General features: G+C 44.5%; 57 protein-coding genes (1 of these 57 running past the window's edge). 32 read left to right on the forward strand and 25 right to left on the reverse strand.

What is annotated here, in order from left to right:
- Positions 1-73: 73 nt before the first annotated feature.
- Positions 74-739 carry a sugar transferase gene (locus DW205_RS00005; RefSeq protein ID WP_005867954.1) on the forward strand — a complete coding sequence of 222 codons (666 nt, stop codon included), beginning with the start codon at positions 74-76 and terminating at the stop codon, positions 737-739.
- Positions 740-741: 2 nt separating this feature from the next.
- On the opposite strand, the gene DW205_RS00010 is transcribed toward DW205_RS00005, so the two are convergent.
- The 3 genes from DW205_RS00010 to DW205_RS00020 all read right to left on the reverse strand — a co-directional run bounded on the left by DW205_RS00010 (position 742) and on the right by DW205_RS00020 (position 2094).
- On the reverse strand, positions 742-1188 hold the full coding sequence (locus DW205_RS00010) for an N-acetylmuramoyl-L-alanine amidase (protein ID WP_008778242.1): 447 nt from the start codon (positions 1186-1188) through the stop codon (positions 742-744).
- A 33-nt stretch (positions 1189-1221) separates the two neighbouring features.
- Entirely contained in the window at positions 1222-1317 is a 96-nt protein-coding gene (locus DW205_RS22070) for a smalltalk protein (protein ID WP_005855736.1), read from the reverse strand.
- A gap of 279 nt (positions 1318-1596) precedes the next feature.
- Positions 1597-2094, reverse strand: coding sequence for an HU family DNA-binding protein (locus DW205_RS00020; RefSeq protein WP_005855743.1), 498 nt, complete (start codon positions 2092-2094; stop codon positions 1597-1599).
- Positions 2095-2323: 229 nt separating this feature from the next.
- Between DW205_RS00020 and DW205_RS00025 the strand changes: the two genes are divergently transcribed.
- Positions 2324-2563 (forward strand): DUF4248 domain-containing protein, encoded by a 240-nt coding sequence (locus tag DW205_RS00025; protein ID WP_005855745.1) that lies wholly within the window; start codon positions 2324-2326, stop codon positions 2561-2563.
- A 133-nt stretch (positions 2564-2696) separates the two neighbouring features.
- Here the strand turns inward: DW205_RS00025 and DW205_RS00030 are convergent, their stop codons facing one another.
- The gene (locus tag DW205_RS00030; protein ID WP_005867956.1) at positions 2697-4529 is read right to left on the reverse strand and encodes a DUF3987 domain-containing protein; all 1833 of its coding nucleotides are present in this window, start codon (positions 4527-4529) and stop codon (positions 2697-2699) included.
- A gap of 55 nt (positions 4530-4584) precedes the next feature.
- The gene (locus DW205_RS00035; RefSeq protein WP_005855750.1) at positions 4585-5148 is read right to left on the reverse strand and encodes a BT4734/BF3469 family protein; all 564 of its coding nucleotides are present in this window, start codon (positions 5146-5148) and stop codon (positions 4585-4587) included.
- A gap of 137 nt (positions 5149-5285) precedes the next feature.
- Between DW205_RS00035 and DW205_RS00040 the strand changes: the two genes are divergently transcribed.
- The 15 genes from DW205_RS00040 to DW205_RS00110 all read left to right on the forward strand — a co-directional run bounded on the left by DW205_RS00040 (position 5286) and on the right by DW205_RS00110 (position 17094).
- Positions 5286-5714 carry a hypothetical protein gene (locus DW205_RS00040; protein ID WP_005855752.1) on the forward strand — a complete coding sequence of 143 codons (429 nt, stop codon included), beginning with the start codon at positions 5286-5288 and terminating at the stop codon, positions 5712-5714.
- 86 nt (positions 5715-5800) lie between these two features.
- On the forward strand, positions 5801-6055 hold the full coding sequence (locus DW205_RS00045) for a hypothetical protein (RefSeq protein WP_005867958.1): 255 nt from the start codon (positions 5801-5803) through the stop codon (positions 6053-6055).
- Between the two features lies 1 nt (position 6056).
- Positions 6057-6458 (forward strand): type II toxin-antitoxin system VapC family toxin, encoded by a 402-nt coding sequence (locus DW205_RS00050; protein WP_005867959.1) that lies wholly within the window; start codon positions 6057-6059, stop codon positions 6456-6458.
- Positions 6443-6751, forward strand: a complete 309-nt coding sequence (locus DW205_RS22765; RefSeq protein ID WP_227793779.1) for a transposase — start codon at positions 6443-6445, stop codon at positions 6749-6751. Before DW205_RS00050 ends, DW205_RS22765 begins: the two co-directional genes overlap by 16 nt.
- Positions 6723-6974: a nucleotidyltransferase domain-containing protein gene (locus DW205_RS00060; protein WP_008778244.1), complete on the forward strand. Its 252-nt coding sequence runs from the start codon at positions 6723-6725 to the stop codon at positions 6972-6974. The genes DW205_RS22765 and DW205_RS00060 overlap by 29 nt, the downstream gene beginning before the upstream one ends.
- A gap of 327 nt (positions 6975-7301) precedes the next feature.
- Positions 7302-8840 carry a lipopolysaccharide biosynthesis protein gene (locus DW205_RS00065; protein ID WP_008778245.1) on the forward strand — a complete coding sequence of 513 codons (1539 nt, stop codon included), beginning with the start codon at positions 7302-7304 and terminating at the stop codon, positions 8838-8840.
- An 83-nt stretch (positions 8841-8923) separates the two neighbouring features.
- Entirely contained in the window at positions 8924-9700 is a 777-nt protein-coding gene (locus DW205_RS00070; protein ID WP_005867964.1) for a glycosyltransferase family 32 protein, read from the forward strand.
- Between the two features lie 19 nt (positions 9701-9719).
- Complete coding sequence (locus DW205_RS00075) at positions 9720-10919, forward strand: O-antigen ligase (RefSeq protein WP_034530492.1); 1200 nt, start codon at positions 9720-9722, stop codon at positions 10917-10919.
- 18 nt (positions 10920-10937) lie between these two features.
- Positions 10938-11903: a glycosyltransferase family 2 protein gene (locus tag DW205_RS00080; RefSeq protein ID WP_005867966.1), complete on the forward strand. Its 966-nt coding sequence runs from the start codon at positions 10938-10940 to the stop codon at positions 11901-11903.
- 7 nt (positions 11904-11910) lie between these two features.
- Entirely contained in the window at positions 11911-12309 is a 399-nt protein-coding gene (locus DW205_RS00085) for a DUF1919 domain-containing protein (protein WP_008778248.1), read from the forward strand.
- Between the two features lie 7 nt (positions 12310-12316).
- The gene (locus tag DW205_RS22770) at positions 12317-12523 is read left to right on the forward strand and encodes a DUF1919 domain-containing protein (protein ID WP_008778249.1); all 207 of its coding nucleotides are present in this window, start codon (positions 12317-12319) and stop codon (positions 12521-12523) included.
- A 7-nt stretch (positions 12524-12530) separates the two neighbouring features.
- On the forward strand, positions 12531-13409 hold the full coding sequence (locus DW205_RS00095; RefSeq protein ID WP_008778250.1) for a glycosyltransferase: 879 nt from the start codon (positions 12531-12533) through the stop codon (positions 13407-13409).
- A gap of 101 nt (positions 13410-13510) precedes the next feature.
- On the forward strand, positions 13511-14716 hold the full coding sequence (gene wecC, locus DW205_RS00100) for a UDP-N-acetyl-D-mannosamine dehydrogenase (RefSeq protein WP_005867969.1): 1206 nt from the start codon (positions 13511-13513) through the stop codon (positions 14714-14716).
- A 30-nt stretch (positions 14717-14746) separates the two neighbouring features.
- Entirely contained in the window at positions 14747-15907 is a 1161-nt protein-coding gene (wecB, locus tag DW205_RS00105; protein WP_008778251.1) for a non-hydrolyzing UDP-N-acetylglucosamine 2-epimerase, read from the forward strand.
- On the forward strand, positions 15904-17094 hold the full coding sequence (locus tag DW205_RS00110) for a glycosyltransferase family 4 protein (protein ID WP_005867971.1): 1191 nt from the start codon (positions 15904-15906) through the stop codon (positions 17092-17094). The genes wecB and DW205_RS00110 overlap by 4 nt, the downstream gene beginning before the upstream one ends.
- Before the next feature lie 195 nt (positions 17095-17289).
- Here the strand turns inward: DW205_RS00110 and ndk are convergent, their stop codons facing one another.
- Both ndk and DW205_RS00120 read right to left on the reverse strand, forming a co-directional pair.
- Positions 17290-17751 carry a nucleoside-diphosphate kinase gene (gene ndk, locus DW205_RS00115; protein WP_005867972.1) on the reverse strand — a complete coding sequence of 154 codons (462 nt, stop codon included), beginning with the start codon at positions 17749-17751 and terminating at the stop codon, positions 17290-17292.
- 224 nt (positions 17752-17975) lie between these two features.
- A complete protein-coding gene (locus DW205_RS00120) occupies positions 17976-18605 on the reverse strand; it encodes a master DNA invertase Mpi family serine-type recombinase (protein WP_005867974.1) in 630 nt (209 codons plus the stop codon).
- Between the two features lie 145 nt (positions 18606-18750).
- Here DW205_RS00120 and DW205_RS00125 point away from each other — a divergent pair, with 145 nt between their 5' ends.
- Together DW205_RS00125 and DW205_RS00130 are read left to right on the forward strand one after the other, a co-directional pair.
- Positions 18751-21663: a bifunctional fucokinase/fucose-1-phosphate guanylyltransferase gene (locus DW205_RS00125; protein ID WP_005867976.1), complete on the forward strand. Its 2913-nt coding sequence runs from the start codon at positions 18751-18753 to the stop codon at positions 21661-21663.
- A 119-nt stretch (positions 21664-21782) separates the two neighbouring features.
- On the forward strand, positions 21783-24341 hold the full coding sequence (locus tag DW205_RS00130) for a DUF5686 and carboxypeptidase-like regulatory domain-containing protein (RefSeq protein WP_005867978.1): 2559 nt from the start codon (positions 21783-21785) through the stop codon (positions 24339-24341).
- Between the two features lie 8 nt (positions 24342-24349).
- Here the strand turns inward: DW205_RS00130 and dinB are convergent, their stop codons facing one another.
- The 3 genes from dinB to DW205_RS00145 all read right to left on the reverse strand — a co-directional run bounded on the left by dinB (position 24350) and on the right by DW205_RS00145 (position 26943).
- Positions 24350-25438 carry a DNA polymerase IV gene (dinB, locus tag DW205_RS00135; protein ID WP_082210355.1) on the reverse strand — a complete coding sequence of 363 codons (1089 nt, stop codon included), beginning with the start codon at positions 25436-25438 and terminating at the stop codon, positions 24350-24352.
- Between the two features lie 61 nt (positions 25439-25499).
- Positions 25500-26264, reverse strand: coding sequence for a peptidylprolyl isomerase (locus DW205_RS00140; RefSeq protein WP_005867982.1), 765 nt, complete (start codon positions 26262-26264; stop codon positions 25500-25502).
- Positions 26265-26271: 7 nt separating this feature from the next.
- Complete coding sequence (locus DW205_RS00145) at positions 26272-26943, reverse strand: peptidylprolyl isomerase (RefSeq protein WP_005867983.1); 672 nt, start codon at positions 26941-26943, stop codon at positions 26272-26274.
- A gap of 183 nt (positions 26944-27126) precedes the next feature.
- Between DW205_RS00145 and DW205_RS00150 the strand changes: the two genes are divergently transcribed.
- Positions 27127-27645: a cupin domain-containing protein gene (locus tag DW205_RS00150; RefSeq protein WP_005867985.1), complete on the forward strand. Its 519-nt coding sequence runs from the start codon at positions 27127-27129 to the stop codon at positions 27643-27645.
- A 31-nt stretch (positions 27646-27676) separates the two neighbouring features.
- Here DW205_RS00150 and DW205_RS00155 read toward each other — a convergent pair whose 3' ends face one another.
- The gene (locus DW205_RS00155; RefSeq protein ID WP_005867986.1) at positions 27677-28573 is read right to left on the reverse strand and encodes an AraC family transcriptional regulator; all 897 of its coding nucleotides are present in this window, start codon (positions 28571-28573) and stop codon (positions 27677-27679) included.
- A gap of 160 nt (positions 28574-28733) precedes the next feature.
- On the opposite strand from DW205_RS00155, the gene DW205_RS00160 reads away from it, so the two are divergent.
- Entirely contained in the window at positions 28734-29897 is a 1164-nt protein-coding gene (locus DW205_RS00160) for an aldo/keto reductase (RefSeq protein ID WP_005867987.1), read from the forward strand.
- A 17-nt stretch (positions 29898-29914) separates the two neighbouring features.
- A complete protein-coding gene (locus tag DW205_RS00165; protein WP_005867989.1) occupies positions 29915-30940 on the forward strand; it encodes an alpha/beta fold hydrolase in 1026 nt (341 codons plus the stop codon).
- Between the two features lie 202 nt (positions 30941-31142).
- Here the strand turns inward: DW205_RS00165 and DW205_RS00170 are convergent, their stop codons facing one another.
- Together DW205_RS00170 and DW205_RS00175 are read right to left on the reverse strand one after the other, a co-directional pair.
- A complete protein-coding gene (locus tag DW205_RS00170) occupies positions 31143-32045 on the reverse strand; it encodes a nucleotidyltransferase (protein ID WP_005867990.1) in 903 nt (300 codons plus the stop codon).
- A gap of 82 nt (positions 32046-32127) precedes the next feature.
- The gene (locus tag DW205_RS00175) at positions 32128-33663 is read right to left on the reverse strand and encodes an alpha-N-arabinofuranosidase (RefSeq protein ID WP_005855809.1); all 1536 of its coding nucleotides are present in this window, start codon (positions 33661-33663) and stop codon (positions 32128-32130) included.
- A gap of 182 nt (positions 33664-33845) precedes the next feature.
- On the opposite strand from DW205_RS00175, the gene DW205_RS00180 reads away from it, so the two are divergent.
- Complete coding sequence (locus DW205_RS00180) at positions 33846-35888, forward strand: M13 family metallopeptidase (protein WP_005867991.1); 2043 nt, start codon at positions 33846-33848, stop codon at positions 35886-35888.
- A 146-nt stretch (positions 35889-36034) separates the two neighbouring features.
- On the forward strand, positions 36035-37627 hold the full coding sequence (locus DW205_RS00185) for an alpha-galactosidase (protein WP_005867992.1): 1593 nt from the start codon (positions 36035-36037) through the stop codon (positions 37625-37627).
- 7 nt (positions 37628-37634) lie between these two features.
- On the opposite strand, the gene DW205_RS00190 is transcribed toward DW205_RS00185, so the two are convergent.
- Positions 37635-38504, reverse strand: a complete 870-nt coding sequence (locus DW205_RS00190; protein ID WP_008778253.1) for an AraC family transcriptional regulator — start codon at positions 38502-38504, stop codon at positions 37635-37637.
- 195 nt (positions 38505-38699) lie between these two features.
- On the opposite strand from DW205_RS00190, the gene DW205_RS00195 reads away from it, so the two are divergent.
- On the forward strand, positions 38700-38921 hold the full coding sequence (locus tag DW205_RS00195) for a winged helix-turn-helix domain-containing protein (RefSeq protein WP_005855817.1): 222 nt from the start codon (positions 38700-38702) through the stop codon (positions 38919-38921).
- 275 nt (positions 38922-39196) lie between these two features.
- On the opposite strand, the gene DW205_RS00200 is transcribed toward DW205_RS00195, so the two are convergent.
- From DW205_RS00200 to DW205_RS00210, 3 genes are read right to left on the reverse strand one after another with little or no spacing between them, the layout of a single operon-like run.
- The gene (locus DW205_RS00200; protein ID WP_005855818.1) at positions 39197-40306 is read right to left on the reverse strand and encodes a SusE domain-containing protein; all 1110 of its coding nucleotides are present in this window, start codon (positions 40304-40306) and stop codon (positions 39197-39199) included.
- 28 nt (positions 40307-40334) lie between these two features.
- Positions 40335-41882: a RagB/SusD family nutrient uptake outer membrane protein gene (locus tag DW205_RS00205; RefSeq protein WP_005867993.1), complete on the reverse strand. Its 1548-nt coding sequence runs from the start codon at positions 41880-41882 to the stop codon at positions 40335-40337.
- Positions 41883-41902: 20 nt separating this feature from the next.
- Positions 41903-44872: a TonB-dependent receptor gene (locus DW205_RS00210; protein WP_005867994.1), complete on the reverse strand. Its 2970-nt coding sequence runs from the start codon at positions 44870-44872 to the stop codon at positions 41903-41905.
- A gap of 200 nt (positions 44873-45072) precedes the next feature.
- Here DW205_RS00210 and DW205_RS00215 point away from each other — a divergent pair, with 200 nt between their 5' ends.
- On the forward strand, positions 45073-46086 hold the full coding sequence (locus tag DW205_RS00215; RefSeq protein ID WP_005855821.1) for a LacI family DNA-binding transcriptional regulator: 1014 nt from the start codon (positions 45073-45075) through the stop codon (positions 46084-46086).
- Between the two features lie 127 nt (positions 46087-46213).
- Complete coding sequence (locus DW205_RS00220) at positions 46214-47578, forward strand: MFS transporter (protein WP_005867995.1); 1365 nt, start codon at positions 46214-46216, stop codon at positions 47576-47578.
- A 146-nt stretch (positions 47579-47724) separates the two neighbouring features.
- Here the strand turns inward: DW205_RS00220 and DW205_RS00225 are convergent, their stop codons facing one another.
- The gene (locus DW205_RS00225) at positions 47725-47919 is read right to left on the reverse strand and encodes a hypothetical protein (RefSeq protein ID WP_005855829.1); all 195 of its coding nucleotides are present in this window, start codon (positions 47917-47919) and stop codon (positions 47725-47727) included.
- 393 nt (positions 47920-48312) lie between these two features.
- Positions 48313-48714: a hypothetical protein gene (locus tag DW205_RS00235; protein WP_005867997.1), complete on the reverse strand. Its 402-nt coding sequence runs from the start codon at positions 48712-48714 to the stop codon at positions 48313-48315.
- A gap of 93 nt (positions 48715-48807) precedes the next feature.
- On the opposite strand from DW205_RS00235, the gene DW205_RS00240 reads away from it, so the two are divergent.
- Positions 48808-49698, forward strand: a complete 891-nt coding sequence (locus DW205_RS00240) for a 1,4-dihydroxy-2-naphthoate polyprenyltransferase (RefSeq protein WP_005867998.1) — start codon at positions 48808-48810, stop codon at positions 49696-49698.
- On the opposite strand, the gene DW205_RS00245 is transcribed toward DW205_RS00240, so the two are convergent.
- The gene (locus DW205_RS00245; RefSeq protein WP_005855838.1) at positions 49684-50616 is read right to left on the reverse strand and encodes a DMT family transporter; all 933 of its coding nucleotides are present in this window, start codon (positions 50614-50616) and stop codon (positions 49684-49686) included. The two genes, DW205_RS00240 and DW205_RS00245, sit on opposite strands and share 15 nt — an antisense overlap.
- A 99-nt stretch (positions 50617-50715) precedes the next feature.
- On the opposite strand from DW205_RS00245, the gene DW205_RS00250 reads away from it, so the two are divergent.
- Complete coding sequence (locus tag DW205_RS00250; RefSeq protein WP_005868000.1) at positions 50716-51792, forward strand: linear amide C-N hydrolase; 1077 nt, start codon at positions 50716-50718, stop codon at positions 51790-51792.
- Between the two features lie 127 nt (positions 51793-51919).
- On the opposite strand, the gene DW205_RS00255 is transcribed toward DW205_RS00250, so the two are convergent.
- The 5 genes from DW205_RS00255 to DW205_RS00275 all read right to left on the reverse strand — a co-directional run bounded on the left by DW205_RS00255 (position 51920) and on the right by DW205_RS00275 (position 55317).
- A complete protein-coding gene (locus tag DW205_RS00255) occupies positions 51920-52465 on the reverse strand; it encodes a DJ-1 family glyoxalase III (protein WP_005868002.1) in 546 nt (181 codons plus the stop codon).
- Positions 52466-52474: 9 nt separating this feature from the next.
- On the reverse strand, positions 52475-53329 hold the full coding sequence (locus DW205_RS00260; protein ID WP_005855858.1) for an energy transducer TonB: 855 nt from the start codon (positions 53327-53329) through the stop codon (positions 52475-52477).
- A gap of 5 nt (positions 53330-53334) precedes the next feature.
- Complete coding sequence (locus DW205_RS00265) at positions 53335-53745, reverse strand: biopolymer transporter ExbD (RefSeq protein WP_005855860.1); 411 nt, start codon at positions 53743-53745, stop codon at positions 53335-53337.
- A gap of 91 nt (positions 53746-53836) precedes the next feature.
- On the reverse strand, positions 53837-54547 hold the full coding sequence (locus tag DW205_RS00270; RefSeq protein WP_005855862.1) for a MotA/TolQ/ExbB proton channel family protein: 711 nt from the start codon (positions 54545-54547) through the stop codon (positions 53837-53839).
- Between the two features lie 53 nt (positions 54548-54600).
- Positions 54601-55317, reverse strand: coding sequence for a pyridoxine 5'-phosphate synthase (locus DW205_RS00275; protein WP_005855864.1), 717 nt, complete (start codon positions 55315-55317; stop codon positions 54601-54603).
- A gap of 84 nt (positions 55318-55401) precedes the next feature.
- Between DW205_RS00275 and DW205_RS00280 the strand changes: the two genes are divergently transcribed.
- The 3 genes from DW205_RS00280 to DW205_RS00290 form a co-directional block, all read left to right on the forward strand.
- On the forward strand, positions 55402-56061 hold the full coding sequence (locus DW205_RS00280; protein WP_005868005.1) for a CBS domain-containing protein: 660 nt from the start codon (positions 55402-55404) through the stop codon (positions 56059-56061).
- 15 nt (positions 56062-56076) lie between these two features.
- The gene (locus DW205_RS00285) at positions 56077-56952 is read left to right on the forward strand and encodes an NAD kinase (RefSeq protein ID WP_005868007.1); all 876 of its coding nucleotides are present in this window, start codon (positions 56077-56079) and stop codon (positions 56950-56952) included.
- Positions 56953-57197: 245 nt separating this feature from the next.
- Positions 57198-57671, forward strand: partial view of a glycosyltransferase family 2 protein gene (locus DW205_RS00290; RefSeq protein ID WP_005868009.1) — the start only. Its footprint extends 489 nt past the window's final position; the window shows 474 of its 963 coding nt (coding positions 1-474); the start codon lies at positions 57198-57200; the stop codon falls past the right edge of the window.

A 57671-nucleotide genomic window follows, 5' to 3' on the forward strand; every position in this document is an offset into this window, starting at 1 on the left:
GGCTATGGTTACGGTTTCGAGGCCGGTGACAAGAAGAAATAGAAAGGTAAACAATAACAACGAACTTATAATTATGGAAAAGAATGGAACCGTAACACGGACAGGAGTGTCGGTGGAGGAATCGGAACAGGTTATCTTTGATGGGATGAACGCTTTCGAGCGCAATGTAAAACGTATGGGGGATTGTGCGTTGGCGTTTTTGGCCTTGATCGTATTCTCCCCGCTGTTTTTACTTTGTTATATCGCCGTAAAGCGGGAGGATGGAGGCCCGGCGATCTTTAAGCAAGAGCGTATCGGTCGTTTCGGTCGCCCGTTCAACATCTATAAGTTCCGCAGTATGCGTCTGGATGCGGAGAAGTTCGGTCCGGCCCTTTACAAGGGTGGGGCAGATCCCCGGATGACCCGTGTCGGAAAATTCCTCCGGGTACATCACTTGGACGAGCTGCCCCAGTTATGGAATGTCTTCGTGGGCGACATGTCCTTTATCGGTCCCCGTCCCGAGCGTAAGTTCTACATCGACCAGATCATGGAGCGTGATCCCCGTTACCGTTACCTCTACCAGATCCGTCCGGGGGTGACCTCTTACGCCACGCTCTACAATGGGTATACGGACACGGTCGATAAGATGCTCCGCCGCCTGCGTTACGACCTGTTCTATCTGGAGCATCGCTCTTGGCTGTTCGATTTCAAGATATTGGTGAAGACCTTCTTGAATATAGCCTTTGGTAAGAAATTCTAATGCTAGATCTCCCCGTATTCCTCCCTTGCGTCAAAGCAGGGGCAAGCCTTACGGATATAGGGGCTAAGTTGGTAATGTCCTAGGATGCGTGCCTCCGGGTAATCCCTTCGTAATTGCCGTAACAGGTCCATCAAGGTACAGCGCTGGGCGTAGGTCCGGGTATCGGCCGGACGGCCCTGTTCGTCGAGTCCTCCCTCGTAACATATACCGATACTTTTGTCGTTCCATCCGGCTGCGTGCGCCCCGATCTGGTTGACCGGCCGGCAGCGGTGTAATTCCCCGTCCCGTGTGATATAGAAATGATACCCGATATCGGCGAATCCCCGTGCCTTGTGCGATGAACGGAGCGCCTCCACAGGAAAATCCCTGTCATATCGTGTAGCCGAGCAATGAATTACAAGGAGGCGAACCTCCCTGTAATTCTGGTAGAAACAATAAGCCTTACCCATGATAATTGAAGATTGATAATTGGAAATTGAAAATTAGAGAATACAGGATTGGATGCCAAGTGCCCCTGCGATGGCGGTAGCTACGGCGATGATCACTTTGATAATAGTACTCCATACGGACTTTTTCATGATAATTAATAATTAATAGTGAATAATGAATTGAATAATGATATCCCGGCTGATATAAGAGGAAAGCTTCGCTTTCCTTCGGACGGCCTCAGCGGACGGGCGTCAAGCGAAGAGACTGTAGCGAGCGCCCGGAGCATCCCTGTTTGAGCGCAGCGAGTTGGGATGCGACAGCGAGCGTAGGTCTCGAAGTAGCCCGTCAGCGTCAGCCTTGACCTTTTGGTTACTTTTGGGTCAAGCCAAAAGTGACATACCGATTTGGGTCAAGCCAAAAGTGACACGTTAGATCTCATCAGGCGACTCCGAATCCCCACCCCCAGCAGCCGGCTTCTTCGAGATATCCACGGTAGTCTCCCCAGCCTTCTCCGCACGGAGTACCGCTTGCTGAGCCTTGCGGGTAGCCACGGGCTGGAACTCCAGCCCGGCGAAGACATTCTTCAAGTCCTCGCCCGGTATATACTGGATACTAACCCCGGTGATGTTTGTAGATGTGAATTTCTCAAGACTCTCCGCACCCTCGTTGAGGATATGGAGCCGGAATTTACCCAGTTCGCCGAAATCCACCTGTTTCCCCTCTTGGAGGGCATCGAGCAGGTTCTCGACAGTGGAGATCAATACCGCCACCACATCCGCCCGGCTGACGGTGGTTTGCATGGATACCCGGCGGCTCAGCTGCTTGAGCGATAGCTCACCATTGATCTGTGCCGTGGCGTACGCTTTCGCCGGCTCGTCTTTCTTGATAGGGTTGGTCCGAAGGGACACGCTGTAATTTAAAGCCATAGATTTGATAATTAAAAATTGATAATTGAAAATTGAAAATGAAATCGATTTGTTTTCGATAACGAATGTACGACATTCGGTTTCCTCTGAAATGAATACCGCTGACAGCGGATGAATAAGGGAGATAAAAGAGGAGATATGCTGAAAAATAAACATCCGTATAGTTGTTCGTGTCGTATGTTTTAAGTATCTTTATACCAATAAGATAAATCTTAAAAATGCGAACGATATGCGAACAGGATATACACAAATCGACGAGTGGCCCGTGCGGCCCTATTCCAAGCGGGAGCTGGCCATGGCCTACGCCCCCGAGATCAGTCCCGTCTCGGCCCTGAACCGGCTGGCGGAATGGATGCGGTATAACGATCGTCTGACCCGGGAGCTTGGTGATACGGGCTACCGCCCGAGGCAACGGGTCTTCACCTCCCTGCAAGTGGAGCTGATCTTCCGTTATTTAGGTCGTCCTTGAGAGGAGACACCGCCACCCGTCGGTATAGGCGAGCGGCGATGCCGGTACTGGCATCAGACAACGCCAGTACTGGCGTAGGGCTGCGACGGTAGTGCTTACGGGCAATGACAGTAGTGGCATTTCCTTCATTCCTTCATTCCTTCGGGCGTCCCTCACGCACACACACGTGCGAGGAGAAAGCGTACTCGCCCCGTGCGGTCTTGATCAGTGTTCCCTTCTCCAGCATCCGTTTGAGGGAGGAGTCGAGTGTTTTCTCGGGTATGCCGTTCTTCGCTGCCTCCTCCACGGCCTGCCGACGGCAGAACATCATTGGGAGGGCATTGAATAAAGCCTGTTCAGGAGAGGTCTGGACAGGGACGGCCTCGGAGGTAGGCAGGAAGCCCAGCACATAGCTCGAATGGCGGTAAAGAGGCTCTATGAGCGTGAGTACGGCTTGGAAATCCTCGTCGGTGACCCGCAGATCCAGCTTGGGGACGATACCATCCTTGATATTCTCGATGGGTATCTCCGGGGCGGGGGAGAGACCGGGGGAATTGAAAATGGAAAATTGAGAATTGAAAATTTTTTGTTGGGGAGGGAGGAATTTCTCCAAGGCTCTCAACAGGGCTACTATACTCAGGATCCGGCAGGTATTGATGGCGATACGGGCCACGGCGCTTCGCATGGAACCTCCATAGGCGTAACCGGCGTGGGAGAATAACTGGGCGAACCGTTGGTTGAACAGCTCTTTCTGTTTCTCGGATAGCCTTAGCTGGATCGTTTGGACCGATCCGTTGATCAGGTCCAGTACCTGTTTCCATTGTGTTCCCCATGTGGCGAAGCGTAGGCCGTAATCCTCGCTTTCCGAATCGAATTGGTCCATCCACTCATCGATAGGTGGCATGAAATAGAATAACTGGCGAGAGAACAGGCCGTTCTCCGCCGAGGGGATCAGCGGCTTTACTTGCGCCGGGGTTCCACTTAGCAATACGCTGAGATAAGACTCATCGCATTCCCGGTACTCATGATTAGTACGCCGGTTGAAGGCCAGTCGCTCATGGTCGTGGCATTTACGCAAGGTATCGCTCCAATGGCCGTGATCCGCTCCGATGGCGGTACTCACGGTATCAGCCTCGGTCTCGCAGATCAGCCCCACGCCGTCGGCCTCTATGAGGTTCTCTAAGATACCGGTACCCGAGTTATCGCCGGCTATGAGGAACATCTTGAGGGGCGGTTGTTCCGGCTCGGGCGTCTCGGAGCGTTTCTTGCCGAGTGAGTCCCATCGGTTCTTTTCCTCCCGATAATTCTTTAGGCTGTCTTTGTAGCGGGCCATCATCTCCTCGTGAATAGGTTCAGCTAGGCGCCTGACCCATGTCAAGGCTCCTTTTCCGGAGGCGGGAGGCGCTACGATGAAGGTTTGTAGGCATGGGTACATGTATTTTTGTCCGTATAACACCCGTACCCGCTTGTTCAAGGTGCCCCCGAGTACGGTGAATACTCCCAGCAGGAGTATGTCACGCTGGGCGATGGAGTTTCCGCAATCGATCATCTGCTTGATGAACGGGGGCCACGGATAATCCGGGAAAGCGGGTGGCAAGTCCTCACGTGCGTACGTATGTGCGTGTGTGGGTGTGAGAGGGGCTTGAAGGTTTGAAGGATTCTTGTTCTCCCTCGGGTATTGGCGGAAGGTGTCGGCCAGTTGCTTGTCCGTTTTTACGCCGGCAATCTCGGCCCAGTGGAAGACGGAGCCTAATCCGTTGCGCCCGTTGCCCGCTTTGAGGGCGTGGTCGTATAGCTTGTCCGCTTCTTCGTAGACGTATTTCTCGGACAGGCGGCAGATGCGATGAAAGAACGTCCTTCCCGCTTCCCCGCAATCGTTGGCGGTGGCGAAGGCGATCGGCATATACTCTTGGTAAGTGGGAGCGATGTTCGCCCCTTGGTGTTCGATGGCGGCGACAAGCCGCTCTAAATCTGATAATGGGTTCATTTGATTTATAAGTTATAATTTATGATTTAAACTGTCAACAGTCACTTGTCAACTATCAACTCTCCCGCAACTTAGCGGAGGGATCATGGCAGAGGAAACACGCCCGTGAGAGATCGGCGTTTGAGGCATCCGCATTCAATCCGTATTTCCATTTCAGGTATTCCCATGCCGATAGCCGTGCCTTATCAAAAGATTCCTCTATGGAAGCCTTGGGTGAGAGCCGGTAGGGGACGAGCAGTTTCACGCCTGTGGTGCTTGGGCTGACGAAAGCTAGGTCCGGTCTCAGTTTATTATCGGCGAACAAGGTGTCTCGCCAGTGGAGGGTTTCCTCCGGCGAGGGGAGATGGTCGATATCGATGACAAACTCTCCGGAAAGGAATAACAGGCGGTCTTCCTTGCGATAGGAGAAGACCCCGGCCGGTGTGACGTATGGCAGTAAGTTTTGCTTCAGTTTGCGGAACCGTTTCTCATCGCTCAAAGCGTCCTGTACGCTGAGCGTTCGTTCTTTCAGCCACTCGTTGGAGGTGATATAGGTATGCAACTGTTTGACACTGGTCACGCCGCTCGGCACTTGATTGGAAATGGGGGCGTTGAAAAAGGACATGATACATTCTTTCATTAACTCGTTTGATTTAAAGTTTAGGCTGGTAAAGGAAAGGTAAAAGAGTGAGAAAAAACGGTCCGGTAAGTTATTTGCACCTATCGGTAAGTTATTTGCGCATAAAAGTAATTCGGTGACAGGAAAAAGAAGAAGATATGAGTGAAGAGAAAGCGAGCCCGTGTGTGCTGCACATCCATGGCGAGAACATACAGGTGCTGCCCAACGCCATGTTTGCCATTCAATATATTTGCTTGGACCCGGGAGAAAAGCCGGAGGTCGTTTCGGAAAAAGACGTGAGGCCGGATCCGGAGCCGTGTGATTTATTAGCCTCCTATATCCAAGACGAGGAGGTGCGTCACGACTTCGTGAAGCGAATCGCCCAATGCCCGGATGTGGCCACCCTCTGCCAAACGGTGCTGACCGACCTTTTCAACGAGGTCTTTTGCGACTGCGTGGAACCGGCCAAACTTATCAAGAGCAAGGAATTCATCAACGCCATCATCCCCCTGCTCCCCTTCAAGCAAGGCAAGAGCTTGCGCAATATCCGGCGGGCGATCGTGAAGTATGTGCTGGGGGAGGGGTAGAGGGACTGCATATTTTGATATTTAGAGGAGAAATGTTTGCGATAAAGGAGAAAATGGATATATTTGCCTAATAAAGAAAATGAGTTATGAATGCGACGATCGTTCCTGAAATGAATATTCCGAATATGGATACTTATTGGAGTATCCTTAAAAACTTGAGTTCGGATATGAAGTTAGAGCTAATATCCCGGCTTTCTAAATCATTGTTAAGCAAGGATCAGTCCATAGATGATAATTGGGCCTCGCAATTTGCCGGGGAGTGGAAAGATTCCCGTTCCGCTGAGTCGATCATAGAGGATATCCGAAATTCACGAACCTCAAATCGTGAAATAGAACTGTGATATGAAGAAATACCTTTTGGATACGAGTATTTGTGTTTTTCTGTTCCGTCGTAAATATGGAATAGCGGAAAAACTCCAAAAGGTTGGGGCATTGCAATGTTATGTGTCGGAGGTCACCATCGCAGAATTGAAATATGGCGCATATAAAAGTGATCGTATCAAAGAGAACCTTGATTTGATAGATCGATTTATTAGGTTGATAAACATTGTACCTTTTACAGACTCCATCGAGTTCTACGCTCAAGAAAAGAATCGCCTTCGTTCGTTGGGTGTATCCATAGAGGATTTTGATTTGCTCATAGGTTCAGCAGCCTGTAGCGGCAACTTGATCCTAGTTACAGATAATGTAAAGCATTTTGCGAATATAAAGGGATTGGCTATTGAGAATTGGGTAAAGCGATAGTCTTCATTAAGCAGACTGGAACTCATAAGATGCACAATAATGCCATCGAACGAATGTTCCGACACATAGCCATTGGTCGCCGTAACTGGTTGCACAGTGGCAGCCATTTTGCCGCATCGAATATAGGGTTTATGTATTCACTCCTTGAAAGCTGCAAACTTACCTTTGTACCAAGTGAAAAAATAAATGTCATAGAGTTTATGAGAACGGACGTGTTAAATCGAATAAAAGAGACCTTGCGTAAGGTTGTACCGGCTGGAGGACATGCTTTTTTTGTATGGCTCGCAGGCTAGGGACGAGGCACGTCCAGATTCGGATTGGGATATATTGATCTTGTTGGACAAGCTAAAAATCGAGGTGGAGGATTATGACAATGTATCTTATCCGTTAGTGGAACTAGGTTGGTCGTTAAACGAGTGCGTCAGCCCGGTGCTTTACACCTTGAAAGATTGGATGAGATACCATTTCTCCCCCTTTGTACACAACGTAAAAGACGAGGGGATACGATTGCTATGAGTTTGAGTGCGGAAGATATAACAGCGGATCAAGGCGCAAACCCATAACGGGGTAGTCGGTCAATTAGGATTGAATTATGTCTCTAAAGGCCTATTGACAAAAGATGAAGGTCGATTATATTCCCGTTTGTTACAACATCGTATTACCGGAGATTATAATGATTTAATAATATTGTAAATTCGTACTTTACTATTTGTATTATGCTGAGTGATTTATCTCGGTAACTTATCTCTATAAATATAGTTTAAACTCATTTTAAATTTAGACACTTGATTTTCGTCTTGCTGGTTTGTCGGCGGGATGGAAGTGTTTTGTGTACTTATCTTTATGTCTGCTACATCAGAGAATAATAAGCGGATAGCGAAGAATATGCTGTTCCTCTATATGCGCATGCTCCTAATCATGGGGGTGACGCTGTACACCAGTCGGGTCGTGCTACAGGTATTGGGGGTAGAGGACTTCGGTATTTATAATGTGGTGGGGGGAGTAGTCTCGATCATGGCTTTTTTTATCTCCAGTTTGTCCAATGTCTCTCAGCGTTATATGAATATAGGATTAGGAAAGCAAGATATTCGAGAGGTGGAATATGCTTTTCGACAGAGTTTTACTCTAATGTGCCTGTTGTCTGCTATATTATTACTGTTAGGTGAGACATTGGGATTATGGTTTGTTTACAATAAACTGGTAATACCACCGGATCGGACGGTAGCGGCGCTTTGGGTATATCAGTTCTCGTTGATCTCCGTCCTTTCTGCTATCAATCAAGTTCCGTTGATGGGATCGATCGTGGCGCACGAGCGAATGAATATGTATGCGTATTTAGGTTTGTTTGAGGCTTGCGCTCGATTGCTAATAGTGTATTTCTTGAAGGTTTTCGGAACATTTGATTCTTTGATTCTTTATGGAATGTTGACAGCGTTAGTTTCCTTTATCACTTGGTTGCTTTATGCGATTTACTGTATCAGAGTTTTCTCCGAATGTAAATTACGTTTTTATTGGGATCATTCTTTAGTGAAAGATATGTCACGATTTATTGGCCAAAATTTATTTGGATGTTTCGCTTGGTCAGCAGGTATCCAAGGAACTAATATTCTTTTGAACTTGTTTTTTGGCCCTGCGATTAATGCGGCACGAGCCATATCTGTACAGGTGAGTGCAGTGGTAACACGTTTTACCGAGAATATCATGACAGCGGTTAAGCCTCAGATCATAAAGTCGTATGCGTCAGGCGATCGAGAATATATGATAGTTCTTATTGTGAAAAGTTCAAAATATGCTTATTTCTTAGCGGCTCTATTTGCGATTCCGGTAATGATGGAGATAGAGTTCTTATTGAAGGTATGGCTGGGGCAGGTGCCGGAACATACGGTTGCCTTTACTCGTTTGGTCTTGTGTGAATCGTTAATAGGAGTTTTCATACCGCCCCTTTGGATAGCGGCGAATGCCACGGGACGAATCAAGAACAATCAGGTGTACGGGCGAATGTTTACGTTGGCTATTTTGCCTATTAGTTATTTGCTTTTGAAAGTACAGCAGGATCCGATGATACCTTTTTTTGTGGCGGTCGTCGCAAATATAGGTTATTGGCTCTATTGTCTATATGATATACATGTTCAGATACGATTGGATATAAGATATTATTTGAAAGAGGTGGTTATGCCTGGACTGTTCCTGTCCTTGATTTTATGTTCTGTAGGATTAATTCAAAGTTTGATGATTCCGGAAGATACTTTCTCTCGCTTTTTATTAGTGTTCGCAAGCATGTTGATCGTGGGCGTATGTGTCGTTTATAGACTTTTGAGTGAAGGAGAGCGGGTCGTATTACAAGGATATATTCAAAGGGTATGTACCAAATTAAAAAAATAGTATAGCGATTGGAATAATAGCAGTTGCTTAGATACCAGCTTACGTTTTTGTTTATGAAATTGTAACTAATATTTCAAGTAAATATGATACCAAAGAAAATTCATTATTGTTGGTTCGGGGGCAATCCGTTGCCTCCTTTGGCAGTGAAGTGCATAGAATCGTGGAAGAAATATCTTCCGGACTATGAGATAAAGGAGTGGAACGAGAGTAATTTCGATCTGAATTATAACGACTATGTCCGTGAAGCGTATGAGGCTAAGAAATGGGCGTTCATAACGGATGTGGTTCGCTTGTACGCCATGGTGACGGAAGGTGGTATCTATATGGATACGGATGTAGAGGTATTGAAGCCGTTAGATGAGCTGTTACAATATGATGCGGTGTCGGGATTCGAGTCTTCGTCTCGAATCCCGACAGGCTTGATGGCCTGTCGGGAGGGGCAGCCCCTCTTTGAGGAGCTGCTCCATGAGTATGACGTTTTACATTTCAAGCGTCCTGACGGTAGTTTAGATGTGACAACAAATGTAACCCGTATTACGAACGCTTGCCTGAAATATGGTTTTGTTCCTAATAATACGAAACAGACTGTCAATGGATTCACGTTACTTCCCCAAGATTATTTGTGTCCAAAATCGTATGTGGATGGTAAGATTTATTTAACGGAGAACAGTATGACGATCCATCATTTCGCGGGGAGTTGGGTGAGCGATGTGGATCGGTATGCGCAGGAATTAGGTAAAAAACTTATTTTTTTGCCTAAAGGTATTCGTGGATATGTGACTAAATTTTTGTCAATCATAAAATATAAAGGGATTAAAGATATGTTTTGTGAAATGTGGAGATGGATGAAAAGAAGATGACCTAGCTATAAAAACAAAAATGAAAGCGTTCTTTATAATATTCTTGTATTTTTTATTTGATAGGGAAACTTATTATATCCTTCATTCTGATACATTGTCTTTAATATATGTTTCACTTTCAAAGTTTTTTGCTGTTTTTGTAATATTGATGGCTCTTATTAAGCAATTTAATAAGAATACATTAAAAGTTATGGGGTGTATATGTCTTGTCTTTTTTAGTATGTTGATTTCTACTGTTATTAAAGATGGAGATGTGCGTCGTGCTATAATGATTATGTACCCGGTTTTGGCTATGGGAGGATTGATGTTGTGGCAATGTTCTACATTTAATCGAACAAAATTATTTGTTCGATATATCGCTTGTTTTTATTTTGTTTTAATGGCGATTAATTTCTTTTTTTTGCTTGTGTCTCCTTCTTTTTTTGTTAATGATTCGATGTCTGGGGAGTCTTATTTTCTAGGAATTGAGAATCAGGTGGGGTATCCAATGATGAAAGGCCTTTGTTTTGTGCTTATTGATAGCTATTTCCGAGGGGAAAAAAGGCTTTTGTGCGTTTATATAATAATGCATGTTTCTACTATATTGATTATATTTTCAGGTAGCAATGTTGTTGGTTTAGTTTGCATGCTTCTTTTTTTGATTCCAAATGTGATTCAGCGTAAAATAGCTTCTTTGTCATTGAATACTTTATTGCTCGTGTTTGTGTCTTTATTTGTGTTTGTTATATTGTTTGGAAATTTGATGATCATCCTTGAATCTCCTTTAGTTTCATATGTGATAGAAGATTTGTTAGGTAAGAATTTAACACTTACAAATAGAACCCTAATTTGGGGTATGGTGGTAGATGGATTTTTAAATTCTCCTATTATAGGAAACGGTGTTAGAGAAACTACGAGTTTATTCTATATATCTGAGCAATATACGAAAGGTTATATGAGTGCTCATAATCAAATATTGCAATCTTTATATGAGACAGGGATTCTGTTTTTTGTATCTCTTGTTCCTCTTTTTAATGAATTGAATAAATCTTTAAAAAGCAGTGTTCCGTTTTTTTCTTTAATAGTAAAAGGTTCTATTTTTTCTTTTTTAGTAATGTATATGGCAGAAGCTCCAGGTATGGATAAAATACTGAATCTTGTTGTTTTTGGTTTATTAGTCTCAAAAATGAACAATACTGTTACTTGTAAGGGTAATATGTATGTTCGTTGTGAAAAGTGATTTTTTAATGTGTCTATTATGGATTTAATATCAATCATTGTCCCTGTTTACAACGTGGAGCAATATTTGCGAGACTGTATTGAAAGTATTATCAATCAAAGTTATCGAAATTTGCAAATTATCTTAGTAGATGATGGTAGTTTGGATGATTGTCCGAGGATTTGTGATGAGTATGCCTGTAAGGATCATCGCATAGAGGTTATTCATAAAGAAAATGGAGGTCTTTCTGACGCTCGTAATGTGGGGGTCGATCAAGCTTGCGGAAAATATATATCTTTTGTTGATAGTGATGATAGGATAGCTGAAGATATGATTGAGAGCCTTTATGATAGAATTGTAGGGGTGAAAGCGGATATGTCTGTTTGTCAGAGATTTTTAATTGGAGAGAGTGGAGATATTAAGGATGATGATAAAGCTCTTTTTGAGGATTATGTAGTATATGGAAATAAAGAATGTGTGCATGATTTTATGTCTTCAAAAGGAATTGATACGGTGGCTTGGGGGAAATTATATCGTACGGAATTGTTTCAAGATATCCGTTATCCAAAAGGAAAATATCATGAGGATGTATTTATTACTTATCGTTTGGTGGCTAAGTCTAATGTGATAGCGGTTAGTGGTGAGAAAAAATATTGTTATAGGATACGTAATGCCAGTATAACACAATCTTCCTTCTCCTCAAAACATTTGGATGCGGTGATAGGTAAATGTGAAATAGCAAACTTTATGGAGGTTAATTATCCGAGTGAATTGGTTTACGCTCAAGCTGGAATTGTGTATGCGGCCAATCAATGTGTTTGGAGAATGGGTATTTCTCATTGTTTTAATAAACAATACATGAATTTTTTGCAATCGAAATATCGTTCTTTTGAAACACCCTTCTTGCGCTATGGAAAAAACAGATTTTTCTCGAAAATATTTTCCATATGTGCTTTTATTAGTGTGAATATGGTAGTGAAATCTATATCAATCATCAAAAATTAGAATAGGTATGTTGGGAAAAGTGAAAGTTATCTTACAAGAGCGTATCAATCGTAAAAATAGAAGCAAATTAACTAATTTATCACCTTCATTGGTCTGTAGTAATTGTACAGGTGGCTTTTTATATCATTGGTTGGGTTTACGTTTCTATTCACCGTTCATTAATTTGTATATGACCAATGAGGATTTTTTGACAGCCTTGGAAAATTGGGATTTGTTTATTCATTCAGAGATCAAAGAAGTTAAAAATAGTGGTTTTGATTATCCGGTAGGAGAAGGACTATTAGGTGTAAAAATCCACTTTGTTCATTATAAAGCATTTGCAGATTCACTTGCTAAGTGGAAAGAAAGATGTGAACGTTTGAATGCTGACAATATGGCGGTTATGCTGACAAATTGGGGGGGGTGATGTCTCTGTGCTAGAGCGTTTTGATAAACTTCCGTTTAAAAATAAAGTAGCGTTTGTTGATAAAATTTATCCTCAGTTTAAATCTACTTGTTATTTGAGTGGGTTTTCGAAGGTGAAAGGCGTGAAAAATATTTATGCTACGCAATATCTCGATGGACGGAGATATATTGATCAATTTGATTATGTTTCTTTTATTAATCAATTAAACAAGTAAATGAAATATGCATAAACTTAAAATATTACTTGCCGCGATTTGTGGTGAGCTACTTAAACTGTACTATAAGGTAGGGTTAGGTACAATCCCATATGGAATCAATCAGGAGAAGGTGCGTAAAGAAAAGGTAATAGTTTCTCTTACCAGTTATGGACGAAGGGTGGGAGAGATACTCCCGTTTACGGTTATTTCATTGCTTCGTCAAACTTATAAACCAGACTTGGTATTGTTATGGTTGGATGATGAACATTGGAATGATGGTAATTTGCCTTTTATTTTGAAGCGTTTGAAAAAGAAAGGGCTTACTATCCGCTATTGTAAGGATATTAAATCTTATAAGAAGTTGATACCCACGTTAGAGGTGTATCCGGATGATTTGATTATTACTTGCGATGATGATTTCTTTTATCGGCGGAATATGGTTGAACGTTTAGTTGCTGAATATCATAAAGATCCCTCTCATGTTTACACGTATCGAGCTCATCGGGTATCATTTAATAATGATGGAATTTTGAGACCTTATAATGATTGGGAGATGGAAATTTCCGGGGTCGGCGGCCGTTTTGTGTTTCCAACGGGGTGCGGTGGTTGTTTATACAAACGCTCCTTGTTGCATAAGGATATTTGTAGGGAGGACCTGTTCATGCGTTTGGCTCCAAAGGCCGATGATGTGTGGTTTTATTTCATGGAAGTTTTGCATGGAACGGAGTGTGTAGTGTTACCGGATAAAGGATATGTCTATATTCCGTTGGACGTTTTTTATCAGTATATTCATAAAGAAGCAAGCCTGTCGGCTACGAATTGCAAGGAGTCTCAGAATGATCCTCAAATTCGAGCGGTGATGGATTACTATCATTTGATGGGTTCAGATTTAATAGGGTGCTGATTTTATTTCATGAAGAAACTTTCTTATACAATAGGTTGATCGTTGTTGGACCATTCTTGATCTGCCTAATATCTTACTTAAAAAAATAATACATAATTCTTATGAAAGCATGTTTCATGGGTTTGGGCTATATTGGCCTGCCCACGGCTATTATTGCCGCAAAGCACGGGGTGGAGATCGCCGGCGTGGATATCAACGCCCAGGTGGTGGAGGTTACCAACCGAGGAAAATTGCATATCATCGAGCCGGGTATGGAGGAGATGTTGCGGGAGGTACTGGCCTCCGGGCATTTCAAGGCTTACACCGAGCCTCAGGTGAGCGACGCTTATTTCATGGTGGTACCCACTCCCTTCAAGGGGGATCATGAGCCGGACGTATCGTTCGTGGAGTCGGCTACCCGTATGGTGCTTCCTTTGTTGAAGGAGGGGGATTTGTACGTGATCGAGTCTACCTCGCCGGTGGGGACGACCGAACGGATGGCTAGTTTGATTTTCTCGGAACGGCCGGAGCTGGAGGGCAGGATCTATATCGCTTATTGTCCGGAGCGGGTGCTTCCGGGTAACGTGATCTATGAGTTGGTGCATAACGACCGGGTCATCGGCGGTATGGACGAGGCCTCCACCCGTAAGGCGATGGAGTTCTACGGCCAGTTCGTGAAGGGTACGCTTCACCCAACGAATAGCAAGACGGCCGAGATGTGTAAATTGACCGAGAACTCAAGCCGGGACGTACAGATCGCTTTCGCCAATGAGCTGTCGTTTATCTGCGATAAAGCGGGAATCAATGTGTGGGAGCTGATCGATTTGGCGAACAGGCATCCCCGTGTGAATATCTTACAGCCGGGTTGCGGAGTTGGCGGTCATTGCATAGCGGTGGACCCTTACTTCATCACGGCGGAGTTTCCGATGGAGAGCCGTATGATCTCTACGGCTCGTGAGACGAATAACTACAAGGCATTTTGGTGCGCGGAGAAAGTGAGAAACGCCATGCTACGGTTTGAGTTGAAACACGGGCGCAAGCCGGCGGTGGCAATGATGGGCTTGGCTTTCAAGCCTGATATCGATGACTTACGTGAATCGCCGGCCAAGGGAATAACGACGAAGGTGCTGCAATCGTGTAACAACGCTGACATCATGGTGGTGGAGCCGAACGTGTCGGAGCATAAGCTGTTTAAGCTGACCCCTTATAAGGAGGCATACGAGAAGGCGGATATAGTGGTTTTCTTGGTGAATCATAGGGAGTTTGCGGGGTTGAATTATCGGGATGACGTGGAGGTGCTGGACTTTTGCGGGACATTCAAGAAATAATCGTTCGCTAATATAGAAAAATACGCAGTAATGAGAAAAATAATGTTAGTATTCGGGACCCGTCCCGAGGCGATCAAGATGGCTCCGCTGGTGAAGGAGTTCCAAAAACATCCGGAGTCGTTCGAGACCATCGTGTGCGTTACCGGACAGCATCGGGAAATGTTGGATCAAGTGTTAAAATTGTTCGAGATCACGCCGGATTATGATTTGAATATCATGAGGCAGGGTCAGGACTTATATGACGTGACCGCCCGTGTCCTTGTGGGTATGCGTGACGTATTACGTGAGGCGACACCCGATGTCGTGCTGGTGCATGGGGATACCACCACGAGCACGGCGGCCGCCTTGGCCGCATTCTACCAACAGATACCTGTAGGTCATATAGAGGCCGGCCTTCGTACCCACAATATCTATAGCCCATGGCCGGAGGAGATGAACCGGCAGGTCACGGGGCGTATCGCCACGTATAATTTCGCACCCACGCGGTTGAGCAAGCAAAACTTGATGCGAGAGGACGTGAATCCGGACTCAATCTTGGTTACCGGCAATACGGTGATAGATGCCTTACGGCAAGTGGTGACTAAGATAAAGACGGACGCTGAGCTGGACAAGGAGCTGGAAGGCGTGCTTTTACGTTCTGGGTATGACGTGAACCGTCTGGTTGAGGGTAAGAGATTGGTGTTGATCACGGGTCATCGCCGGGAGAACTTCGGTGATGGATTCATCCATATGTGTACCGCTATCAAGGACTTGACCCGGAAGTATCCGGAGGTGGATTTTGTCTATCCTATGCACTTGAATCCCAATGTGCGCAAGCCGATTCACGAGGTATTCGGCGAGGATCTTTCTCATTTGGAGAATATGTTCTTCATTGAGCCATTGGAATATCTGTCGTTTGTCTATCTGATGGAGAAATCAACGATAGTGCTGACCGATAGCGGCGGTATTCAAGAGGAGGCTCCCGGCTTGGGCAAGCCCGTGTTGGTGATGCGTGATACGACCGAGCGTCCGGAGGCTCTCGCGGCAGGTACGGTGAAACTGGTCGGTACGGACTATGACAAGATCGTGAGCGAGGTCTCGGCGTTGCTTGATGATACGGCTTATTACGATGCGATGAGCAAGGCGGTCAATCCCTATGGCGATGGATTGGCTTGCGGAAGGATCGTGGAATTTTTGAACCGGAAGGAATGAGGGTCTTGATCGTTTCTCCCTCTTATCTTCCGGAGATCGGTGCGGCACCCTCACGCATTACGAACATGGCGGAGGGACTGTCCGGCTTAGGGATAAAGGTGGATGTGTTGACTTGCCTACCCAATTATCCCAAGGGACGTATCTTTGATGGATATAGGGGGGCTTTTTCCAAGACAGAGGATGTAAACGGGATAACGGTCTTCAGGTACTGGACGTATGCCTCGATCTCGAGGAGGCCGTTGGTCCGTCTTGCCAGTATGTGCGCTTTCGCCACGACCCTTTGGTGTTTCGCTCTCAAGCGTAAGCGTATAAAATCTTATGATAAGGTGATCATCCAGACCCCTCCTGTTTTGGCGGCGGCCTCGGCCATGTTGCTTTTTCGTTGTTGCTACCGGAAAAAGGTGGTACTGAACGTCTCAGACCTTTGGCCATTGTCGGCCGTGGAGCTGGGGGCCATGAAAGAGGGTGGCGTTTATCATGGGGTGATGGGGCGTATCGAGCGTTTCCTTTATCGTAAGGCCACGGCCTGTCAAGGGCAGAGTAAGGAGATCGTGGATTATATAAAACGGTATGAGCCGGGCAAGGCCTCGTTCTTGTATCGGAATTTACAGCATCGTTTTGTTTTACCGAATCACCCCCCTTCTTCTCGGAAGCCTTTCAGGATCGTCTATGCCGGTTTGCTGGGCGTGGCGCAGAATATATTGGAGTTGATAGAGCGTATCGATTTTAAAGGGATGGGAGCGGAGCTTCATTTATTTGGAGGGGGCAATCAAGCCTTGGAGATAGAGGATTATGTGAGGACACATGATAAAGGGGTCTTTTATCATGGCTCTCTGCCCAAGGAACGGATGCGTGAGGAGCTTACACGTTACCATGCCTCCATTATCCCCTTGACGGTTCGTATAAGGGGGGCGGTACCTTCTAAATTATTTGATTTGCTGCCGTTAGGCGTTCCTATCTTGTTTTGTGGAGGCGGCGAGGGCGAGGAGATTGTAAAGGAGAATCAGTTGGGCCTTGTCTCGGCCCCCGGAGATTATGAGCGACTTTCTAAAAATATACGGGCCATGAGCCACTTGCCGGATGAGGAGTATCGACAGCTAAAAGCGAACTGCTTAAGATTATCCCAGACAACTTTCTGTTTTGAAAGGCAACTGGAGGCGTACAAACGTTTTTTATCGGCTTTCTAATTTCAGGATGAAATCCCTTAAACATTTTGCGGGGATGCCCTGTTATAGATATAGTAGTGTGTTTTTCATGGTATTAGATTTTTAGATTAGTAATTAGGTTGTTCATTCAGTTCGGGAGAATAGGATGTTGGTTTCTAAATATGAGAGCCGGAAAGGTGAGAATGATTTCTCTCGTTTCCGGCTATTCTTTTTTATTTAAAACTCGTCATTGGCGTAAAGACTCAATAGGTTTTTCAGCTCATAATCGAATATCTCGTCATCCTTGAAGAAGCGTTTCAATTCGATCTCGGCTGTCTCCGGTGAGTCTGATGCGTGTACGATATTCTCTTGTACGCTCATACTATAATCTCCCCGTATCGTACCGGGAGCGGCGTTTCTACCATTGGTAGCGCCGGCCAAGGTTCTTACTACATGTATGGCATCTACCCCTTCCCAGCAACATACAATTACCGGGCATACACTCATCGCGTCCTTGATACGTTGGAAGAAAGGCTTTTCTTTTAGGTGGGCGTAATGCTCACTCAAGATCTCGTCAGTCAGCCAAACCATCTTCATGCCGGCCAGACGGAGTCCCTTCTTTTCGAAACGGGTTACGATTTCACCGATCAGCCCTCGCTGAACGGTACAAGGCTTTAAAATAACCAATGTTTTTTCCATAAGATTTATATTAAAAGATTAAACAAATGTTTGATGTCTTGAATACATGTTAACCTTGCGGCGTTTTATGAATGATAGAGGAATAAAGGATGAAATGTTTTTTAGGATATTTCAAGTATATTTCTATCTTATTCCTCCGCAAGTTAATGGGAATAAACAAATAAACGAGCGATAAGTCTGCTAAACTAAACTAATTTAACATACGTTAATTGTTGCTTGAGTTGTTAATCCTTCTGTATTCTTTTCCATTTCCGTGGAATTTCCGGATGAGTCTTGAGAAATTCCCTCAAGGTTTGCCGGTTTACTCCAAGTTTCTTGCTGATATATACTTTAGTCTTATGTTCTTTAATATACTGCAAGATCATCTCTTCCTTACCTTTTAGCTTACAGGTTTCCGGTCGCTCTCCTTTTGGACGGCCCAGTTTGGCACCTTGCACTTTTTTCCGAGCCAACGCTTCTTTCGTTCGTTGCGAAATCAGGTTGCGTTCAATTTCGGCGCTTAGGCTAAATGCGAATGCCAAGATTTTACTGTTAATGTTATTTCCGAGTTCGTAACCTTCCTTTACCGTAAATACAATGATGTCTCTTTCCATACATTGATGAAGGAAGCTCATAACTTGCATAAGATTACGTCCGAGACGTGACAGCTCCGTCGTGATCAGGATGTCGCCTTTACGTATTTGCTTTAATAATTTACCAAGTTGGCGATCGGCGATTACTTTTGTCCCGCTGATCGTCTCATCTACCCACCTGTCGATTCTCATGTTCCTCGATTTTGTGAATTTCTCAATCTCGAATCGCTGGTTTTCAGTAGTTTGTTTGTCTGTACTGACTCTTACATAACCGTATACCATATGTCCTATATTTAATTAAACAACAACCAAGATACTGGAAACGGATTGATTGATAGTGCGTTTTAGTAAAAACAAACTTTTTTATGGGTGTGTTAAAGAAGTTGAGTGGGTTTGAACTCCATACAAATTGTAATAAAAAGGGTTAATGGATATCCGTATAGAAAATTTAAGTTACTTTTGCTTTCGAAAAATAAGATGGAGTCTTAGAATGATCATGGGTATGAAAAAGTTATTGTCTTTACCTCCAAATTTGGTAGATTGTTTCCATGCGGTAGAGCATGTAAGTACAGAGGAATGGTTTTGCACCTCGGATCCGGTAGGCGCCCGCTTAGGATCCGGGGGAGGAACGACTTGGTTGTTGGAGGCCTCCCGGCGAAAAGAGGCTCCGGATGTATCGACGGAAGAGTGGTTGGGACAGGAGAAGCGTATCTTGTTGCATGCCGGAGGGCAAAGCCGCCGTTTGCCCGGATATGCGCCATCCGGGAAAATATTGACTCCGATCCCTGTGTTTCGCTGGGCAAGAGGGCAGAGGCTATCCCAGAACTTATTGTCCTTGCAATTACCTCTTTATGAACGGATCATGAAAAAGGCGCCGGAATCGCTTCATACCTTGATCGCTAGCGGTGACGTATATATCCGTGCTAACCAGCCTTTGCAGGAGATTCCTGAGGTAGATGTGGTTTGTTACGGTTTATGGGTCGAGCCTTCGTTGGCCAAGAATCACGGGGTTTTTGTATCGAGCCGTAAGTCTCCGGACACTCTGGACTTCATGCTACAGAAGCCTTCGTTGGAAACATTGGGGGAATTGGCGGGTAGTCATTTATTCTTGATGGATATCGGTATCTGGCTGCTAAGCGACAAGGCGGTGCGGTTATTAATGAAACATTCCTATACCGAGGATGGCAAGGCGATGAAGGCGTATGATTTATATGCTGAGTTCGGGTTGGCCTTGGGGAAGAATCCACGTATCACGGACTCGGAGTTGAATCAGCTTTCAGTAGCGATTCTGCCGCTTCCGGGTGGAGAGTTCTATCATTATGGAACTAGCCGTGAGTTGATTTCCTCTACATTGGCGGTACAGAACTTAGTTAGGGATCAACGTGCGATCATGCAGCGTAAGGTGAAACCACATCCCGCCATGTTTGTGCAGAATGCGGTGTTACACCAGAAATTGACCGCTGAGAATTCGGAATTATGGATAGAGAATAGTTATATCGGTGAGAATTGGACGTTACGTGGCCAGCAAATTATAACGGGTGTTCCGGAGAATAATTGGAACTTATCTCTTCCGGAAGGTGTCTGTGTAGATGTTGTCCCGGTAGGGGAAGCTAATTGGGCGGCAAGGCCCTATGGTTTTAATGACTTGTTTAAAGGGGCCTTGTCTGATGTGTCTACCTTGTTTATGGGGAAACCTATCTTGACTTGGGCGATGGAGCGAGGGATCACCTTGAGAGGGAATGAGGATATACAAAACGCACCTTTGTTTCCTGTTTGCCAAACCGTGGATGAGCTGGGAAAAGTGCTGCGCTGGATGATTACGAAGCCGGATAGGGAAGAGGGAAAGCATATTTGGCTTTCCGCCCGAAAATTATCGGCGAATGATTTGTCCGATCAAGCGAATTTACGCCGTTTAGTAGCTCAGCGAGAAGTTTTCCGTAAAAAAGACTGGTCATTATTGGCCGCTAATCATGAGAAAAGTGTATTCTATCAATTGGATCTTTCGGATGCGGCGGAAAGCTTCGCCAAAGACAAGATTGTCTTACCGAAAGCCCTTTCCGAGGATAATCCGTTGATGAAAAGGATACATAATCATATGTTCCGCTCTCAGGTGATGAAGATCTTGGGGGAAACGTATAAGGAGGAGGAGCAAAAGGCTTTCGCTTTGTTGCGGGAAGGGCTGGTCAGTTCTGTCCTTGGAAGTAAGCAGCAGCCATGTTTGAATGTCTATCGGGACCAGATCGTATGGGGACGTAGTCCGGTACGTATCGATTTGGCAGGTGGGTGGACAGATACGCCGCCCTATTGCTTATATGCGGGTGGAAACGTGGTGAACGTGGCGATCGAGTTAAACGGGCAACCACCGCTACAAGTCTATATCAAGCCTTCCGATACCCATAAGATTATCCTTCGCTCGATCGATCTGGGAGCGATGGAGGTTATCTCCTCATGGGATGAGCTTCGTGATTATAATAAGGTAGGGTCGCCGTTTTCCATTCCGAAAGCGGCTTTGGCCTTGGCGGGATTTATCCCGGAATTCTCGGCGGAGGCTTATGCTTCTTTGGATGTCCAGTTGGAAGCTTTTGGTAGCGGGCTGGAGATTACCTTGTTGGCGGCGATACCGGCGGGTTCCGGTTTAGGCACTAGCTCGATCCTCGCAGCTACTGTGCTGGGCGCTATCTCTGACTTTTGTGGCTTGGCTTGGGATAAGAATGAGATCGGAAACCGCACCTTGATTTTAGAACAATTACTGACTACCGGCGGGGGATGGCAAGATCAATACGGTGGCGTATTGCACGGTTTGAAACTCTTGCAAACGAACGAGGGTTTTAATCAGAATCCTTTGGTACGTTGGCTGCCGGAATACTTGTTTACTGATCCGGAATACCGGCCTTGTCATCTTCTTTATTATACGGGAATTACTCGTACGGCGAAAGATATTTTGTCGGAAATCGTACGAGGTATGTTCTTGAATAGCGAGGCGCATTTAGGTATTTTGTCTGAGATGAAAGCCCATGCGCTTGATATGTACGAGGCGATCCAATGCGGAGACTTCGTGACTTATGGTAAATGGGTCGGAAAGACTTGGGAGCAAAATAAGGCACTCGATTCCGGAACGAATCCGGCGGCGGTGGAAGCTATTATCTCCAAGATACAGGCTTATGCCTTGGGATATAAACTTCCGGGAGCAGGCGGTGGTGGTTACTTATATATCGTAGCGAAAGACCCGGGTGCAGCCCTGCAAATCCGAAAGATATTGACTCTTTCTCCACCCAATTCGAACGCCCGGTTCGTGGAGATGAGCTTATCGAATAAGGGGCTTCAGATTAGTCGTTCTTGAAAGTACGATTGGCTTTTTAGACCATTTGTTGCTAATTGGAATATATTGCATGTGTTTTGGAACATTTATATAAATGATCCTGTTGTACTTTTGCGGAGTTTAATGAGGTGTCAGATCTGATGGGGAAGAGAATTGTTTTTATATGGCTTTTATTGGCGTTCGCTTGGGTAGCGAAGAGCCAGAACTACATGATAAAAGGAATCGTGACTGATTCTATTACGGGAGAACCTTTGCCTTATGTGGCTGTGATTTTGAAGGGAACTACGATAGGTGCTACGACAGATCTGGATGGGGCTTTTACGCTCTCCTCTTCATCTAAGGTACGTACTTTACAGGTCTCTTATCTGGGTTATACGGAGAAAGAATTGAAATTCGTTCCGGGTAAAGCGGAACATTTGAAGATTCAGTTAGCTCCGACAAGTATTAATTTGTCGGAGGTGATTATCAAGCCGGGAAAGGAAAGATATCGAAAGAAGGATAATCCTGCGGTTACCTTTATCAAAAACGCTATCGCACGTCGGGAGAGCAACGATCCTCGTAATCATGATTATTTTCGGTATGATCAATACGAGAAGATGGTCTTCGCTATGAACGATTACCAACCGAAACCGAAAAAAGATGGAAAGGCGGGAAAGTTTGACTTCTTGACTGAGTTTATCGATACGTTGGAGGTGGGAAAGACGATCTTGCCGGTATCCGAACGTGAGAAAATCCAGACCGTTTATTATCGTAAAGACCCGAAGACGGAAAAGAGGGTCGTTCTGGCTACGAAAGCGGCTGGTGTGGATGAGGTCTTCTCACGAGACGGTATGCAACAGTTCTTGAATGAGGTATTCCGGGAAGTGAATATCTTCCAGAATGATATTCCTTTGTTCTTGAACCGTTTCGTTAGTCCTATGTCTACGATGGGGCCTAACTTCTATAAATATTATTTGCTAGACACGGTGGAGGTCGCCGGACAGAAGTGCGTGGATTTGGGTTTCGCTCCGTTTACTCCGGAGACGTTCGGTTTTACGGGACATCTTTTTATCACGTTGGATTCTACTTATTTCGTGCAGAAGGTTAAGTTGAATGTCCCGAAGAAGATCAACTTGAATTTTGTCGGTGGAATGACGATCGAGCAGACTTTCGACCGTGCCCCGGATGGGACTCGTATCATTACGAAAGATGATATCAACGTGGACTTCAAATTGACGGAGAAATCGAAAGGAATGTATGCCCGCCGTTTGAATATCTATTCGAATCAAGCGTTTGAGGGACCAGATGATCCTAAAGTTTTTGAGGAGAGCGCACCTATTATTATACCGATGGAAGCTTATCGCCGTTCGGCGGATTTCTGGGAGGAGAATCGTCCTACTGAGGCGGGAACTCGCAAGCAGAATAACGTGGAGTTGCTAATGGCGAAACTTCGTTCCGTTCCTATTTTCTATGTGACGGAGAAGGTTGTTTCGATCCTTACCTCCGGTTATATCGCGACGAATAAGATTCCGGAGAAGAGCAAGTTCGAGTTTGGTCCGATGAACACCTATATCAGTGGTAACGCGATTGAGGGGGCCCGCTTCCGTGTCGGTGGAACCACGACAACGGCGTTCAGTAAACGTCTTTTCTTGGATGGTTATTTGGCTTATGGATCGAAAGACCGCAAGTTGAAATATGATGGTATCGTAGAATATTCTTTTATCGATAAGAAGGATTATCGGAAAGAATTTCCCGTGCATTCTATTCGCTTCGAGTACCTATATGATATCAACCAGTTAGGTCAGCAGTATATGTATACCAACAAGGATAATATGTTCTTGGCCTTGAAGCGGCAGAAAGATACGCGTGCCACCTATTTAAGGAATATGGAACTGACGTATTACCGTGAGCATTATAACGGCTGGGCTTATGGGGCGGTACTTCGGAATTTTAAGGAATACTCAACCGGTTACGCCGCGTTTGACCGTATCGGTCCGGATGGCCAGATCACGGCTACCGATTCCTACCGGATGTCGGAAGTGGAGTTTAAGTTCCGTTTTGCCCCGAATGAGAAATTCTACCAGACTCGTAATTACCGTTATCCGATTACGCTTGACGCACCGGTATTCACCTTGAACCATACGATGGCTTTCCAAGATGTATTAGGTAGTTCGTATGATTATCAGAAGACGGAGCTTGGTATCCAGAAACGCTTTTGGTTCTCTGCTTTCGGTTATGTGGATATTCTCGCTAAAGCAGGTAAAGTTTGGACAAAGGCCCCTTATCCTTTGTTGATCTTGCCAAACGCAAACTTGTCGTATTTGGTGCAACCGGAATCTTATACGAATATGAACGCGATGGAGTTCATCAACGATGAGTACGCTTCGTGGGATATTACTTATTTCATGAACGGAGCCTTATTGAACCGTATTCCGCTTATCAAGAAGTTAAAATGGAGAGAGGTCTTTTCTTTCCGGGGTATGTTCGGTCACTTGACGGATAAGAATAATCCGTATATCGGTGAGCAAAATGAGGGCTTGTTCTTATTCCCGCAGGGCTCTTACCTGATGGACCCGTCTACTCCTTATATGGAGGCGGGTGTCGGTATCGAGAATATCTTTAAGTTCTTGCGTTTGGATTATGTATGGCGTCTGACCTATAAGGATCATCCGGGCATCCAGACAAAGGGTATACGTTTTATGATGAAGCTATCCTTCTAGGGCAAGTGTTATTTCCAGTCGCTGAACTCAAAACTTAATTGTTCCCAACGATCTTTCGTATGAGGCTCCTCTTTTACGGGATTGGATACGGATAGGCCGATCAGTCGGATGGGATGCTCGGTATATTCCACTTCTTTCAGTAATTCCTTGGCCAAGGGAAGGATCTTATCTAAGGTTGTTAACTCTTCCGGACGGCTGAGGCTTCTCGTGATTTGGTTGAAATCGTGGAACTTGACCTTTAAGGTCAGTGTGTTTCCCTTGAATCCGGAACGTTCCAGCCTGCCGATAAGTTCGGTCGCTACGTGATAAAGCTCGATGATAACAGAGGATTTGCGGGAGATATCTTTTTCTAGCGTATGCTCGCAACCTACCGACTTCCGGATTCGTACCGCTTCTACGGGACGGTTGTCTATACCTCTGGCAAACTCATAATAAAGTATTCCCGCCTTTCCGAACTGGCGGGTAAGCATCTCCCCCGAACATTCCCGTAATTGCAGCCCGTTGTGGATACCGAGTGTATGCATTTTCCGGGCTGTTACGGGGCCTACTCCCCAAAAGGACTCAATGGGAAGACGTGCTATGAAATCGAGGGCTTGGCTTGGATGGATGGTGCATAATCCATTGGGCTTCCGATAATCCGAGGCTATTTTCGCTAGAAATTTGTTGTAGGAGACTCCCGCTGACGTTATCAGGTTCAAATTATCCCAGATCCGTTTCTTGATCTCCTTGGCGATATCTACAGCGAGAGAGATGCCTCGTTTATTATCAGTGACATCCAAAAAGGCTTCATCCAAGGAAAGCGGTTCTATGATATCCGTATAATCATGGAAGATCTCGTGGATCTGGCGTGAGACGGATTTATATACGTCCATCCTTCCATGTACGAATATCAGGTTCGGGCATAAACGTTTGGCTTTTTGAGACGCCATGGCGGAACGTACCCCATATTTCCGGGCTTCGTAGCTAGCGGCAGCTACTACGCCTCGCTGCTCCGCATGCCCGACCGCTAGGGGCTTTCCTCGCAACTCCGGATTGTCTCGTTGTTCCACCGAGGCATAAAAGGCATCCATATCGATATGTATGATCTTTCTCAAGATAGCTCTTTTATTACTGGTATTTACGATAACCCTTCGTCTGTTTATGAAGCCGATAACCGCATTATAAGATCTCTACGGAGTTAATGACGATATTCTCGGTCGGACGATCTTGCTTGTTGGTCTTGGAGGACTGTATGGCGTCTACGACATCCATGCCTTCTACCACTTCGCCGTAAACCGTGTATTGATTGTCGAGGAACGGTACGCCACCTTCGTTCTTGTAAGCCTCACGGAGTTCCGGGTTTAACTTTACCTCGTCTTTCCGCTTCTCGGCCTCCAGCTCGGTCTTGCCAATCAAGGTATCACGAAGGATCGCCAGTTCTTCCTTGTTACCACTGCGATAGAATTCCATGATCTTAGGCTTGTTCTCGTTTTGCAGGCGGGCGAATATCTCTTGTTTCAGACGGCCTTCCAATTGCTTTTCCATCTGGTTCAACTCTTGTTCCGAATACTTTTTCCCCGTTACGATATAGAATTGGGAGGCGGAAGAGGCCTTTTCCGGGTTCACCTCGTCTCCGGTACGTGCGGCGCAAAGGGCTCCTTTCTTGTGGAAATATTTCGGGTAACGGAATTCGGCGGGAACGGTATAGCCCAGATCGCCCGCTCCCAGTTGCTTGTTCATCGGGGCATCCTTGGAAGTCACGTCACCTCCTTGTATCATGAAATCCTTGATCACACGGTGGAACAGTAAGCCGTTATATTGCCCTTCTTTTACCAACTTGATAAAGTTATCACGATGTAATGGCGTGTCGTTATATAATTTCAGCTTTATATCTCCTTTGTTGGTGTGCATAAGCACCCTTGTCTCAGTTGCTTGATTTTCCATTTTATACTTATTTTTCTATGAGTTTCATTGACTTGATCTTTATGTTCTTCGTGGGTCTGTCATCGGCGTTCGTCTCGACGAACTGTATCTTATCCACGACTTTCATACCCTGTATAACCTCTCCGAACACCGTATAGTTCCCGTCCAGATGAGGCGTTCCGCCTTCCAGCATATAGGCTTCTTTTTGCTCCGGAGTAAACTCGATGCCTTTCTCCTTGGTCATCTTATCTAACTCCATCTCCGTAAAGAACTTTCCGGTCACGATATAGAATTGAGTCGCAGATGAGGCCTTCTCAGGATTTTCCTCATCCGGGGTACGTGCGGCACAGAGCATTCCCCGCTTATGGAAATATTTCGGATACACGAACTCGGCGGGGATGGTATAATCTAAATCTCCGTCGCCCAGATGCGCATCCAAAGGAGCGTCTTTCGAGTTGATATCGCCTCCTTGTATCATGAATTGCTTGATAACCCGATGGAACAATAATCCATCGTAACGGTGTTCTTTTACGTTCTTGATAAAATTATCCCTGTGCAACGGCGTGTCGTTGAACAGTTTCACCTTGATCTTACCCATATCCGTATCAATCAGCACCAATGTCTCAGTCTCTTGCGCATGCAGCGGGCATAGCGAAAGCATAAATACCGAAACAAACAACATCGTAAGAATCCGTCTCATATTTATTTCTATTAGTTTTAGATGGACAAAAATAAGAATAAATATCGATATCTATGATCAAAGGAATAGGTCTAAACATGATTTCTTTGGTAGGAAACCGTAATAGCGTTACAAACATCTGTAATATATATACAGAGGCTATGGTATCTATAAGTAACTTTGTCATATAAATGAAAAAGTAAAATGATGGAGACAAATTTAAGTAATGGTATGAATGATAGATCCTATAGCCGGTTCTTTGGTTTCGTGATCGTGATGTCTGCTGTGTTATTTTCTTTTAGTTCTTGTTTGGAGGGGAAAAAGGAGGAAGGCGTAAAGACGGCTGAGGCATTGATTTTCCCTGCCGACGCAAAGGCTTCGTCGGAGTATAATACGGGGGATGTCTATGTCTCCTTGTTGAAGGAGTCTGGTAATACGATGATCGCACATTTTATATTCAAACCTTACAGTCGTAATTTCTGGCATTACCATCCGGATGCCGAGCAAACCTTGTTAGTACTTGATGGAGAAGGATATTATCAAGAGGAAGGAGGAGAGAAACGTGTGATCCGGAAAGGCGATGTGATCGTGACACCTCCTAATGTACGCCATTGGAATGGGGCGACACCGGGTAGCTCTATCGTATGTATGACCATTACGGAACATGCGATCGAGAATCATGCCGTACAACTTCGGGCTGTGACGGATAAGGAGTATAATTGACAGGTTCGGATGACAGGCTGGTGGAAACCTATTAATTGGCCGCTCTATATTCATTAGGCGTACAGCCTGCCATTTTTTTAAACCATCGACTGAAGTGCTGCGGATAAGGAAATCCTAACTCGCAGGAGATCTCGCTGATTGTCTTTTTAGTATTGTACACTCGTTCCTTGGCAATCTCCAGTGTTTTTTGCTGGATGTGTTTCAATGCCGATAAGCCAGTTTCCTTTTTCAGCAAATCGCTCAAATAGTTAGGGGACAAACAGAGTTTCTCCGCGCAATAGGGTACGGACGGTATCCCATATAGGGCTGGTTTTCCTGAATTGAAGTATTCGTTTAATAATGCCTCGAATCGGGCAAATGTGTCTTGGTTCGTATTCTCACGTGTGATGAACTGGCGGTCATAGAAACGTGTGCAATAATCCAAGAATAGCTTTATATTATCTGTTATCAATGATTTACTGTGCTTATCAATAGGGTATTGCAGTTCTTCCTTTATCCTTTCCATGCATTCGATCACCGTTTTGCGCTCTTGTCCCGAAAGGTGAAGGGCCTCATTCGCATAGTAAGAGAAGTAGGAGTAGTCCCTCATGATATGGGCCAATGGCGTTCCTCGTAAAAGCTCGGGGTGGAATACCAATACCCATCCTTCCGGTTGGTGTAATAATCCATCGTCTTCCGAACCCAATACTTGGCCCGGGGCAAGAAAGAGCATCGCTCCCTTTTGATAGTCGTATATACTTCGTCCATATTTCAGTTGCCCGCAGTCCGTGTCTTTCAGCAATATAGCATAAAGGTTATATAGCTTTCTGCAAAAGCGCAGGGGTTTTGCTTCACGTCCGTCGATAACGCTGACTAATGGATGTCTGGTTTCTATGCCGAAATAATCGTTGTATTGTTGTACTGTGTTGATATTCATTATCTCATTCATGGCTTAATCTCTTTAGTTTTCGCAAATGTACTTCTTTTCCTATGTTTTTGTCTTCCGAGCGATGAAATTGGTATATCTATCCGTATTTTTGGTACATGTCCGGATGTCGGAACATGGTATTTTTGCGACAAATAGATTATTTATTAAAAGATCATAAGTTATGAGAAAGTACAATGGAATAAATCGTCGGGGATTTTTAAGGTCGGCGATGCTGTCGGGAGCCGCGATGTGTGTTTCTTCTATATCCAATGAAATGGTAGCTAATGAGAGCCGGGATAAGCAAGAGCCCTTGGCTTTAGGTAGTAAGGTCGCGGCTGGAATTAGCGCAAAACGAACCTTAGGAAGCGGTACGGCTTCCATGGTCGTATCGGCTATTGGCTTCGGTTGTATGGGATTGAATTATCATCGCAGCCAGCATCCCGGCAAGAAGCAAGTAATCGCTTTGGTACATGAGGCCATCGATCGTGGCGTTACTTTGTTCGACACGGCAGAGAGCTATGGTTATCAAACGAATGAACGATTAGTTGGCGAAGCGTTGAAAGGTTATTCGGACCGGGTATTTGTAACTACTAAATTTGGGCATAAGTTTGTGGATGGCGTACAAATCAAGACAGAGGAAGATAGTTCTCCCAACAATATACGTAAGGTATGTGAGAATTCGCTTCGCAACCTTGGAGTAGAAACTCTCGGTATGTTTTACCAGCATCGTGCGGACCCGAACACTCCGATTGAGGTCGTCGCTGAGACTGTGAACGAATTGATCAGAGAAGGCAAGGTATTACATTTCGGGCTTTGTGAGGTGAATGCCGATACCATCCGCCGTGCCCATAGGATCTGCCCTGTTACGGCTATACAGAGTGAATACCATTTGATGCATCGTGCCGTGGAGGATAGCATATTGCCGTTGTGTGAGGAACTGGGTATTGGCTTTGTTCCTTATAGTCCGATAAATCGAGGCTTTTTGGGAGGCTTGATTAACGAGTATACTCGGTTTGATCCGGAAAACGACAATCGTCAAGATTTACCTCGTTTCCAACCGGAAGCTATCCGTGCCAATATGCGGATCGTGGAAGTGCTGAATGCTTTTGGGAGGACACGGGGGATCACGCCCGCGCAAGTTGCCTTGGCATGGTTAATGAATAAGAAACCTTGGATTGTAGCTATACCGGGGACTACGAAGCTGTCTCATCTGGAGGAGAATTTACGTGCTGCGGATATCATTTTCACCGCCGGTGAGATGAGGGAATTGGAGGATGCGGTTTCCGCTATCCCTGTAGTGGGAAGCCGTTATAACGCGTTACAAGAATCAAAAGTACAGAAATAGATTTAGCTATCGGAAATATGAGACCTGTTTTTATACTTAGTATCATTCTTTTGCTTGTTGGATGTAAACAGCGAGATGAGCGTGTCCTGATGGTGGATGAGCAAGGCAGCTTCGCTATTGGAGGTACGGTCTTGGTTGACTCATTAGGGCATACTTATCATGGCGACCATGCGTACGTATTTTATCAAAAGCCGGTCGGAGCGAGGAAATACCCATTGGTATTCGCCCATGGTGTAGGGCAGTTTTCTAAGACATGGGAAACCACACCCGACGGGCGTGAGGGCTTCCAGAATATTTTCTTACGTTGCGGGTTTAGTGTCTATCTTGTCGATCAGCCTCGTAGAGGGAACGCCGGTAGAGGTACGGAGAGCGTGACAATTTCCCCGGCGTTTGACGAGGAGGTTTGGTTTAACCGTTTTCGTGTAGGTATCTGGCCGGATTATTTTGAAGGAGTACAGTTTAAGCGGGATAAGGAAACCTTGGACCAATATTTTCGTCAAATGACGCCGACTATTGGCACGACGGATTTTGAGGTCTATTCGGATGCCTACGCCGCTTTGTTCGACAAGATAGGCCCGGGCGTATTTATTACCCATTCGCAAGGCGGGCCCGTTGGATGGAATACATTGCTTAAGACGAGAAACATTAAGGCTATCGCGTCATACGAACCGGGTGGAGCGGTTCCTTTTCCGGAAGGGCAATTGCCGGAGGAGGCTAAGTTTATTACGCTTTCCAAGAAAATGGAAGGCATTGAAGTACCTATGTCCGTATTCATGGAATATACCAAGGTCCCTATCGTCATTTATTATGGAGATAATTTACCCGAGACTGATGAGCGTCCGGAGTTATATGAATGGACACGCCGTTTGTACTTGATGAAGATATGGGCAAAAATGCTGAATGATCTGGGTGGGGATGTCACCGTTATTCATTTACCGGAGGTAGGATTACATGGCAATACCCATTTCCCTATGTCGGATTTAAATAATATAGAGGTCGCGGATTTGCTTTCTGAATGGTTACATACAAAAGCTTTGGACTAGGTCTTTTGGGTAATGGAAATATATATAGTATCGTTTTCATTAGGAGGTATTGATCTTTTCACAGGAGTGAAAAGATCGTATCACCCCCGTGAAAAGATCGTTTCACAGAGGTGAAAAGATCGCTTCACAAGGGTGATACGATAAAAGTCTTAGGCCACGGCTGTTACTTCCTGCTGAGGAATCAGCCATAAGAACCTTATAATCAGAATAATTTGCTTGGATACTCGCCTGCGTCTACCAAGGCTTGGATCTTATCCACAACGCCTTGACGATCCGCTGCGTAAGTTACGCCGAACCATTTGGAGGTTGTATCCAATACTTTCACACGGGCTGTTCCTTCCGTGATCAATTTATTTACCATCAACGGGATGAAATATTCACTCTTTAAATTACCCATGTTCGCTTTCAAGAACTCTTTGAAGAATTCCTCGGAATACTCGAAATAATCGGGAGTGAAGCCCCACATATTCATGGAGACCGGCGTGTTTTCTTCCAATACGACCTTCTTTCCGTTCTCGTCTACAAACTGGATATCTCCGTCGATACGTTCGATAGCGGTACGTTCCACGACGCCTGTCAGATAACCTTCCTCGTTCGTGGCGCAAACACCACGTGCCACGGAACCGCTCTCGCTCAACGTATTACCTACACGGTAGCCTACCATGCAATAATCATTCTTCTTGCCATCCATCTCAGACAATTGCTTGCCTAATACGGCGAAGCTGTCACGTCCGTAGAAATCATCGGCGTTGATTACGGCGAAAGGCTCATTGATAACCTTCTTGCCCATCAATACGGCATGGTTGGTTCCCCACGGTTTCTCACGTCCCTCCGGGCAAGTGAAGCCCTCCGGAAGATCGTTCAAGTCTTGGAATACGACTTCAACCGGGATATGGTTCTCATATTTGGAGATGATTTTCTCACGGAAGTCTTTCTCGAAAGATTTGCGGATAACGAATACAAGTTTACCGAACCCGCCACGAATAGCATCGAAAATAGAATAGTCCATGATGGTCTCGCCATTGGGACCTAGGCCGTCCAATTGTTTTAATCCTCCATAACGACTACCCATTCCGGCTGCCAATACAAATAATGTAGGTTTCATAATGCGTTTCTTTAATGTGTTTTTTAATTCTTCGGGCAAAGTTAATAATTATAGAAACATTGCCATGTTATTGTCCGTCTTTTTATAAAACTTCTAATACGACGATCGACATGGGAGGAAGGCTGACGCTTAACTTTCCCTTTTCCACCTTGGCTCCCTTGAAAACTTCCGGCTTGACCTTCTCCGGCGAATCGAATGTGTTATAGTCGTTTATGGAGGACGCTGTCAGGATACGCCCGTTCACGCTCTTTATCGTTACGTTTTGCAGGTCGATATGGATGTTCTCGCTTTGCCGGGGATCTACGTTTGCCAACGAGATATGGATTTTACCCTGCGAGTCCCGGGATGCGGAGGCGCTTACGACCGGCACTTCCCGGTTGTCTCTTACTTTCTCCTTGTCGCAGATTAGATCCATCGGCAAAAAGGTAGCGTCTTGATGAACCTTGTACATCTCGAACACATGGTAAGTGGGCGTAAGCACCATGTCCTTGCCTTTCGTGAGGATCATGGACTGCAATACATTGACAATCTGTGCGATATTGGTCATTTTCACTCGGTCCGTATATTTGTGGAAGACATGTAGGGTAAGAGCGGCCACGAAAGCGTCGCGCATCGTGTTTTGCTGGAACAGATGGCCGGGGATCGTACCGGGTTCCACATCCCACCAAGTGCCCCATTCGTCTACCATGAGGGCTATATTTTTCTTCGGGTCGTATTTATCCATGATAGCGATATGCTTTTTAACGACATCCTCTATCTCAAGGCATTTTCCTAAGGTCCAGTAATAATCCTCCGTGTTGAAATCGGTAGCGGAGCCTTTATTGTTCCAATCTCCTACTGTATAATAATGTAAAGAGATACCATCCATGCGTCCGCCGATTTGTTTCATCAGCGTCTCGGTCCAGTTGTAATCATAATCGCTGGCACCGCTGGCGATCTTGAACAAGACATTGCTATCATAGTTACGGCAATACGTAGAGTAACGACGGTAAAGGTCGGAATAATATTCCGGTCGCATACTGCCCCCGCATCCCCAACTCTCGTTCCCAACGCCGAAAAACTTGACTTTCCATGCCTTATCCCGGCCATTTTTCCGGCGTAGGTTGGCCATTGGGCTGTCTCCTTCCGAGGTCATGTATTCCACCCATTTAGCCATTTCCTCAACCGTACCGCTTCCCACGTTTCCGCTGATGTAAGGCTCACAACCTAATAACTCACATAGATTCAAGAACTCATGGGTTCCAAAACTATTATCCTCAATCGTCCCTCCCCAGTTATTATTCACCATTTTCGGGCGATTTTCCTTGGGGCCGATTCCATCCATCCAATGATATTCGTCGGCGAAGCAACCGCCCGGCCAACGTAAGTTCGGGATCTGTAGTTTCTTCAACGCGTTTAAGACATCCGTACGGTATCCTTGGGTATTAGGGATGTCGGACTCCGGCCCCACCCATAAGCCACCGTAGATACAACTCCCTAGATGTTCGGCGAATTGCCCGTAAATATGTTTACTGATCTGTTGGTTACCTTGCTCCGGATAAATACGGATATTCGCGTCTCGCTGAGCGAATAAGGGAAGGGCGATAAATGCCCAAACGCTGATTATTAGTTTCTTCATGATATAAATGATTTGTTGGCAAAGATACACTTATTCTTGAATACATGAATCCTTTTATCGTCCGAAAAACACGTACGTGTTTTCGTAAAAAGTCGTACATGTTTTAAAAGAAACACGTACATGTTTTTCTTTTGTGTATTTATCGTATCTTTGTAAGGTTTTAAGGCAAAAGACTAAACAAAATGAGAAAGAGAAAAATGTTTCCGTTTTTAGCGGCTGGGATAGTCGCTTTAGCGAGTTGTAACACTCCTCAGAAAGAGGTAGTGAAGATCGCTGCTATTAATCCTGCGAATATGGATACCACGGTTGCCGCAGGTACGGATTTTTATGAATACGCTTGTGGTGGATGGATAAAGAATAATCCATTGAAACCGGAATACGCTCGTTTCGGAACTTTCGACCAATTACTAGAGAATAACCAAGAACAGCTCCGGGTATTGATCGAGGAACTTAGCGCTACGCCCCATGAGGCGGGTAGTGTCGCCGGGAAGATCGGCGCTTTGTATGCGATGGGATTGGATAGCACGAAGTTGAATGCCGATGGAGTGGCTCCTATCAAAGAGGAACTGGCCGCTATCAATGCGCTGGCAACGAAATCGGATGTCTCTAAGATGGTGGCTACGCTTCATAAGGAAGGCATGGCTCCGTTCTTCGCTTTGTTCGTGGGCGCTGACGAGAAGAATAGTGCCATGAATATCGTCCAGCTGTATCAGGCTGGTATCGGAATGGGCGATCGGGATTATTATTTATTGGAAGATGAAGGCTCCGCCAAGATGCGTGATGCTTACAGGGCTTATATAAATAAATTATTTACATTGGCCGGCTCAAGTCCGGAGCAAGCGGATGCGGCGGTGGATGCCGTGATGAAAATAGAGAAGGCTATCGCTGAGATCTCTTATGGCCGTGAGGATTTGCGTGACTCCCAGAAAAACTATAATAAATTGCCTTACGAGGATTTCAAGAAAATAGAGTCTCCGTTGGATTGGGATGTATATTTTGAATCCATGGGATTAGCCGGGCTGAAAGAGTTGGACGCGAAGCAAATCAACTTCTATAAGGATATGAGTGAGGCTTTGCGGAATACGACGGTCGATGAGCAAAAATATTATTTGGCGTTTAATTTATTGAGCGCGGCGGCTCCATACCTAAGTGATGATTTTGTAGATGCTGATTTTGAGTTCTATGGAAAGGTAATGTCCGGAAAGCAGGAACAACAACCTCGTTGGAAGCGTTCGTTGAATACGGTAAACGGTGCGTTGGGCGAGGCCGTCGGCGAGATGTATGTAGAGAAATACTTCCCGGCTTCTTCCAAGGAAAAGATGTTAACGCTGGTGGGGAATTTGCAGACTGCTTTGAGCGAGCGGATCAACGGCTTGGAATGGATGAGCGATACGACTAAGGCGAAAGCGCAGGAGAAATTGGCCGCTTTTACGGTGAAAATAGGTTATCCGGACAAATGGCGTGATTATAGTGGCTTGGAGATCAAGGACGATTCTTATTGGGCGAATGTTCGCCGTTCTAACATCTTCGATATGGCCTATCAATTGGCGGACGTGGATAAGCCGGTCGATAAGTCTCGTTGGCATATGAATCCGCAGACCGTGAACGCTTATTACAATCCGACTACGAATGAGATCTGTTTCCCGGCCGCGATCCTTCAGCCTCCATTCTTTAATCCGGATGCCGACGATGCGGTGAACTATGGCGCTATCGGTGTGGTAATCGGCCATGAGATGACGCATGGATTCGATGATCAGGGACGTAACTACGATAAGGATGGTAATTTGATCGATTGGTGGACTGCCGAGGATGCTGTTCGTTTCAAGGAGCGTGCTGATAAATTGGTTGATCAATATGACCAGATTATCGTAATAGATACGCTTCATGCCAACGGACGTTTTACGTTGGGTGAGAATATCGCCGACCACGGAGGTTTGTTGGTCGCTCACCAAGCTTATTTGAATAGCTTGAAGGGCAAAGAGACTCCGGCCCCGATCGATGGCTTCACGAATGAGCAACGTTTCTTCTTGGGGTATGCGACGTTGTGGGGACAAAATATCCGTCCCGAGGAGATCCGTCGTCGTACCAAGATCGACCCGCATTCATTGGGAAAATGGCGTGTGAACGCTGCCTTGCGTAATATCGCCCCGTTCTATGCCGCTTTTGACATTAAAGAGGGCGATCCGATGTTTATGGCTCCGGCTGATCGGGTGGTTATCTGGTAATCCAAATACAGAGTTTATATAAGTGAGGGAAGTATGTCACGTCAAAAAGGCATACTTCCCTTTTTTCGTTTATCCCGATTTGGCGGTCTGATGCACTTTTCTTATTTTTGTTTGATTAAGAACGTTATACATGAAAATTTTATACCATGCGAAACTATATATCAATCGCCTTACTTCTCTTGGCATCTTCTGTTTTTGCGTATGATCCTCCCACGATGGGATGGAGCTCATGGAATACCTATCGAGTGAATATCAGCGACAAACTGATAATGAAACAAGCTGATGCGATGTCGCGGAATGGCTTGAAAGAGGTTGGATATAAATATATCAATATTGATGACGGGTATTTTGGGGGACGGGATGCGAGCGGGGAGTTAATCACTCATCCGGTCCGTTTTCCGAATGGCTTGAAGCAGACGGTAGATCATATCCATGCGTTAGGGTTTAAGGCGGGTATTTATTCCGATGCGGGCCGGAATACTTGCGGCTCCTTTTGGGATAAGGATTCTTTAGGGATCAATGTCGGCTTTTATGGGCACGATCGTCAGGACGCGGACTACTTCTTTAAGGAAATAGGATTCGATTTTATTAAGATCGACTTTTGTGGCGGCGATGCCAAACAGAATTTCGATCAATTAGGTCTGGATGAGCAAGAGCGATTCACGGCGATCCATAATGCGATACTAGCTACCGGCCGTAAAGATGTGCGTATGAATGTATGTCGTTGGAATTTTCCCGGTACGTGGGTGCATGACGTTGCCTTCTCATGGCGTATCTCGCAAGATATAAATCCTAGCTGGGAGTCCGTGAAGAATATTATCCGGCAGAATCTATATTTGTCCGCTTATGCGAGCGAAGGAAAATATAATGATATGGATATGCTTGAGATCGGCCGTGGAATGAGTGAGGAAGAAGATAAAACTCATTTTGGAATGTGGTGTATTATGAGCTCCCCTTTATTGATTGGCTGTGATCTGACTACCATCTCTGAGAAAGCTTTGCGGCTATTGAAAAACGAGGAACTGATAGCGTTAAATCAAGACGTACTAGGCTTGCAAGCTTATGTCGTTAAGCAAATGGATGGAGTGTATATCTTGACAAAGGATCTGGAAGAAGTGAATGGGAATACATGCGCTGTTGCCGTCTATAACTCTACGGATGAGGAACGGACTATTCATCTGGATTTTGCCGATTTCTATTTGCGGGGTGACGTGAGTGTACGGGACTTATTTGAAAGGAGAGATCTTGGAAAGTACAAGGATCGGGATTTTTCCGTAACCATACCTGCTCATGGGACACGTATTTTCCGTCTGGATGGACTGGAAAGGGGAGAACGGACGATTTATGAGGCGGAATGTGCTTGGTTACAAGACTATCAAGAAATAAGAAATCACAAAGCGTTTGAAACGGCGATTTATGAGGATGACGGAAATTGTTCTGGAGGTGCGAAGGTTACGGGATTAGGTAATCGTGATAGCAATTATCTGGAATGGCATAATGTATACAGTCGTGAGGGAGGTTTATACTTGATGTCCGTGGATTATCAGTGTGCGGAGAATCGAGAATTAATTTGTCAAGTTAATGGAGTTGTCGTAAAAAATGTAGAGGCTCATCCTGCGCATGAGGTCGCTAGCGAGCAAATAGAGATCCGTCTGAAACCCGGGATGAATCGCATACGCTTATCGAATGGAAACTCATGGATGCCCGATATCGATCGTATGGTTTTACAAAAGAAGTGATTGCCGGCTACGTGCTTGAGGGAATTTTCATTCTTCTATATTCTTGAGGTGTCATTCCCGTATGCTGCCTGAAATATTTGTTGAAAAAAGACAGGTTGTTAAAGCCTAAAGAGAAAGCGATCTCTTTTACGGTTAAGTCTGTCGATCTTAATTGTGCCTTGGCATCCATCGTGATAATGGAGGAAATGATTTCCAAGGGAGTAAGTCCGATCGCTTTCTTAATAGTCGTGCAGAAATGAGGTAACGACAAATTTAATTGAGCGGCGTAAAAAGAAACGCTGTGCTCGGTGGTATAATGCTCTACGACAAGTTGGATAAACTTACGGTAAATCTCATTGGTGCGCGTACGGATTCCATTTGTCCAATGGCTATGATTTTTATATAACTCAGCCGTTCCTTGCATGAATATCGTGAGATAAGCGATGACTAGGTTTTTATTTACCATAGAATAAGACGGGGATAAGGATTGCGCACGTATCAATAAACGGTATCCGTCAATATATAATTGAGCTACAGATTCTTCCAGCGGCATGATCGGATGTTCCGTGATAACGGGAAGAAAGCTCATGGTTGATTTAATAAAATTGATGTTTGTCATAAACTCCGAAGAGAATCCGGCGAAATAGAAACGTGCGTCGTCCGATATTTCATGGAACTGGATAAAATTGCTGGGCACTAAGGTCACGAAATCATATTTGTTAATCGTATACTTCGCTAGATTGATAGAAGCCTGCACGGAACCTTCTACACAAAGGAGAAACAAACCTGCCTTTATCTTATGAGGCAGCTTGCTGTATTTGTTTAGCGTCTCTTTTGTGATACGATCTCCGACGATAAAATCGTTCGTGATATCGAATGTGAGCATTTCCTTTTCCATATCTAATCGGTAATTCGTCTCAAATATAGGAATTAATAAATACTTATTATTCAAGATAATAAAAATAGAACATAGAAACGAAAGAATGGATATTGATTCCCTAATATTTAAGGGCGAACTTTACAAATGACTACTAATCGTAGGAAAGAGGAAACAAAAAGAATATAGTTCGTTTACTAGAAAAGTATTTTGATTATGGAAAAAGGAAGAATTGGACTAAACGCAGGAAAAGTGTGGCATGCGCTAAACGAGGTAAATGAAATATCTACGCAAGAGTTAAGCCGTAAATTGTCTTTAAGTATTGAGGACCTAGCCTTGGCTATTGGCTGGTTGGCTAGAGAAAACAATATTTATATCACAAGAAAGAATGGTTTGTTGTATGTCAGCAATGGCATCAAATCCAATATGTACTATTAAAAGGAAACAAAAAAAGGCTATCCATCACGGACAGCCAATCTTCATTGTTAACCTTAAATCTAATACCATGAAAAACACAGTGCAAATATAGAGGTTTTATGTTATGTAGCATAACGAATAGTTTGGAAATCTCATTTACTTAACGTGATTTAACAAAATCATGTTCTAAAACATATCTTTTGAGACATAATTCATAAACACAAGCGTTACTTTTATCTATTACCACCTTTACTTGACTTTTAAATCAAGTAAAGGATGGTAATTTAAGTAATGCCTTATTCGGCTAGTAGAATGATATGTTTCGTTAAGTCATTAAACTTGATAAAATAGGTACCGGCGGAAACCTTTACATTATCACCTCCGTCAAATTTGGCGAATTGTCCTTGTTTATCGTTCCATAAACTATTGCTGCCACCGAAGCTTACGGCCCAGTCATGATCCGCACGTAATTTCAAACCGCCATCGGACGGAATCTCTATTTTCTCGCCGATCCAGATGTGCTTGTCGTAACTAGCCTGTTGTAAATCTAGATCACCACCCCAATCATTGAAGTCTCCAATCAGGGAGATTTGTTTGTATTCGGTTGTCGCTCCGGTATAAGGTTCGATGCTGTATTTGTTACCAGCCAAGTCTAACGTGATCGTATAATAGCCATCCTGCGTGAAGCCTTCGATATTACCGCTACCGCCGTCATTGCTTAATGCTCCGTCGCTGTCGTAACCCCATTGAATGCCCCAATCACCCGGGGTTTGAATGATCTTGAATGCGCTACCGGCTTTTACGAAACCCGTGTAAGTGAATAACATATTATTAACATCGTCGTCGGCGAATATACGCATCGATGGGTCGTTATTGTTCCATCCGTTGTCGAATATGTCACCCACGAAATAAACTTGGGTACGGGCGCCACTATATGGAGTGATCGCCATGTTTACCGTGTTCGAATAAAGTTCGGGAACACTGTCGTTAATAAATGCTTTAAGACGGAAGTCCACATTATAAGCTACGGTGGGATTAACCATTCCCAGATTGTTCATGGCATCATTCAGCTCGAATGTCTTGATCAAGACTTTTTCGCCGGAACCGGTAGTCGGCAGCGACTCGAATTTCTCGAATTCAGTTCCTCCTTCACAGACTTGTACGGTATACGTTACACCTGCCGCGAAACCGTAATCCGGTTGTTCACAGGTAAAAATATCGATGATACTACTGGCATTTTCCGGCATTAAAGTATATGAGCTATTATTCGGAGCATTGAGGGTAAAAGATATATTATTACCTTCTGAGTCCTTTAGGTCATTGATAACCGGATCTTTATCGTCCGTGCAGGCAGAAAAAGCACAGATGCCCGCAAACACGATGGATAATATATTGACTTTATTCATAATTGTTACTTATTAATAGGTTTTACGATTAATAACCCGGATTTTGTTTCAAGTTACTGTTTGCCACGAGTTGGGTCGAAGGAATCGGTAACAATGAGAAGTGACTGGAGATTGAAGTACCTCCCGCTGTCTCGCCTTTCCAATCCCAAGTATAATTGGAGGTGAACTTATTGTAGCGGATCAAATCCGTACGGCGTTGCGCCTCAAAATAGAACTCACGGGCCTTCTCATCAAGCACAAAATCCAAAGTAAGATCGGTTGCCGTAATTTCCGTGGCTTTCGCTCTTTTCCGTAGCTGGTTAATAGCGCTTAAAGCGGCTTGTTTATCGCCTCCTGCCCGTAATGTGGCTTCGGCGAAGGTCAGATTAGCCTCGGCTAAACGGAACAATGGGAAATCCATATCCGGGAACTGCTGATTCGGATCGTGACCGATTTGTCCGGATTTCGTGATATTCTTGAATTTAGTTACAGAATAACCTTCTGTAAACTCGGTCGGCTTATTGATCTCGAATGTACGGTCTGTAGTCCAGAAAGAGGCACGTGTATCAGCTGTTTTCGATAAGTCTCCGTCAGAAGCGAACTTTTTCACCAATGCCATGCGGGCACGGTTACCACCCCATGCTTCTTTAGTCCCGAAATCATCTAGTGCGTTCATGTCACCACTGATAAAGCTGGCGATAAAGAACAATCCGGACCAAGAGCGGGTCTGTACGCCATCATAACAAATCGGCAGGATCATCTCGGGAGAGGTGTTGTTATCTGCAAGGAAATTATCTCCATAATTAGGAGCCAGAGAGAAACCGGCGTCCATGACTTTCTTTGCGTATTCAGCGGCGGCAGACCATTGAGGGGTACCTGTATATACTTCCGCGTTCAGATATAAGCGGGAAAGTAGCATCCATACGGCGGCTTGATCGGCACGTCCATATACATTTGCACGGGGGGCCTTCATTTGTGGCTCGATTTCTTTCAACTCTTTCTCTATATAGGTATAGAGATTCGCCCGGGTAATCCGTTCGGGAACATAGGTACCGATACCCGTGTTTTCATCAACGAACGGAACATTGCCATATAAATCAATCAAATAATAATAATCCAAGGCACGGATAAAACGAACTTCAGCACGCTGTGTAAGACTTTCCTCGTCATCCTTGCCCTCTGTCTGTATTAAGAAGTTATTACACTGAGCGATTTGGATGTACAGACGGTTGAACATATTCAATACCACACCGTTCGAGGCGGTAAACTTAGCGAAGTTCAAGGGATATACATCCACGTCGCCAGACCAAGCGCAAATCGCCTCGTCCGTAGGAAGCTCATTTAGGTTGAATAGCATACGCATCAAACCCGACGCTCCCTCATCCGTGTCGGCGATATCTCCTTGTCCGTCGGGACCTTTATTTCCTGTGATGGCTAATCCCGCATAGATCTTGGCGAAATTGGCGTTCTGATCGAACTCTACGTTTAGGTTCGGATCGATAGGCGTAACATCGAGATCACCTAGGCAAGAGGTGAAGTTTACGCTGAAAACCAGCGATAAAGCCGGTATTATATATTTAAAGAATTTCGTATTCATATAGATATCCTGATTTAAAATTAGAAGTTAAGACTTACACCGAGTATACCTACCAATGGGCGAGGATATACGTTCTTATCGATACCGAAGGTTTTATCAGCTGCGTTCGCTACCTCCGGATCCAATCCTTTATATTTCGTGATAACAAAAGGATTCTGTACGGTTCCGTAGATACGTCCGCCCAATACGCCGAATAATTTGTTGAAAGAGTAACCCAACGTGATATTATCGCAGCGTAAGAAGGATGCGTTTTGTACATAATAATCGGACAATACGTTCATGTTCTGGAAATTCGTATCGAAAGCGGATAGCGGACGGTTGGATAGATAGCCTTTATTGTTAATACTACCTTCACTTAATGCCGCATTGGATGAGGCTACATTATTATATACATAGTTCCCGAGGTTGGAACGAAGTGAGAAACTGAAATCCCATGCTTTCCATACCAATTTAGAAGTAAAGCCCATCGTTACATCGGCCGCCGGTTTATGGCAGAAATAACGGTCCTCGTCATTGATCACGCCATCTCCGTTGCGGTCCACGTATAATCCTTCGATCGGATTACCCTGTTGATCATATACCTGCTCGTATACATAGAATGAGTTCGCCGGGTGATTCACACCTTGTGCCTGTATCATGGTCCCGGTACCACCTTCTACGGTTCCTGTCAATACGATGGATGAGGCGTCATCCTGTGCGGTTAGCTTGGTAATCTCGTTGTTGTTCCAAGCGACATTAAAGCCTAGATCCCATTTCCAATCAGGGGTTGAGATCGCTTTAGCGTTGATGGAGAACTCAACACCTTGATTTCTCAAAGAACCGATATTGCTGACGATACGGTTCTTGAAGTTTGTTCCGGCCGGTACGTCGATCACATTGATCAAGTCCTTAGTTTCCCTGTAATAATAATCCAAGGATGAAGTGATACGGTTATCTAAGAATCCGAAGTCGAATCCGGCGTTCCAAGTAGTAGTCTCCTCCCATTTCAAGTTCGGGTTGTAACCGTCGGGACGGGCGATAGGAACAAATTGGTCGCCAAATTGATAGTAGGCTCCGTCTTGTCCCGCAAAATAAGTCGCCATATACGGGTAGTCTCCTTGCGAGATATCCTGTTGACCGGTAATACCATAACCCAAGCGTAGTTTTAAATCTGATACAGCGTCCACGTCTTTCATAAAGCCCTCTTCCTTGATCTTCCATCCTAAAGCCACGGAAGGGAACAATCCCCAACGGTTGTCTTTAGAGAAGCGGGAAGTGCCATCGTTACGTAAGGTAGCGGTGATAAGATAGCGATTCATGAATGAATAATTGACACGTCCGAAGAAAGAGATCAAATAACTTTCTGTCTTGAAAATATAAGAAGTCGGGTTATCTCCGTTCAAGTTATTGTATGCGTTCTCTGTGGAACGATGGAAATGTTGCCAAGAGTAACCAGCCATGATATCAAAATGATGCTTTTCATTGAAATCCTTAGCGTACTGCAAATAAAAATCCAATAGGTGATTGTATTTGTCGATTGTCTCATAACCTGTTTTGCCGTTATCCACGTAACCTAATGGAGATTCTTTCGGATAGTAAATGTCTTGTGTACCGGTAGCCATATCCATGCCTAAATTCAAGTTCGCACGTAATTCGGGAAGGAAATGGAATTTATAATCAACTTGGATATTACCGACTAAGTTTTTAGAATTAGCCTCTTCTTTTTTCTGTTGAAGCATCGCTACCGGGTTTTTTGTAGCGATTGAGATAAATTCACCGGCATTTTCCCAAGCGAAATAACCTCCGTATTTACTGTTGCCGTTCATGACTGGTTGAGTCGGGTCGAATGCGATTGCCGCTCCGATAGCTCCCGTATCGGCGAAACGATTATTTGAGATCATTCCCTTGGCGTTGAAGTTAATATTTAAATGATCTTCGAAGAAACTGGGAGCTAGGTTTACAGATCCAGTATAACGTTCGAACTTAGAGGTTTTCAATATACCATTTTGGTTTGTATATCCGACGGATACACGATAAGGCATATTATTCAAGCCTCCGGATACCGTGATATTATGATCGGTTCCCACTGCTGTACGGAAGATCTCTTTCTGCCAATCCGTATTTTCTTTTCCTAATAACTTAACGGCGCTTGATTCCGCCCCAAAACGATCCGTTACGAAATTACGATATTCGTCAGCTCCCATAACATCGATTGATTTGGTCTTCGTGCTGATAGAAACGTTTCCATCGTACGTAACCCGTGGGCGGGAGCCTTTTTCACCTTTCTTAGTGGTGATAAGAATCACACCGTTAGAGGCACGCGAACCATAGATCGCTGTGGCGGATGCGTCTTTTAATACGGTGAATGTTGCGATATCGTTCGGGTTGATCGTACTCAACGGGTTGGATACCCCTTTGATACCGTCATTGTCGATCGGAAGTCCATCGATAACGATCAGCGGGTTGTTGCTGGCCGATAAGGAAGAACCACCACGGATGCGGATACTGGCTCCCGAACCCGGAGCTCCACCGTCAGTCGTGATATTTACACCGGCGATTTTACCGTTGATCATATCGGTTGCGGTGGTGGTCAAACCCCGGTTCATCTTATCTGGCTTAATGGCCGTCACGGAACCGGTAGCGTCATCTTTCTTCACCGTACCATAACCGATTACGACAATCTCGTCCAATACTTCCGTATCTTCTTGTAATACGACAATTAAATTACTTTGTCCTTGGTTGATAATGTCTTGTGATTTGTAGCCTATGTAAGAAATACCGATCGTACTTCCTTTAGGCGCCGAGAGCATAAAGTTACCGTCGAAATCGGTAACAGTTCCATTCGTAGTTCCTTTTTCAAGGATACTAGCCCCGATGATGGGTTCACCTTTCGCATCTTTCACGTTGCCTTTGATCGTGATGTCTTGTGCGAAAACATTGCAGGAGAGAAACAATCCTATCAAGACAGATAAGATTACTCTTGCGTCGCAAGAATACATTTTTTGTTTCATGCATTAGACAGTTTAAGATTAATACTCTATTATATTTATTGAATTTTAGCCATAGTATATGAATGCAAATGTATGTTTATCAAACCTCTCATGTTGTTAAAATGTTTGTCGATACCCCTATAAATTTACGCAAACGTTCTCGCAAACGTTTGCATTATATGACCTAAATACATATCTTTGATTTTATAAAAAAGAGAACCATGAAAAAGCGTCAAATCACGATAAAGGATATAGCGAAAGCCTTGCATATTTCCCCGTCAACAGTCTCTCGGTCCTTGGCTGATCATCCGGATATCAGCCAAGAAACCAAGAATATAGTGAATGCTTACGCTCGTGAACATAAATATAAGCCCAATGCCTTAGCCTTGAGTTTACGGACAAATAATACGAAAACAATCGGTGTTATTTTACCGCAGATCGTACATTATTTCTTTTCTTCTGTTTTATCCGGTATAGAAGATGAGGCGGAAAAGGGAGGGTATCGTGTTATTATTTGTCAAAGTAATGAGAATTATGAGAAAGAAGTAAAAGGTGCGCAAGCTTTATTGGAAGCACGTGTTTGCGGTGTCTTGGCTTCTGTCGCTAAAACGACGACGATCTACAATCATTTTCAAGAACTAATCGATAGCGATATACCCATGGTGTTTTTCGATCGTATATGCACGGGGATCTTGACAGACCGGGTGGTCGTTGATGATTATGCCGGGGTTTGCTCCGCTGTTGAATACTTGATTCGTAGCGGTTGCCGGCGAATCGCCTTTTTCGGATCTCCTTCTCATTTAGCGATCTCTAATAATCGTAGGATGGGATATGAGGATGCTTTGCGTAAAAATGGATTACCGGTAGATAAAGAGTTAATCAAGATTTGTGATAATTATACCGAGGCGCTTCGGTTGACCCCGGAATTATTGTCGTTACCCAATCGTCCGGATGCGTTCTTCGCCGTAAATGATGAGACTGCTATAGGGGTGCTGAATGTTGTCAAGGCCAAGGGATTGAGGATACCCGATGAGGTTTCGATTTGTGGGTTTACGAATAATAGCTTAGCGGAAGTTAGCGATCCCCTGCTGACCTCCGTGGATCAACATGGTTATGAGTTGGGAGCTATCGCTATGCGTTTGCTGATAGAACGTTTGAATGGCGTGCGTGACGGGGATCGTATCGTGAGCAAGATTATCAAGACAAATCTGGTGGTGAGACAGTCTACCCGTTAAAAAAGTGGCTTCCGAAAACGTTTGCTTTACTTCTTTGCATGAATTTGAATAGGGACGACGTCCTGTTTCGGAATAATTCCGTATGTTTGTCACCAAACAAATAAATACCTTAAAAAACATAATTCTCATGAAAACAAAACCATTTTTGAGTTTTTGGCAAATTTGGAATCTAACTTTCGGTTTCTTGGGCATTCAATTCGGTTTCGCCCTTCAGAACGCAAATTCAAGTAGAATACTTCAAACCTATGGAGCGGATGTAGAGCAACTATCCTTATTTTGGTTAGCGGCTCCGCTGACAGGTATGATCATACAACCTATCATTGGTCATTATTCCGACCAAACTTGGTGCCGTTTAGGACGTCGGCGTCCGTTTTTTCTGGTAGGAGCTATCTTTACGACGATTGCCTTGATATTGATGCCGAATGCGGGATTGTTCTTGTCACCCGGTACAGAGACGGCTATTTTATCTCCCGTATTGATTGGTGCGGGTATGTTGATGATCATGGATGCTTCCATCAATGTAACGATGGAGCCTTTCCGTGCCTTGGTAGGGGATATGCTACCCGATGAGCAGCATACGACTGGCTTCTCGATCCAGACTTTCTTGATCGGCATCGGTGCTGTCGTTGGTTCCTTGTTGCCGAGTATTATGAATAAGGTGTTTGGTTTATCTAATACGGCGGTTGCTGGTGAGGTTGCCGATAATGTTAAATTCGCCTTTTATGCCGGTGCGGCGATTTTATTAGCGAGCGTATTATGGACAATTTTTAAGACAAAGGAATATTCCCCGGAAGAGATGGCTGAGTTTCGGCTTTCCGGTGGTGAGGTCATTGAAAAAAGGCGGGATAGCAATGGTTTTATGGAGATCATGCATGATATTTTTCATATGCCTAAAATAATGTTACAGTTAGGTTTATGCCAGTTTTTCGCTTGGTTTGCCTTGTATTCCATGTGGGTTTATTCTACGCCTGCTATCGCTGAACATGTATATGGGGCAACAGATCCTGCTTCCGCCGAATATGCGATGGCTGGCGATAAGGTAGGTGAGTTATTCAGTATCTATAATTTTGTGGCGATGTTATTCGCTTTATTATTGATCCCGATTGCCCGTCATTTAGGTCGGAAAATGACTCATGCCCTCTGTTTATGCCTAGGAGGGGCAGGGCTGGTTTCTCTCTATTTGTTGAATAGCACAGGAATGATGGTCTTTTCCATGATTGGCATCGGTATAGCGTGGGCAAGTATATTGGCGATGCCTTATGCTATTCTTTCCGATAGTCTTCCCGCTGATAAGATGGGTACTTATATGGGTATATTTAATTTCTTTATAACGATACCTCAGATCACGAATGGAATCATTCATGGATGGATTGTACGTAATGTTTATCATGGGCATGCCGTGTTCGCTTTGTTAACGGGAGGTGTTTTCTTGTTTTTCGCCGCTGCCGCAGTTAGTCTTGTCAAAGAGAAAAAGTTCAGTCGAAAAGTGTAAGGTATATAAGTCCGGTTTCCTGTTGTCAAGCGTAAAAACGCTATACCCAAGTCAAACAGCAAGTTATTATAATGTAGGTAGAAAAACGTATCTCAGATAATCCCGGGTCACCCCGGGACAACAACAGGAAACCAATGGACTAACTACTAAAAGGCTTCTTCCTCTTCCTTTTGGCGTGATCCTATGACGCGAAGAACTAACATCGCTACCGTAATCACACCGAGGGATCCCATGGTTACGTTTTTAGTAACCTCATTGTCAAATGTTGTAGTTCCGACTAATACCAATACGATAAATGAAACCATCATGATTGCATCAGCCAAATCTTTATTTATTCTCATGATCTTCTTATTTTTTTAGGATTCGATAATTGTTGTATTTTATTATTCTTTTTCCAAGACTTCCTCTTCCGATGACGTCCCGGTACTACTCAGTCCTTTCATTATGCCATATAGACCAACACATAGAGTGCCCATAACTACTACTAATTTAATATAGTCGTTAGGGATGATAGAACTGCATGCGAATACACAACCTGCGATTGTTAGAAGAACATAAAGATATATACGTATTTTACCTGATTTATTAGTTGTCATAATTGTAATTTTTAATTGTTTATAATAATGTAAATGGGCAATAACTCCCCGGAAATATTGATTTAATAAATGCAATATTCCTGCCGATAAGACATATCAATGACTTACCGAAAGATACAAATATGAAACAATTAAAAACTAAATAATGAGTTTTCGTAGGGCAAAGACATGCTCTCCCATACGACACAGAAGTGTGGATAAATTTATGATCTGATAAGTGGATATATGTTGAGATACTCTATGAAGTTGATTTACTCCTCTCAAACGCATGTCTTGAAGGGATTTCTCCATATTTTTCCATATCCGTATTTCGATAGTGTTGTTTGTCGTTTGTGAAATCCTGCGGGGAGTTAAGCAGTTGCTGCTTTTCAGCTCGTTACTTAATACTTCGAAACGACGTTGGGCATCCGCCGTGTTTTTTTCTTTCATAACGGCCTCTTTAGTCGCAGACATAACCTCATCCATACTCTTTGTTCCTTCTTCGGGAGCAAACAGCATGAAGCTAATCAACAGACCTAATATGAATAGAAAATTCTTCATGGTGCAAATATACAAGTATTTCTTTAGATAATAACAACAGTATATGTTATTTGTTTTTTATTTTTGTAGTTATTTTAAGAATAAAACAATAGAATGGAGAATAACAGATCGAGAATTCAAGCTTGGTTAGAGGCGGCACGTCCGAAAACGTTGCCGGCATCATTTAGTCCGGTATTAGTTGGGTGTGCGCTGGCTTACAGGGATGGAGTATTTAAATTGGCTCCGGCGATCCTTTGTGTTTTGGTGGCTTTACTCGCCCAGATAGCCAGTAATTTTGCCAATGATTATTTTGATTTTAAGAAGGGGGTGGATAAGGAGGACCGGTTAGGCCCGGAGCGAGCGGTGGCTTCCGGTTGGATAACTCCTAAGGCAATGCTATGGGGGACTTTTATCACGTTGGGGCTTTCTTGTCTATGTGGCTGTTTCTTGTTGTTCTTTGCCGGCTGGGAGCTCATCGGTGTAGGAATTGCTATCGCGATTTGTGTCTTGGCTTATTCAGCAGGGCCGTTTCCTTTGGCTTATAACGGGCTGGGGGATGTGTGTGTCGTATTGTTTTATGGGATTATTCCGGTTTGTTTTACGTATTATGTACAAGCTTTATCGTTTTCCTTATTGTCATTCTTGCTTTCGTTGTCATTGGGGCTGTTGTCCGCTAATATTTTGATCGTGAATAATTACCGGGATTATGAGCAAGATAAGGCGGCTCGTAAACGGACTACGATTGTGCTATTCGGGCGTACGTTCGGGTTGGTAACTTATTTGCTGAACGGTATATTGGCTTTTTTGATCACGCTGCCTTTATTGATGGATGCCTCACCTTGGCTTGTTTGTTTATTCGCGGCTTTTAGCGTGCTGTTTGCCGCCACATGGCTGGAGATGAAACAGTATCAAGGCCGTGAGCTTAATAGAACTTTAGGGCATACGGCACGGAATGTATTTATCTATGCCGTGTTGCTTTCAGTTGTATTGTTATTTGGTTCTTAAGATGTGCCGTGCTTTGAACAATCGCTTGGCCTCATGGAGATTTTTCTGTATGTATTTGGACAGGATAATCAATGTAACCGCTACGATAATCAGTAAGATTCCTAAAGCGAGGTGAGGGGTGAAAGGCTCTCCAAAGACTAAAACACCTACGCAGACGGCTGTCACGGGTTCTGTTGCTCCCAGTACGGAAGTTAGGGTGGAACCGATATGGTGTACGGCTTGTACCAATGTAATGTTAGATACTACGGTTGGCAAGAAGGCTAATAAGACGAGGTTAATAAAAGAGGGCAGGTCTGGAATGGGTTGGATTCCTGTTCCTGCCTGTGCTTTTATGAAAAATAAAGAGGTACTGACGATAAATACATAGAACGTAAGTTTTCGTCCCGGCATATCATGTACCCTCGATTTATTGACGGTGACGATATAGAGGGCATAAGCGACGGCGGAAAGTAATACGATGATTACGCCTAGCCCGTTTAATCGCATCTCTCCTCCATCAATGGATAGACGGGCTACTCCACAAATAGCGAGCCCAATCGCCAAGAGCGTAATCCATGATGTTTTTTCTTTGAATACAAACAGCATGAATAGGGTTACGAATATCGGATAGGTGAAATGTAGAGTCGTGGCGATTCCCGCCGCCATAAAATTATAGCCCCAAAACAGGAACATTGCCGAGCCTGTATAAAAAGCACCCAATAAAATCAATATCGGTAGGTTTCGCATCTCTGTTCTGAAAGATTCCTTTTTTGCTAGAAGCATACCCGATAAGGCGATGGCCGCGAATAAGAAACGATAGAACAATATCGAATCAAACCGCATACCCTTCTCCATAAGAGGCAATGTAAACAAAGGGATTAAACCGAATGTAACAGAAGTCGCTATTCCATAAGCGAAACCTTTTAGATTATTATTCATATTATACTTTTTGATAAAATGACCGCAAACATACAAAAAAGTCTTGAAATCTTGAAAACAACCTTCTCCTGTCGCTTGTTTTTATCAAAAATGATGTTTATGAGATATTTCTTTATTTTATTTGCGATTGCCGGCTTGCTTATTAATCCTTCCGCTGCAGAGGCTTGCACCGGTATTACCTTAAAAAGCAAGGACAGTACGACTATTGTAGCACGTACGATAGAATGGGGTGGAAGTAATTTGAACAGCCAGTATGTCGTGGTTCCAAGAGGATACACCGAACGATCGTATACCCCGGATGGGGTTGATGGAATGACTTTCACGGCACGTTATGGATATGTGGGCTTGGCAGTGGAGCAAAAGGAATTTATCGCCGAAGGACTCAATGAGGTTGGGTTATCGGCTGGATTGTTTTATTTTCCAAAGTACGGTGAATATGAGAAATATAATGCCGCAGTTCGGGATAAAAGTATCTCTGATCTGCAATTAGTGTCTTGGTTGTTGGGGGAATGTTCAAATGTAGAAGAGGTGAAAGAGGCTGTTAAGAAAGTGCATGTTATCAATATAGATCCCCGTGCGTCTACCGTTCATTGGCGGTTTGCCGAGCCGTCGGGACGTCAACTGGTTCTTGAGATTATTAAGGGTGAGCTACACTTCTATGAGAATACGTTAGGAGTTCTGACTAATTCTCCCAGTTTCGAGTGGCATCTGACGAACCTGAATAATTATGTTAATCTTTTCCCGGGTACGGCCCCCAATCAACAATTAGGAAATATCGAGTTGTCTTCATTTGGTGCGGGAAGCGGTTTCCTTGGGATTCCGGGCGACGTAACTCCACCGTCACGTTTCGTTCGTGCGGCTTTTTACCAAGCTTCGGCCCCACAACAAGAAACCGCATTGGAAACGGTCTTCCAGTGTTTCCAGATATTGAATAATTTTGATATTCCCGTAGGGATCGAATTCCCATTAGGGCAAGTACCTTGCGATATACCGAGCGCTACTCAATGGACTTCGGTTACGGATATGCGAAACCATGTGATTTATTACCGTACGATGTACAATAGCGTTATTCGGAATATAGATTTACGTTCCATTGATTTCTCCACGGTTCGTTATCGTGCGGTATCCATGGATGGGACGAAGCGACAAGCGGTTGAAACGATCAAAATAGAATAGGGCAGTGAGCTCTTTGGGGGATATCTCGTAAGTCAATAGGATAGGTGATAAAACTCAATGGAATAGGAAACATAACTCAATGGATTACGTTCCCTATTCTATTGGGTTTCGATTGATGATCTAAATCTTATAATAGTAATCCGGCCGCAACTTCCTCCGCAACTGCGTCACCTTTTAGTACAGATACTAAAGCTAGGCCAAAATTGAATACCAAGCCCGGTCCTCTACCGGTTACCACATTTCCATCTACCTCGACAGCCTCGCCTGTTACGGTGGCACCAATCAATTTCGGTTCGAACCCGGGGTAGCAAGTGGCTTTGCGACCTTTTAACAAACCTAGACCGCCTAATACCATCGGAGCTGCGCAGATAGCCGCTACGATACGTCCTTCACGGTATTGTTGTAATAAGACTTCTTTCACCGGTTCCGAATTGTTCAAGTTGGATGCTCCGGGCATGCCTCCGGGTAAGATCAAGGCATCAGCATCCGAAAGATCGATTTCGGTAAATGTGGCGTCAGCCGTATATTCCATATTGTGAGCGCCAATCACTTTACGGTCGTCTGTGATGGAGACTGTTTTCGTGTCTATACCTCCGCGACGCAAAATGTCTACGGTTCCCGTGGCTTCCATTTCCTCGAAGCCATTCGCTAAGAATACGATCGCTTTCTTCATAAGATTCAATTATTTAAATTTGTACACGTAAGTAATAGTACCACTCTGGTTATTAGCGCCGCTGATACTGTTGAACTTCGCCTTTCGAGCCGCGTCCAAAGCGCTTTTACGCATGGAGGCGTTGTCGATATTAGTTCCCCGGCCTACCTCGGCAAATATAACGTTGCCTTTCGGATCTACGGTTATATTGATAACAATACGCCCCTCCTCTTGGATCGTGTAAGCGGGACGAGGGAGACCTCCGGCACCAATGGAACGGCCGTTCAAATTAAATGATCCGTAACCGCCTACGCCTTCATTCGCCCCATGATCAGAGTTACCGAACGGACTTCCTTGGTTACCGGTTCCGCTTTCAGCGTCGCCTTGGCTGTTACCCTCGGCGTTTCCCATACCAAAAGCTCCGGCCACCTTGTTGCTAATGGCTTGTTCCTTCTTGCGGCGTTCCTCGGCCAGACGTTTCTTCTCGGCTTCTTCCCGGCGGATACGTTCTTTCTCCTCCTCTTCTTTCCGTTTCTTCTCAGCCTCTTGTTTCTTGCGTTTCTCTTCCTCATTCTTCTTTTTAGCGTCCTCAAGGGCTACGCTTTCCTCGATATCTTGAGTGATGAGTTCCTGCTTGGGCGTTTCCACTTGCGGCTCCGGTACGGGAGGAGGGGGAGTGGTCGTTTCCTGAGGCGGTTCTTGCCCGGTATACTTAGGCTCGAACATTCCGGCGGCGGCATCTACATTCCCGAAATTAACGAGTACACCCCCGTCTTCATCCGGTACCTCGGTTTTCAATACGGTAAACCAAAGTATCAGTAGAATGACACCGTGAAAAGCAACGGTACCGATCAAACTGTATATGTCATCCTTATTCAGTCTCATATCTGTTATTTCTGCGGACGGGTGGCAAGCACCATCTTGAATTTATTCTCGTTCGCTATATTCAGTATCTTTACAATCTCTTTGTAAGGCACGGTCTCGTCGGCATATAAGGCGACGAACATCTCCGGTTCCTTCGCGTAACTATCTTGCAAGAAAGGAGTGATCTCATCAAATGAGACCTGTACCTCTTTTTGCTTTCCAAATGCCACGTAGTAATTCAAGTTCGCGTCTATCGTTACCCTCGTAAGAGGTTTCGCCGCTGTTTGCTTTTGCGCTTGCGGCAAGGTAACCTTGATGGCGTTCGGGATTACTACGGTAGAGGTAACCATGAAGAAGATCAGCAAGAGGAATATGACGTCGGTCATAGAGGCCATGCTGAACGCTTCGTTTACCTTTGTTCTTCTTTTTAGAGCCATAATTTTTTATAATTGAAAATTGAAAATGGAGAATTGAAAATTAAATAGAGGAGAGTTGGCTCATTTTTAATTTTCAATTCTCCATTTTCAATTAATTAGCCGGTTCATTTAATAAATCCATGAATTCCATCGTACGAGCCTCCATCTTGTTCACGACGTTATCTACTTGAGATACCAGATAGTTGTACGCGAACAATGTAATAATACCAACAACCAGACCACCAACAGTTGTTACCAAGGCCTCATAGATACCACCGGATAATAGGGAGACATCAACATTGGTGCCTGCGTTTGCCATATCGAAGAAAGCACGTACCATACCGGTTACCGTCCCAAGGAAACCAAGCATGGGAGCTCCGGCGGCGGTCGTCGCGATCAAGGGGAAACCTTTTTCCAGTTTAGCGATCTCCAAATTTCCGACATTCTCGATCGCTACGAGTACATCGTTCATCGGACGGCCCAAACGGGTAATACCTTTCTCGATCATACGGGCGGAAGGCGTGTTGGTGCTCCTGCATAAATTGAGAGCCGAGTCCACTTTTCCCTCGTGAATATAGTCTTTGATACGATTCATGAACGTCTCGTCTTCTTTTCCCGCACGGCGAATGATGATCAGACGTTGAACAAAAATATAAATAGCCATCAGAGAGAGCAGTAACAATACCACCATAATCCAACCTCCCTTAAAGGCAAGGTCTATCACATTGATTTCCGCTTCCGTAGGAAGGGTTACAGCCGTTAAATCCGGCATTTGATCTGCCGCCTGAGAGCCCACGGCCTGTAGTGAAAGTAAAATACTCATCGTTTCGAATTATGAATTATAATTTATGATTTATAACTATAAACTGTCACTTGTCAACTATTCAAGCATGCCTTGTATAAAGCGATCGTCTCTTGCAAACCATGGTAGAGCGCATCACAAATCAAGGCATGGCCGATAGAAACCTCCTCCAGCCAAGGGATATTCTTGTTGAAGAAAGCCAGATTTTCTAAGTTCAAATCGTGTCCGGCATTTACGCCTAATCCTAAGTTTTTAGCTAATTGCGCGGCCTCGACAAAAGGAGCGATCGCTTTGTCACGATCTTCCGGATAATAGGTCGCATAAGGTTCCGTATATAATTCAATACGGTCCGTACCTGTTTTCGCCGCTAGCTCGATATTCGCCAAGTCTGTTCCGACGAAGATGGATGTACGGATTCCTTGTGAGGTAAAGGTGTCTACCAATTCGCTTAAGTAATCGAAATTGTCCTTTACGTTCCAACCTGAGTTCGACGTGATGGCATCCGGAGCGTCCGGAACCAGTGTGACTTGGGTCGGTTTTACCTTCAATACCAAGTCGATGAATTTATCACAAGGATAGCCTTCTATGTTAAATTCTGTCCGGATAAGAGGTTTTAGTCCATAAACATCGCTATAGCGTATGTGTCGTTCATCCGGACGGGGATGAACCGTAATTCCTTGTGCCCCGAATAATTCACAGTCTTGCGCCACTTTCAGCACGTTTGGCATATTGCCACCTCTCGCATTACGAATAGTAGCAACCTTGTTAATGTTTACACTTAAATTTGTCATTGTATATCGTATATCTTTTTTCTTTCATTACATTTGCACAAAAGTATCGGCAAATTTAGCAGGATTTAGGGAATTAACAGAATAATGTTGGTGAAAGATTTCATAACAAAGGAAATTCCGGTGTTAAAAAGTTTTGACACAGCGGAATATGCGTTGGCGTTAATGGAGGATTTTAAACTCAAGCATCTTCCGTTATTGAGTGATAGCGCATACCAGTGTTTAGTGTCGGAAAAAGACTTATTGGCGCTGCCGGATCCTTCGGCTACGATCGGTGAGCCGGTTTTATTCGCTCCGGCGATTTCGGAAAATGGACATTTACATGAAGCGTTGGCAATGATAACCCGATATGGATTGAGCCTGTTGCCTGTGGTTTCCGTGGACGGAACTTATTTGGGGGCGATTACCCGGGATCGTTTGGTGGATGCTTTATCCGAGCTATGTAATGCGGAGGCGGCTGGAAGCGTGATCGTATTGGAAATGATGCCACAGGATTATTCATTAACGGATATCGCCCGTTTGGTAGAGGCGAATAATGCCCATGTCCTTAATTTGCTATCCCATCAAGATAAAGATACGGGCCGTCTGCTTATAACCCTTAAGATCGATTTGGAAGATGCCTCTCCCGTGATCCGTAGTTTCGAGCGTTTCAATTATACGGTGCTTTATCATTTTATGGAGAAGGGGATGGTGGATGATATGTTGCGGCAGCGGATGAATGAGTTATTACATTATATGAATATGTAAAGTAAGGAGCGTAGAATGAAAGTTGGAATATTTGGAAGTGAATATCAGATCGAGAGACAGAATCTGATTAAACGCCTGTTTGAGAAGCTTCGTGAACAAGAGGCTGATATTTATGTGGACAGCCCTTTTTATACATTCCTTACCGATGCTTTTGGTTTTGAGCCAGTGGTGAGCGGGCTATTAGTGGGTGATGAGTTTGATCTGGATATAGCCCTTAGCGTGGGAGGAGATGGTACGTTCCTTCGTACGGCGGCCCGGGTAAATAAACAGGATATCCCTATTTTAGGCATTAATACCGGACGGCTGGGTTTCCTTGCGGATGTCAGCAGTAATGAGGTTGAGGATACGCTGGATGAGATTTTTAAGAATTACTATAAGGTAGAGGAACGAACCCTCTTGCGTTTATATACGGAAGACCGTGCGTTTCACGGATATAATTATGCCTTGAACGAGATCGCCGTGCTGAAGCGTGATAGTTCCTCGATGATTACGATTCATACATTCTTGAATGGGGAATATCTGACTTCCTATCAGGCGGATGGTTTGGTAGTGGCTACACCTACCGGTTCCACAGCCTATTCGATGAGCGTAAATGGGCCGATTATCGTCCCACAAAGTAATAGCATTGTCTTGAGTCCGGTCGCTCCGCATTCCTTGAACGTGCGTCCGTTGGTGATTCCGGATTCAGATATAATAACGCTTCGGGTAGAGAGCCGGAATAAATATTTTCTGATCTCTTTGGATGGACGTTCGGAAATATTCCCGGCAGGTATCGAATTAAAGATGAGCAAGGCCGATTATACGACGAAAGTCATCAAACGCTATAACCATACTTTTTATCAGACGCTTCGGGAAAAATTAATGTGGGGGGCAGATGTGCGAATGAAATAATATTGTGTGCGTCCAGTCTTTGTCCAAATAGTAGCGGATAGTATTGTATTTTGTAAGCTGTTGATAAATAGACTTTTCCGTATGGATAAACTGAGCGTATCTTATGGATTTTGTCCAGTTTTTCTATTATGGGGTAAAAAATAGGGGGTATTCGATGTCCAGCTATGTCCTCTATTTGTCCAGTGCCCTTTTTTGACACACGCTTTTTAACTCTTTACTTTTGTCGGCAGATTAAATCTAGCTTAATGGAAGTATTTTCAATTATTATTCCTGTCTACAATCGTCCGGAGGAGATAGACGATTTATTAAACAGCCTTACCCGGCAGACATATGTACATTTTGAGGTTATCGTAGTGGACGACGGTTCTTCTATACCTTGTGAGCCCATAGTCAATGCCTATAATAACCGCTTGAGGATTCGCTATTTCTATATAGAGAATTCAGGTCCAGGCTTGGCTCGCAATCAAGGGGTACGTTATGCGGAAGGAGAGATCGTGATTGTCTTGGATTCGGATTGTATCGTTCCGGCCAGCTATCTGGAACAAGTACACGAGTCCTTAATGCGTTATAAGGTGGATGCCTTTGGTGGTGCTGACAGGGCGCATTCTTCTTTTTCCGCTATACAGAAAGCGGTCAATTACTCGATGACTTCTTTTTTTACGACAGGAGGGATCCGAGGAAGCCGGAGGCATTTAGATGCATTCTATCCCCGGAGTTTT

Source organism: Parabacteroides sp. AM17-47, from assembly GCF_003434625.1.
GTDB lineage: Bacteria > Bacteroidota > Bacteroidia > Bacteroidales > Tannerellaceae > Parabacteroides > Parabacteroides distasonis.

Bases quoted from the DNA above. Each gene is read 5' to 3' on its own strand.
- DW205_RS00005 (WP_005867954.1), top strand. From the start codon at position 74: ATGGAAAAGAATGGAACCGTAACACGGACAGGAGTGTCGGTGGAGGAA.
- DW205_RS00010 (WP_008778242.1), bottom strand. From the start codon at position 1,188: ATGGGTAAGGCTTATTGTTTCTACCAGAATTACAGGGAGGTTCGCCTC.
- DW205_RS22070 (WP_005855736.1), bottom strand. From the start codon at position 1,317: ATGAAAAAGTCCGTATGGAGTACTATTATCAAAGTGATCATCGCCGTA.
- DW205_RS00020 (WP_005855743.1), bottom strand. From the start codon at position 2,094: ATGGCTTTAAATTACAGCGTGTCCCTTCGGACCAACCCTATCAAGAAA.
- DW205_RS00025 (WP_005855745.1), top strand. From the start codon at position 2,324: ATGCGAACAGGATATACACAAATCGACGAGTGGCCCGTGCGGCCCTAT.
- DW205_RS00030 (WP_005867956.1), bottom strand. From the start codon at position 4,529: ATGAACCCATTATCAGATTTAGAGCGGCTTGTCGCCGCCATCGAACAC.
- DW205_RS00035 (WP_005855750.1), bottom strand. From the start codon at position 5,148: ATGAAAGAATGTATCATGTCCTTTTTCAACGCCCCCATTTCCAATCAA.
- DW205_RS00040 (WP_005855752.1), top strand. From the start codon at position 5,286: ATGAGTGAAGAGAAAGCGAGCCCGTGTGTGCTGCACATCCATGGCGAG.
- DW205_RS00045 (WP_005867958.1), top strand. From the start codon at position 5,801: ATGAATGCGACGATCGTTCCTGAAATGAATATTCCGAATATGGATACT.
- DW205_RS00050 (WP_005867959.1), top strand. From the start codon at position 6,057: ATGAAGAAATACCTTTTGGATACGAGTATTTGTGTTTTTCTGTTCCGT.
- DW205_RS00060 (WP_008778244.1), top strand. From the start codon at position 6,723: ATGCTTTTTTTGTATGGCTCGCAGGCTAGGGACGAGGCACGTCCAGAT.
- DW205_RS00065 (WP_008778245.1), top strand. From the start codon at position 7,302: ATGTCTGCTACATCAGAGAATAATAAGCGGATAGCGAAGAATATGCTG.
- DW205_RS00070 (WP_005867964.1), top strand. From the start codon at position 8,924: ATGATACCAAAGAAAATTCATTATTGTTGGTTCGGGGGCAATCCGTTG.
- DW205_RS00075 (WP_034530492.1), top strand. From the start codon at position 9,720: ATGAAAGCGTTCTTTATAATATTCTTGTATTTTTTATTTGATAGGGAA.
- DW205_RS00080 (WP_005867966.1), top strand. From the start codon at position 10,938: ATGGATTTAATATCAATCATTGTCCCTGTTTACAACGTGGAGCAATAT.
- DW205_RS00085 (WP_008778248.1), top strand. From the start codon at position 11,911: ATGTTGGGAAAAGTGAAAGTTATCTTACAAGAGCGTATCAATCGTAAA.
- DW205_RS00095 (WP_008778250.1), top strand. From the start codon at position 12,531: ATGCATAAACTTAAAATATTACTTGCCGCGATTTGTGGTGAGCTACTT.
- wecC (WP_005867969.1), top strand. From the start codon at position 13,511: ATGAAAGCATGTTTCATGGGTTTGGGCTATATTGGCCTGCCCACGGCT.
- wecB (WP_008778251.1), top strand. From the start codon at position 14,747: ATGAGAAAAATAATGTTAGTATTCGGGACCCGTCCCGAGGCGATCAAG.
- DW205_RS00110 (WP_005867971.1), top strand. From the start codon at position 15,904: ATGAGGGTCTTGATCGTTTCTCCCTCTTATCTTCCGGAGATCGGTGCG.
- ndk (WP_005867972.1), bottom strand. From the start codon at position 17,751: ATGGAAAAAACATTGGTTATTTTAAAGCCTTGTACCGTTCAGCGAGGG.
- DW205_RS00120 (WP_005867974.1), bottom strand. From the start codon at position 18,605: ATGGTATACGGTTATGTAAGAGTCAGTACAGACAAACAAACTACTGAA.
- DW205_RS00125 (WP_005867976.1), top strand. From the start codon at position 18,751: ATGGATATCCGTATAGAAAATTTAAGTTACTTTTGCTTTCGAAAAATA.
- DW205_RS00130 (WP_005867978.1), top strand. From the start codon at position 21,783: ATGGGGAAGAGAATTGTTTTTATATGGCTTTTATTGGCGTTCGCTTGG.
- DW205_RS00140 (WP_005867982.1), bottom strand. From the start codon at position 26,264: ATGGAAAATCAAGCAACTGAGACAAGGGTGCTTATGCACACCAACAAA.
- DW205_RS00145 (WP_005867983.1), bottom strand. From the start codon at position 26,943: ATGAGACGGATTCTTACGATGTTGTTTGTTTCGGTATTTATGCTTTCG.
- DW205_RS00150 (WP_005867985.1), top strand. From the start codon at position 27,127: ATGATGGAGACAAATTTAAGTAATGGTATGAATGATAGATCCTATAGC.
- DW205_RS00155 (WP_005867986.1), bottom strand. From the start codon at position 28,573: ATGAATGAGATAATGAATATCAACACAGTACAACAATACAACGATTAT.
- DW205_RS00160 (WP_005867987.1), top strand. From the start codon at position 28,734: ATGAGAAAGTACAATGGAATAAATCGTCGGGGATTTTTAAGGTCGGCG.
- DW205_RS00165 (WP_005867989.1), top strand. From the start codon at position 29,915: ATGAGACCTGTTTTTATACTTAGTATCATTCTTTTGCTTGTTGGATGT.
- DW205_RS00170 (WP_005867990.1), bottom strand. From the start codon at position 32,045: ATGAAACCTACATTATTTGTATTGGCAGCCGGAATGGGTAGTCGTTAT.
- DW205_RS00175 (WP_005855809.1), bottom strand. From the start codon at position 33,663: ATGAAGAAACTAATAATCAGCGTTTGGGCATTTATCGCCCTTCCCTTA.
- DW205_RS00180 (WP_005867991.1), top strand. From the start codon at position 33,846: ATGAGAAAGAGAAAAATGTTTCCGTTTTTAGCGGCTGGGATAGTCGCT.
- DW205_RS00185 (WP_005867992.1), top strand. From the start codon at position 36,035: ATGCGAAACTATATATCAATCGCCTTACTTCTCTTGGCATCTTCTGTT.
- DW205_RS00190 (WP_008778253.1), bottom strand. From the start codon at position 38,504: ATGGAAAAGGAAATGCTCACATTCGATATCACGAACGATTTTATCGTC.
- DW205_RS00195 (WP_005855817.1), top strand. From the start codon at position 38,700: ATGGAAAAAGGAAGAATTGGACTAAACGCAGGAAAAGTGTGGCATGCG.
- DW205_RS00200 (WP_005855818.1), bottom strand. From the start codon at position 40,306: ATGAATAAAGTCAATATATTATCCATCGTGTTTGCGGGCATCTGTGCT.
- DW205_RS00205 (WP_005867993.1), bottom strand. From the start codon at position 41,882: ATGAATACGAAATTCTTTAAATATATAATACCGGCTTTATCGCTGGTT.
- DW205_RS00210 (WP_005867994.1), bottom strand. From the start codon at position 44,872: ATGAAACAAAAAATGTATTCTTGCGACGCAAGAGTAATCTTATCTGTC.
- DW205_RS00215 (WP_005855821.1), top strand. From the start codon at position 45,073: ATGAAAAAGCGTCAAATCACGATAAAGGATATAGCGAAAGCCTTGCAT.
- DW205_RS00220 (WP_005867995.1), top strand. From the start codon at position 46,214: ATGAAAACAAAACCATTTTTGAGTTTTTGGCAAATTTGGAATCTAACT.
- DW205_RS00225 (WP_005855829.1), bottom strand. From the start codon at position 47,919: ATGAGAATAAATAAAGATTTGGCTGATGCAATCATGATGGTTTCATTT.
- DW205_RS00235 (WP_005867997.1), bottom strand. From the start codon at position 48,714: ATGAAGAATTTTCTATTCATATTAGGTCTGTTGATTAGCTTCATGCTG.
- DW205_RS00240 (WP_005867998.1), top strand. From the start codon at position 48,808: ATGGAGAATAACAGATCGAGAATTCAAGCTTGGTTAGAGGCGGCACGT.
- DW205_RS00245 (WP_005855838.1), bottom strand. From the start codon at position 50,616: ATGAATAATAATCTAAAAGGTTTCGCTTATGGAATAGCGACTTCTGTT.
- DW205_RS00250 (WP_005868000.1), top strand. From the start codon at position 50,716: ATGAGATATTTCTTTATTTTATTTGCGATTGCCGGCTTGCTTATTAAT.
- DW205_RS00255 (WP_005868002.1), bottom strand. From the start codon at position 52,465: ATGAAGAAAGCGATCGTATTCTTAGCGAATGGCTTCGAGGAAATGGAA.
- DW205_RS00260 (WP_005855858.1), bottom strand. From the start codon at position 53,329: ATGAGACTGAATAAGGATGACATATACAGTTTGATCGGTACCGTTGCT.
- DW205_RS00265 (WP_005855860.1), bottom strand. From the start codon at position 53,745: ATGGCTCTAAAAAGAAGAACAAAGGTAAACGAAGCGTTCAGCATGGCC.
- DW205_RS00270 (WP_005855862.1), bottom strand. From the start codon at position 54,547: ATGAGTATTTTACTTTCACTACAGGCCGTGGGCTCTCAGGCGGCAGAT.
- DW205_RS00275 (WP_005855864.1), bottom strand. From the start codon at position 55,317: ATGACAAATTTAAGTGTAAACATTAACAAGGTTGCTACTATTCGTAAT.
- DW205_RS00280 (WP_005868005.1), top strand. From the start codon at position 55,402: ATGTTGGTGAAAGATTTCATAACAAAGGAAATTCCGGTGTTAAAAAGT.
- DW205_RS00285 (WP_005868007.1), top strand. From the start codon at position 56,077: ATGAAAGTTGGAATATTTGGAAGTGAATATCAGATCGAGAGACAGAAT.